The organism is Flavobacterium sp. 38, assembly GCF_057799715.1.
This window is the reverse complement of record NZ_JBYNWZ010000008.1, coordinates 173,014-223,489: the sequence shown is the minus strand read 5'-3', so window position 1 is coordinate 223,489 and position 50,476 is coordinate 173,014. Positions and strand designations below refer to the sequence as shown.

Annotated in this window: 37 protein-coding genes (1 of these 37 cut by a window edge); 19 read left to right on the top strand and 18 right to left on the bottom strand. The window is 40.7% G+C overall.

Annotated elements, in window-relative coordinates:
• Together AC3E9W_RS18575 and AC3E9W_RS18570 are read left to right on the top strand one after the other, a co-directional pair.
• Positions 1-331: hypothetical protein (locus AC3E9W_RS18575; RefSeq protein WP_488769537.1), on the top strand; the 331-nt coding region annotated here is incomplete at its 5' end.
• A gap of 275 nt (positions 332-606) precedes the next feature.
• The gene (locus AC3E9W_RS18570; RefSeq protein ID WP_488769536.1) at positions 607-1,056 is read left to right on the top strand and encodes a response regulator; all 450 of its coding nucleotides are present in this window, start codon (positions 607-609) and stop codon (positions 1,054-1,056) included.
• Between the two features lie 95 nt (positions 1,057-1,151).
• Here the strand turns inward: AC3E9W_RS18570 and AC3E9W_RS18565 are convergent, their stop codons facing one another.
• The 5 genes from AC3E9W_RS18565 to AC3E9W_RS18545 all read right to left on the bottom strand — a co-directional run bounded on the left by AC3E9W_RS18565 (position 1,152) and on the right by AC3E9W_RS18545 (position 5,373).
• The gene (locus AC3E9W_RS18565) at positions 1,152-1,463 is read right to left on the bottom strand and encodes a DUF6965 family protein (protein WP_306157147.1); all 312 of its coding nucleotides are present in this window, start codon (positions 1,461-1,463) and stop codon (positions 1,152-1,154) included.
• A 531-nt stretch (positions 1,464-1,994) separates the two neighbouring features.
• Positions 1,995-2,984 carry a hypothetical protein gene (locus AC3E9W_RS18560; RefSeq protein WP_488769535.1) on the bottom strand — a complete coding sequence of 330 codons (990 nt, stop codon included), beginning with the start codon at positions 2,982-2,984 and terminating at the stop codon, positions 1,995-1,997.
• Between the two features lie 54 nt (positions 2,985-3,038).
• Positions 3,039-4,451 (bottom strand): hypothetical protein, encoded by a 1,413-nt coding sequence (locus AC3E9W_RS18555; RefSeq protein WP_488769534.1) that lies wholly within the window; start codon positions 4,449-4,451, stop codon positions 3,039-3,041.
• A 223-nt stretch (positions 4,452-4,674) separates the two neighbouring features.
• On the bottom strand, positions 4,675-4,905 hold the full coding sequence (locus AC3E9W_RS18550; protein WP_125721039.1) for a hypothetical protein: 231 nt from the start codon (positions 4,903-4,905) through the stop codon (positions 4,675-4,677).
• Positions 4,906-4,965: 60 nt separating this feature from the next.
• Entirely contained in the window at positions 4,966-5,373 is a 408-nt protein-coding gene (locus AC3E9W_RS18545; RefSeq protein ID WP_488769533.1) for a hypothetical protein, read from the bottom strand.
• A 699-nt stretch (positions 5,374-6,072) separates the two neighbouring features.
• On the opposite strand from AC3E9W_RS18545, the gene AC3E9W_RS18540 reads away from it, so the two are divergent.
• The 3 genes from AC3E9W_RS18540 (at position 6,073) to AC3E9W_RS18530 (ending at position 7,525) form a co-directional block, all read left to right on the top strand.
• On the top strand, positions 6,073-6,243 hold the full coding sequence (locus tag AC3E9W_RS18540; RefSeq protein WP_488769538.1) for a DUF1214 domain-containing protein: 171 nt from the start codon (positions 6,073-6,075) through the stop codon (positions 6,241-6,243).
• A gap of 444 nt (positions 6,244-6,687) precedes the next feature.
• Positions 6,688-6,879 (top strand): cold-shock protein, encoded by a 192-nt coding sequence (locus tag AC3E9W_RS18535; RefSeq protein ID WP_125721035.1) that lies wholly within the window; start codon positions 6,688-6,690, stop codon positions 6,877-6,879.
• A gap of 499 nt (positions 6,880-7,378) precedes the next feature.
• Positions 7,379-7,525 carry a hypothetical protein gene (locus tag AC3E9W_RS18530; RefSeq protein WP_488769532.1) on the top strand — a complete coding sequence of 49 codons (147 nt, stop codon included), beginning with the start codon at positions 7,379-7,381 and terminating at the stop codon, positions 7,523-7,525.
• Between the two features lie 246 nt (positions 7,526-7,771).
• Here AC3E9W_RS18530 and AC3E9W_RS18525 read toward each other — a convergent pair whose 3' ends face one another.
• From AC3E9W_RS18525 to AC3E9W_RS18510, 4 genes are read right to left on the bottom strand one after another with little or no spacing between them, the layout of a single operon-like run.
• Positions 7,772-8,548, bottom strand: a complete 777-nt coding sequence (locus AC3E9W_RS18525) for a bestrophin-like domain (protein ID WP_488769531.1) — start codon at positions 8,546-8,548, stop codon at positions 7,772-7,774.
• Between the two features lie 33 nt (positions 8,549-8,581).
• Positions 8,582-10,510, bottom strand: coding sequence for an OmpA family protein (locus AC3E9W_RS18520; RefSeq protein WP_488769530.1), 1,929 nt, complete (start codon positions 10,508-10,510; stop codon positions 8,582-8,584).
• An 11-nt stretch (positions 10,511-10,521) separates the two neighbouring features.
• Positions 10,522-11,445: a PorP/SprF family type IX secretion system membrane protein gene (locus tag AC3E9W_RS18515; protein ID WP_488769529.1), complete on the bottom strand. Its 924-nt coding sequence runs from the start codon at positions 11,443-11,445 to the stop codon at positions 10,522-10,524.
• Between the two features lie 54 nt (positions 11,446-11,499).
• Entirely contained in the window at positions 11,500-22,287 is a 10,788-nt protein-coding gene (locus tag AC3E9W_RS18510) for a PKD domain-containing protein (protein WP_488769528.1), read from the bottom strand.
• A 521-nt stretch (positions 22,288-22,808) separates the two neighbouring features.
• Between AC3E9W_RS18510 and AC3E9W_RS18505 the strand changes: the two genes are divergently transcribed.
• The 6 genes from AC3E9W_RS18505 (at position 22,809) to AC3E9W_RS18480 (ending at position 29,274) form a co-directional block, all read left to right on the top strand.
• Positions 22,809-24,419, top strand: a complete 1,611-nt coding sequence (locus AC3E9W_RS18505; RefSeq protein ID WP_125721025.1) for an arylsulfatase — start codon at positions 22,809-22,811, stop codon at positions 24,417-24,419.
• Positions 24,420-24,598: 179 nt separating this feature from the next.
• Positions 24,599-24,841 (top strand): hypothetical protein, encoded by a 243-nt coding sequence (locus AC3E9W_RS18500; RefSeq protein WP_125721023.1) that lies wholly within the window; start codon positions 24,599-24,601, stop codon positions 24,839-24,841.
• 45 nt (positions 24,842-24,886) lie between these two features.
• A complete protein-coding gene (locus tag AC3E9W_RS18495; RefSeq protein WP_488769527.1) occupies positions 24,887-25,924 on the top strand; it encodes an HAD family hydrolase in 1,038 nt (345 codons plus the stop codon).
• A 17-nt stretch (positions 25,925-25,941) separates the two neighbouring features.
• Positions 25,942-26,793 (top strand): transporter family protein, encoded by an 852-nt coding sequence (locus tag AC3E9W_RS18490; protein WP_488769526.1) that lies wholly within the window; start codon positions 25,942-25,944, stop codon positions 26,791-26,793.
• A 460-nt stretch (positions 26,794-27,253) separates the two neighbouring features.
• Positions 27,254-28,393 carry a formylglycine-generating enzyme family protein gene (locus tag AC3E9W_RS18485; RefSeq protein WP_488769525.1) on the top strand — a complete coding sequence of 380 codons (1,140 nt, stop codon included), beginning with the start codon at positions 27,254-27,256 and terminating at the stop codon, positions 28,391-28,393.
• Positions 28,394-28,623: 230 nt separating this feature from the next.
• Positions 28,624-29,274, top strand: a complete 651-nt coding sequence (locus tag AC3E9W_RS18480; RefSeq protein ID WP_488769524.1) for an outer membrane beta-barrel protein — start codon at positions 28,624-28,626, stop codon at positions 29,272-29,274.
• A gap of 404 nt (positions 29,275-29,678) precedes the next feature.
• Here AC3E9W_RS18480 and AC3E9W_RS18475 read toward each other — a convergent pair whose 3' ends face one another.
• From AC3E9W_RS18475 to AC3E9W_RS18450, 6 genes are all read right to left on the bottom strand, one after another.
• The gene (locus tag AC3E9W_RS18475) at positions 29,679-30,086 is read right to left on the bottom strand and encodes a hypothetical protein (RefSeq protein ID WP_488769523.1); all 408 of its coding nucleotides are present in this window, start codon (positions 30,084-30,086) and stop codon (positions 29,679-29,681) included.
• A gap of 1,092 nt (positions 30,087-31,178) precedes the next feature.
• Positions 31,179-32,258, bottom strand: a complete 1,080-nt coding sequence (locus AC3E9W_RS18470) for a PIN domain-containing protein (RefSeq protein ID WP_488769522.1) — start codon at positions 32,256-32,258, stop codon at positions 31,179-31,181.
• A 151-nt stretch (positions 32,259-32,409) separates the two neighbouring features.
• Positions 32,410-33,603: a Shedu immune nuclease family protein gene (locus tag AC3E9W_RS18465; protein WP_488769521.1), complete on the bottom strand. Its 1,194-nt coding sequence runs from the start codon at positions 33,601-33,603 to the stop codon at positions 32,410-32,412.
• A gap of 136 nt (positions 33,604-33,739) precedes the next feature.
• Positions 33,740-34,771, bottom strand: a complete 1,032-nt coding sequence (locus AC3E9W_RS18460) for a DUF4365 domain-containing protein (protein WP_488769520.1) — start codon at positions 34,769-34,771, stop codon at positions 33,740-33,742.
• A 161-nt stretch (positions 34,772-34,932) separates the two neighbouring features.
• Positions 34,933-35,667, bottom strand: coding sequence for a class I SAM-dependent methyltransferase (locus AC3E9W_RS18455; RefSeq protein ID WP_488769519.1), 735 nt, complete (start codon positions 35,665-35,667; stop codon positions 34,933-34,935).
• 311 nt (positions 35,668-35,978) lie between these two features.
• Positions 35,979-36,308 carry a hypothetical protein gene (locus tag AC3E9W_RS18450; RefSeq protein ID WP_488769518.1) on the bottom strand — a complete coding sequence of 110 codons (330 nt, stop codon included), beginning with the start codon at positions 36,306-36,308 and terminating at the stop codon, positions 35,979-35,981.
• 291 nt (positions 36,309-36,599) lie between these two features.
• Here AC3E9W_RS18450 and AC3E9W_RS18445 point away from each other — a divergent pair, with 291 nt between their 5' ends.
• Positions 36,600-37,067 carry a JAB domain-containing protein gene (locus tag AC3E9W_RS18445; protein ID WP_488769517.1) on the top strand — a complete coding sequence of 156 codons (468 nt, stop codon included), beginning with the start codon at positions 36,600-36,602 and terminating at the stop codon, positions 37,065-37,067.
• A gap of 305 nt (positions 37,068-37,372) precedes the next feature.
• Here AC3E9W_RS18445 and AC3E9W_RS18440 read toward each other — a convergent pair whose 3' ends face one another.
• The gene (locus AC3E9W_RS18440; RefSeq protein WP_488769516.1) at positions 37,373-38,548 is read right to left on the bottom strand and encodes a WG repeat-containing protein; all 1,176 of its coding nucleotides are present in this window, start codon (positions 38,546-38,548) and stop codon (positions 37,373-37,375) included.
• Between the two features lie 148 nt (positions 38,549-38,696).
• Positions 38,697-38,993, bottom strand: a complete 297-nt coding sequence (locus AC3E9W_RS18435; RefSeq protein WP_488769515.1) for a hypothetical protein — start codon at positions 38,991-38,993, stop codon at positions 38,697-38,699.
• A 300-nt stretch (positions 38,994-39,293) separates the two neighbouring features.
• On the opposite strand from AC3E9W_RS18435, the gene AC3E9W_RS18430 reads away from it, so the two are divergent.
• From AC3E9W_RS18430 to mobC, 3 genes are read left to right on the top strand one after another with little or no spacing between them, the layout of a single operon-like run.
• Positions 39,294-39,686 (top strand): plasmid mobilization protein, encoded by a 393-nt coding sequence (locus tag AC3E9W_RS18430; protein ID WP_488769514.1) that lies wholly within the window; start codon positions 39,294-39,296, stop codon positions 39,684-39,686.
• Positions 39,671-40,936: a relaxase/mobilization nuclease domain-containing protein gene (locus tag AC3E9W_RS18425; protein WP_488769513.1), complete on the top strand. Its 1,266-nt coding sequence runs from the start codon at positions 39,671-39,673 to the stop codon at positions 40,934-40,936. Before AC3E9W_RS18430 ends, AC3E9W_RS18425 begins: the two co-directional genes overlap by 16 nt.
• A 31-nt stretch (positions 40,937-40,967) precedes the next feature.
• Positions 40,968-42,953: a conjugal transfer protein MobC gene (gene mobC / locus AC3E9W_RS18420; protein ID WP_488769512.1), complete on the top strand. Its 1,986-nt coding sequence runs from the start codon at positions 40,968-40,970 to the stop codon at positions 42,951-42,953.
• 275 nt (positions 42,954-43,228) lie between these two features.
• Here mobC and AC3E9W_RS18415 read toward each other — a convergent pair whose 3' ends face one another.
• Positions 43,229-44,713, bottom strand: coding sequence for a hypothetical protein (locus tag AC3E9W_RS18415; protein ID WP_488769510.1), 1,485 nt, complete (start codon positions 44,711-44,713; stop codon positions 43,229-43,231).
• Positions 44,714-45,489: 776 nt separating this feature from the next.
• Here AC3E9W_RS18415 and AC3E9W_RS18410 point away from each other — a divergent pair.
• From AC3E9W_RS18410 to AC3E9W_RS18395, 4 genes are all read left to right on the top strand, one after another.
• Positions 45,490-45,660 (top strand): hypothetical protein, encoded by a 171-nt coding sequence (locus tag AC3E9W_RS18410; RefSeq protein ID WP_488769509.1) that lies wholly within the window; start codon positions 45,490-45,492, stop codon positions 45,658-45,660.
• 146 nt (positions 45,661-45,806) lie between these two features.
• Positions 45,807-46,955 carry a lanthionine synthetase LanC family protein gene (locus AC3E9W_RS18405; RefSeq protein WP_488769508.1) on the top strand — a complete coding sequence of 383 codons (1,149 nt, stop codon included), beginning with the start codon at positions 45,807-45,809 and terminating at the stop codon, positions 46,953-46,955.
• 45 nt (positions 46,956-47,000) lie between these two features.
• On the top strand, positions 47,001-49,859 hold the full coding sequence (locus AC3E9W_RS18400) for a lantibiotic dehydratase (RefSeq protein ID WP_488769507.1): 2,859 nt from the start codon (positions 47,001-47,003) through the stop codon (positions 49,857-49,859).
• Positions 49,859-50,476, top strand: the 5' end (the start) of a protein-coding gene (locus AC3E9W_RS18395; RefSeq protein WP_488769505.1) for a S41 family peptidase. 1,035 nt of this gene lie beyond the right edge of the window; the window shows 618 of its 1,653 coding nt (coding positions 1-618); it begins with the start codon at positions 49,859-49,861; its stop codon lies off the right edge, out of view. Before AC3E9W_RS18400 ends, AC3E9W_RS18395 begins: the two co-directional genes overlap by 1 nt.

Genomic DNA, 50,476 nt, shown 5'->3' with positions numbered 1-50,476 from the left:
TGTTGTTGTTGTTGTTGTTGTTGTTGTTGTTGTTGTTGTTGTTGTTGTTGTTGTTGTTGTTGTTGTTGTTGTTGTTGTTGTTGTTGTTGTTGTTGTTGTTGTTGTTGTTGTTGTTGTTGTTGTTTGGGAGAGACGATGCAGTCTTTGCCGATGGAATCTAATTTGGAATGGTCATCACTGCCGATTGTCCTTGAGATTATTTTTTAGGGCTGGAATTATTTTTTGGAGCTTTTCCCGCTATACGCTTCAATCTTTTATGGCCAACCCCGCCATAAGAGGATTTTCGCTTCTATCGGGGCTAAAATATTGGAAGAAAGTTTTGCGGCAATAGAAGCAGACTATGGCAGGGAAATATAATTTTCGCCGCACCAGGCCCGCAGGTTAGACTGTGCCTTCGAAGACGCCGCACGCTGGATTGCGGCAGGCTTTGCAGATTTGCATCATTTGCAGCGGTTTTCTGAAAAATTAGCCCTATATTTGCATTTCACCAGCCGCATGCGGACATATTTCTATCGTTTATCTATTACAGAGGATTGTATTATTTTTTTAGTATAACTTTTGCAAGATTCATTTGCCCTTAATTGAACTGCCCTAAACTTGAAAACGATGTCTGAGCCCCAGAATTTCCATAAGTTTATTTTCCATGCCGATGACGACGAGGATGACAGGCTGCTCTTTCTCGATGCAGTGGATGAGCTTGATCTGAATATTACCGTTGGACAGGCCGCCGACGGAGGGCAGCTTCTGCAGTGCCTTTCGGGGAGCGGGGCGCAGATGCCCGAGCTGCTGTTTTTAGATATCAACATGCCCGGAAAAAACGGGTTTGAATGCCTAAGGGAGATAAAAGGCGCAGAGGGGCCTTTTGGCTGCCTTAAGGTAATTATGCTCTCCACTAGCAGGAATCCTGAAAACATTGAGCTTTCCTACGCGCTGGGGGCTGATCTCTATGCCGTGAAGCCCGCCACGTTTCAGGAGCTTAAAAAGCTGCTGTGGGCTGTTTTTATGATCGACTGGAGCGCATTTGCAAGAGATAAGAAAGGGTTCATTCTTACCTGAAAAGGCTGGGATCCTTATAGAAGACAGCACCGCAGCTCAGATGCGGACTGTATTTTTATGATTGTAAGGTAAGGTGATGCGGTGTTATGGACAGGTCAGGCGTCGGCCTCGGACTTCTCCGGGTTATGTTCTGATGCTGTCATCTGAGTTGTATTCTCTTGAGCTGCGGTTTCCTCTTCGGGAATTGCTGGCGCAGGATTCTGCTGGCTTTTTTTCATCAGGATGTAAAAATCCCGCAGGTGCCAGAAGGCAGGGCATCTCTCCACGGGGCCGCTGAAATTTCTAATGGTGGAGTAGCAGCTCTTAAGGAACACCTGGGTATCGGTGATATTGGCCCAGGGGGTCAGCTGCACTTCTTTCGGCGGGGGATGGTTCTCGAAATGGCGTTTGATCTCTTCGTAATTCATGGGGCAAAAGTAGGCAATAAGCGCGCGCGTGTCAAGGTTGGTGAAGTGTTTCTGTTATATTTAGTGCCAGTATTGTTTTGATAGGAGAAAGAAAGCTTTTGTTTTTTTCTTGCAGATGGAGTGGATTCTGCAGGGCTTGAATAATGACCTGTTGGAACGTTTTTAGCGTAATGCAGTTGGGTATGCGCGAGCCGCCGAGTGCATATAATTTTTTTGGAGCTAATCCCGCTATCCGCTCAAATCTTCTGCGCCGAACCCCGGCGCGGAAGGATTTCCGCTTCTATCGGGGCTAGGATGCCGGATTGTATTGTGAAAAAAAAGCGTCAGATCCGCTTGTTTAAAGTCCTTTGGAAATAGTAATCTGGATTCTGATTGGCTATATTAAGCCGGCATTGCATTATAAAGAAATGATCATCGCCCTTGGCGCAGGCTTTTCCAGTTTAATAATACACATTAGATGGGCTTTTTGCAGCAAAATTTTCCACAGCCTTACAGTGCATTCAAACACAGGGGAGATCTTCATGTCACTGTTTAAAAACCTTCAACAGCCTGATCACTTTTGGTTACACGGCAAATCAAGGAATGATAGTAATATTTTGCCTGCCTGCTGTGGGATTTATTGATCAGCAGGGTTTTGCCGTTTAGCTTCCAATAGGAAACCTGTCTCAGCCCTTCAGGCAGAATTTCCTCGCTCTGCTTCATTGGGGCGCAATTATAGAGCTGTGAGTATTTAGAATATAATTCATTGTAGCTGCTGGAAAATTCCTGTTCTTTAAAAACCTTTCCTGAATCCCATAAAATCTGCTTCTGGTAGCCGATTATTTTATTGTCTTTCACAAGTATTGATATATCCCCTGTCTTTACTGTGCCGTATAGTATATTAACGGGAAGAAAATCAAATTTCAGATCTGTGCTGTAAAAGTCATAAGAGCTTTTAGGCTGATACAGGTCAAACCTGGTTCCTTTAGTGAGTTTGTATTTCTTTTCTCCCAGGGCATTTGGGTATTGGGCCAGGAATTCATCAAGGGTGATGTCAAAAGGCAGGCTGTCGATTGAAAGTGCATCAAAGCCTTTTGAGCATTTATCCGATATCTCCTGTTTTTCTTTTGCTATGCGCGTGCTTTCCTTCAGGTATGCCGCTCTGCTTTTTGGCAGATTCAGGCTTTTTAATTTTTCGCTGATGGCGTATACCTCCTTGAATTTATCGTCCAGCCCTTTGCTCTCCATTGCTTTGATATATTTCTCTGCATCAGCCGATAGGGAAAGGTATAGGTCAAATTGTTTCTGGTCATCGTAAAAAGTAGAAGGGTCAAGCAGTTTGTCCTGGGACACTACCCTTAGATAAAGCGACTTATCGCTCACCCCGCCGACGGCTTTTTCAAATTCGTTAACTTTTTGGATTGTGAGTTCGTATCTGCCCTGGTTATAAGCGGTCTCAGCCTCTTCAAATTTCAGTTCAGCAATGGCCTGGGCAGAAGCTGGCGCAGCAGCAAGCAGGAAAAAGTAAAGTATCAGCTTCATAAATTGTTCATTTTTGGGTTTGGTGTACTCTGGCTGTTATCATCTGCAGAGCGCTTATTCGATAATTGTGCCGTAATTTTTTTCAGGCTTCTTTTGTGTGGATTTTGCAGCTTGGGTTTTTGGCGCGGCCGCATCTGCGGGGCGCAAATCGGCTTTTGCCGGTTTTTCAATTAAACTGCCATAGTTTGGCCCCTGGTTTTCTATTGTTTGAGCCGCCCCTGCAGCGCCGGGCTTTCCTTTATAAGTAATATAGTTTATCATAACGCCGTAATTCTGCAGGCTGCCGATCAGCTCCGATCTTTTTTGTTCGGCCTGATCCAGGGTGTAATAATAGCCATGCAGTGTTTCAGGGTAAGGGGTAAGGCCGGCAATTTCATTTTTAACTGTGGCCGTGTAGGCCCGGGTGCCGTCATTGTATCTTCCCACTTCAAAAACATTCGAAACGTAGGCGCTTGCGCCATACTCGCTTTCCAAACCGTTATGGGAATAGATGAAATAATAAATGGTTGGGGCTTTTTCCTGAGATGCCAGCGGAATATCTTTCCCGGGGAGTGCCTGGAAGGCGTTTTTTCGGCCGCTTATTTTCAAACTCAGCTCATATTGGCGCTGCTGCTCTTCCAGAGCGCGCTGCTCTTCCAAGGCTTCTTTTCTTTCTTTGTCGGCGCGGTTCTGCTGTATATATCCCGATATCAGGTTTGTCATATCGCTGACGCCTTTATTTATAGTCTCTTCACGCTGTGCATTGTATGCCCGATCCGCAGCCAGTTTCTGCCGGTACTGGGCCTGCTGCTCTGCAGGGCTGCTTTGTACAGGCTGGCGCTGGATATTGGGCTGGGCCTGCCCTTGAAGGGCTGCTGGGTTCTGCAGTTTTTCCTGCCTCTCCTGCTGGGCGGATCTTTGCTGGTCTTGCTGCTCTTTGCGGATCTGCTGGTTTTTTCTTTCCGCTTCCATTTTCTGCTGCTGCTGTGCGTTCTTTCTGGCCGCTGCATCTTCATTTTCCCTGCTTATGTCCACCACGCTGCTGATGGAATAGCGCAGGCTCTTAAAAAGGGTATATGATTTGCCTTCCGCAATTGCGCAGTCTTTGTTTCCGAAATAATTATGCACATAATCCTTGGAAGGGGTGAATTTTTCATTGGCCCGCAGATGCACTATGCTGTTTACGCCAAGCTTGAATGATTTTGTCCCTTCACAGGCCAGCTCAAGATCGATCTGGACAACAATTTCATATTCCCGTGCGGTATTGTTCTGGACATAAAACAGATAGCTTTCATATCCGCTTCCCAATCCGCTGCGGACAGCCGTGAGGGTGAAGTTTGGATTGGTCTGCTCTATGGGGATGGCGATGCTCTGCGCGTGGGATGAAAAACCCATCAGGGTTATGCCCAAAGCAATGCAGTGCCGCAGGCAGGCATTAAGCGGGAGGTCAAAACCGATCTTTATGCGGGCTGGATTTGATTTTTTCATTTTGTTTGTTTAATCACTGGCATAATCGCTGCAAATTAACATAAATTCGTCATTATTTGGAAATTATATGCAAATATATTTATGTTTTGATTTGTGAAGCTTCATTGTCAGATTCTTTCAGCCCCCAGGTCCGCTTTAGGAGCAGGAGTGCAAATTATAAAAAAAGCCTGCGGAATGCTCTCATCGCGCAGGCTTTTCTTTTTTGTATCGTTAAGATGAAATCTTAATGCTCATCGTCCTTGTCCTCGTCCGCCTGGGACTCGTCAAGGGTCCTTCTGTCGGCGTCGTCATGGTCAAGTTCGGTGGGCTGGCGGTCGGCAGACCGCTCCTCGCTCAGATGAAGGCTAGCGGCCTCTTCTGAGTGCTCCATTTCTTCCCAATGGTGTTGTTCTTCCCCGATGTGATAGGCATTGTCATCCTGATAGTGCGTATCGTGGTTCTGCTGTGGTGTCATAATGTTTTAATTTAATGGTTTGTAATTTTTGTAAAAGCCCTGCTGTGTGTTAGGGGCCTGTTAGAATTTCCGCTCCGAGGGCTTGTGGAAGCGGGCAGGGCCGCCTTCTGACTCGTCCCTTGCAAGTTCATCCTGCTGAAGCTCTTCACTGCCGTGCTGGCCGATCTCGAATTCCCTGTTTACGGGATTGCCATCATCGGGATCGATCGTTTCAAAGGAATCATTTTGTTCCCCATCTCTCTTCTGGGTATCAATATCTGTTTCAAACCCCTCAGATGGGTCGTTCTCCATAAGGTCTTTTTCTATGTCCTTTTCGGTTATGTCCTTGGAGGGGCTGTCTGATTCCTGGTCCAGGTTCTCCGAGTCGTAAGGGTTGGTGTTTGGGTTACTGCTATTGGGGCCTGCGGCCTGGTTCTGGGGATTGCCTTTGTCCTGCGGCGTATTCTGCGGTGTGTCTTGATTTTTCATTTTATTGTTTTTTAAGGTTGACTGCTGGTGTTTTTTTTTAGCGGCCTGCCCGTAAAGCGGCTGTATCGGCTTTCAGGTGCGGGCCTGCGCTCCGGGCTTTCAGCTCTGCGCCCTGCGTTCTGCCTCTGGGTTTTGGATTTTGGTTTTCTGCTTTCCCTTTATGTTCTGCCTTATGTCAAATGTAAGGGAGGCGGGGGCAGTTTTTCTTACAGAAAAATGGTTTTCATTTATAAAATGGCAATCAGATGGGCAAGGCGGACGGGACAGCCGGACAGGGGCGGCTGTGTATGGGCGGCAGGATGCAGGTGATAGAATATGTGCTGGCAGGGTATGGGTGGTGATGTTTGGGCGATAGGGTAAGAGAATGGGGTATGGGGATGGGGTATGAGGTATGAGGTATGAGGTATGAGGTATGAGGTATGAGGTATGAGGTATGATGAATAGGGTATGAGGAAGAGGGTATAAGTATTGGTTTAGTTTTATTTTTTTTATTTTTTTTTTTGGAGCTGTTCCCGCTATCCGTTCCACACGAGCGATAGCGAACTTACGAAGTAATCTTTTGCGCCGAAAACCGGCGCAAAAGGATTCCCGCTGCTATCGGGGCTAAAAGTTGTAACGGCTGCCATTTGTATTAATTGCATATTCTTCTTCCAGTCTTTTGTCTATTTTTTTGTTTTAGAAATATAAACTCAATTACTAATTACCGACACTATTAATAAGTATTCCAATAAAGCTTCATTTAATAAATTACTGGCGGAGAATGACTTAAATCGCTACAAGCTAGGAGGAGATTCAAATGGGTTAAAAAGAAATAATGACGGCTCCTTTGAAATTATTATACAGAAATGCGATGCCGAAAAACACAGATAACTGCTGCCGGCTCGAAATGGGGCATTTTATGTAATGTTGACAATGTACCAGCCAAAAGAAGAAGCGCTTAACGGAACTTATAAACTGTCTCAGCTTGTTAAAAAATAGGATGGACCGACAGCTATTTCTAAGTTTTTTTATATAAAAGCATAAATACTAAAAAGTAAATTCATTATTGATCTCATTTGTAGGTAAATCATACTCCTTAAATATTATGGAAGCAAAACAGATATTCACAGTTTTGATTGTATGTTTTCCTAGTTTGCAATGTAAGCAGCAGGAGGAAAAAATGATGCAAATTCATTGGAGGGCTGAAAAGTATTTTTCAGGTCGTGCATTTTAATTATACAACAGAGCAAATTTTAATTTATAAGGAATAAAATCCTGAATATTAGTAGGTTTCTATTTTTATAATGGTATCTTTGAGCAATTAAATACATTAAAATGCAAGAAGGTACAGTAAAATTTTTCAATGAAGAAAAAGGATTCGGATTCATAACCCCTAATAATGGAGGAGCTGAAATTTTTGTTCACGCTTCAGGCCTGTCAGAAAACATCCGCCAGGACGACGCAGTTCGATATGATATCCAGGAAGGCCGCAAAGGTCCAAACGCAGTAGACGTAGTCGTAGCATAGCCATACTATCACAGTTAACTTGTAAAGCACCTTTAATCAGGTGCTTTATTATTTTATGGATATCGCTAAGATTGTTTTCAGTGATAAAAGGCTTAAAATTAAAGTCGCCTTTTTTATATAATAACCATGCGGACCGCTAGAAAAAAGAAAGCAGCTTTACAACATACCAGAACGTGATCAATAAAATTGTCAGCTATTGGCAGTGCCGCAGCAGCCCCTCGGCAATGTAATTATTATACCGCTGTATTATATTTTATCAGCCTGCAATATTTGATGCTCCCAAGGACAATGCTCGAGCCTTAAAAGATCTTTCCTGAAATCACTTTTATTTGTAATAATTAAATTAGTATAATGATTTTTCTAATAAACATATCTCTATGGAAACATGTAATTATGGGTCTGTTTTTTGTAAATTCATGGGAAGATATTTCAGGATGCTTGTAAGATAAGTTTTATATTTAATAAAACGTTTAAGTTATTAATTAAAAACATGGAGATCATGAAAAATGTAATTTTATCGTTGGCAGCAATGTTTGCTTTTGGAACAGCCTCCTCACAGGATACACCTAAGAAATTGACCGCCACTAAGACCCAGACCGATACTGTAGTGTATAAAAAAAGCACTAAAGGATCTAATGGCGCATAGACCCCTTCCAAAACTAGTGCTGAGAAAAATAGCACCACAAAAACCACAACAACCAAAAAGTCAGCTTCCACTTCAAGAAGCAAAGACAGTGTAGGCACTCCAAGGCCTTAGTTGATTATTAATTCTTGAAAGAGCCTGTAATTTTCGGGCTCTTTTTTGTTTTACAGCCCGGGGAGTTCTTCCCGAGGTGAAAATCTCAATTATAAGACCAAAACGGGCAATATGCTAGACAGCCAATCCTTGAGTTTATTTAAAGTTCTGCCGTAAATCAATTATCGTTTGATTCGGCACATTAAGATTAACAAATCCTCGGCGCGGTCTGTCCAGATCCAGTGTAAAGAATACCACCAAGGATACCAGAAGACAGAATCCTATTTGTATGAGCCAGTCCACTCCGCCTTTACGGGCTTCGTTGTAAACGCTGTAGAAGGATGTTATGGCTGCCAGAGAAAAAAGCATTATTAAAATACTTTGAGGGACTTTTGCTTTCTCACCTGAAAGCCTAGTAGTAGCAACATCAATCATTGCATTTAGGGCGGGTATCATCTGCTGGGTCGCAGCGAGATGTGCAGGATGCTGTGAAAGCCCCGCTGCACGTTTCCATAATTTTGTGGCAATAACTTGGGAGAGGCTATCAGACTTTAAGACTGCATTTACATTGGCACTTGCTTGGTAATAGTCTATTCGGGTCTCGACATAATCTTGGAAATCACGACGGAAAGCTGCTCTAATGGTATCTGGATATAAGTCACTGCGCAATATTGCGGTGCCAATATCATTGGCTTCTTCAACCACAATTTGTCTTCTGGAATCATAACGGCTGCTGCTCATCCCATAGGTAAAGGCCAGCAGAAAAAAAAGCAGGGCGGTAAGAGAAGAAGCTTCGCCGGATCTGCCTTCGCCGGCTTTTTGCCGAAAATAATTTCCTGTAATTTTTCCCAGAAAACTGGCCAAAAGCATTGATGCAAATAAAAGCAGGGTAATAACCCAAGCGTCGGTATCTAGTAGTGTATCATTTTCCATATCATATTATGTTAAAGTCTGCAGAGAGTTTTTTTACATTTTGGTGATGATGAATTCGCTTCGGCGATTGATTTGATGCTGTGCTTCGGTGCAGGGAACTCCGTTGGAGCAGTTATTGATTAATTGGGTTTCGCCGTAACCAATGGCGCTTTCAATTCGTTCTGGTGCTACGCCTTGAGAAATTAGATAATCTCTCGTTGCTTTGGCTCTTCGGCCAGAGAGTTCTAAGTTGTATTGGTCGTCTGCTCGGGAATCGGTATGTGATTCTATTTTAATGACCACAGAGTTATACTGATGCATTAAGAGAACTGCTTTATTTAATTCTATTGCAGCATCATAACGGATATCGGATTTGTCTAAATCAAAGAAAATAATTCCGATTTTTATTTTTAAAAGTCCGTTTTCACGAACAATCAAGGCGGGATCTAAACCAATCGGAACTTCTGTTATCCCAGAGTAATTTGGCATTATAACGGACTTATTATTGCTGTTGAAATTGTCTTTTGAAACTTCAACTGTATAAGTCGAATTGCAATTTAAAGTGCTGCCGAATTGATATTTTCCGTCAATCTGCGAAACTGTTTCTGCTATTTTTTCGCCATTTTGGTTTTTAAGAATCACTATAGCGCCTGCAATTTTACTGTTGGAAATGGCATCAAAAACATAGCCATTGATCGACTGGCTGCAAAAGCGCTCAAACGAATAAATATCATCGTCGCCTTTTCCTGTTTTCCTATTCGAACAGACAAAACCGCGATTGGTTTCTTCGTTTACAATAAAAGCAAAATCGTCGAGATTGCTGTTTAAAGGCGCTCCAAGATTGGAAGGAGAATCAAAATTGCCATCTGCTATACGGCTTTCAAAAACATCGAGTCCGCCCAGGCCTAAAAATCCGTCAGAAGCAAAATACAAGGCTTGATCGGTAATGTACGGAAACATTTCACGTCCGGTTGTATTGACTTTTTCGCCCAAATTTCTAGGATTAGAAAATTGATTATTGCCTAGAATGTCCACTACAAAAATATCGGTAGAACCAATAGTTCCCGGCATATCAGATACAAAATATAGTTTTTTGCCGTCTTTGCTTACTGTAGGCTGCCCAACTGAATAATTGTCGCTGTTGAAAGGAAGTTCTTTCACGTCTTTCCACGAAACGGTTCCATTACTGTTTTCTACCGCTGTAGCAGAGAAAATTTTGAGGTTATTAATTCCTTTGCTATCGCGTTTTAATTTGCCGTTATAATTGTTTCTGGTAAAATAAATTGTTTTTTCGTCAGGCGAAAATGCCACGCAGGCCTCGTGGTACTGTGTCGTAATGTCTTTTCCGAATTTTTCTTTAAAAGTAACATTAGACTGCGTTTCGCTAATTTTTCCCAATTGCATGTTGAGATAAGGCTGATCGTTCCAGCCGTATTTGCTTGTTTTTACATACGAAGAATCGATTGTGGTGGAATAGACCAAATCTCCTTTGTAAAACATGGGGCCAAAATCAGAATATGCCGAATTGATTTCAAGATTTTCTAATACAAATGAAGGTTTAATGTTCTCAATATCTTCAATTGTCACATTTTTAAGCGAATAATTCTGCGCTCGAACATCGGTAGTTTTTTGTTTAGCTGCAAAAGCTTTCATCCATTTTTTAGCCAATTCGTAATTTTGAATTCCCTGCAATGACTGGGCGTAACGAAATAGATATTCCGGAGCCACTTCATTCGGATATTCAGCAATCAATTTTCCGTACCAATTGCTGGCTCTTCGCATTTGCGTATTAAAATAGTGCGCATCTCCAATACGCTGCAGTATTTCTTTGGAGTTGTCGCCGCTGTTTATAGACATTTCATACGATTTTGCCGCTTCGACATAGTACATTTTGTCAAACAACGCATCGGCGGCCTTATTTTTGGTCTGCGAAAATGCCATCTGAATGATGAGCAGTACGAGTATAGTAATTCTTCTTTTCATAGACGGTCGTATTAAAAGAATCTTGGTGATTTTAGTCCTTTTTTGCGGTTAACCAATTCAAAACGAAGCACGATTTCGTGGGTTCCGCTGTTGTAGTTATTCAGCTGTGTCGTGGTGTAATCATAAGAATATCCAACCATAAACATGGGCGAAATCTGTATTCCTGCCAAAGCACTTACCGAATCTGAAGTTCGATAAGAAGCACCAAGCGTAAAAGCATTATTAAACATGAAATTGGCTGAGAAATCGGCAATTATTGGCGCTCCGGAAACATATTTAAATAAAACCGCCGGTTTGAATTTGGTATGCGCCGAAAGATCAAAAACAATTCCTCCAATCAGATAAACATGTATTCTTTGGTTAACAAGATCATCACTGATATCATCATAGGTATAGCGTTCTCTGGTCATGAAGTTGGGAACCGAAAGTCCGATATAATCTCTTTCGCCGTGCCAGTACAATCCAGCTCCAACAACAGGAAGAAATTTATTGGTAATATTTTCTCTAAACTCGGCATCTGGATCTCGGTAACTTCCTTTTGTCCAATCGATATTTATGACGCGTCCGCCTCCTTTGATACCAAAAGAAAGTTTGTGCGTTTCTCCCGATTGAATGGTATAAGAGAAGTTGGCATCGAGATATTGTTCTTCTGAAGGGCCAATTTCTTCATTGACGATCGAAATTCCTAACCCCAGATTTTTGGCAACCGGAGTGTCTAATGAAAAGCTCTGCGTGTCTGGCGCGCCTTCAATTCCGACCCACTGCGTTCTTATAAGTCCGGTAACGGTTAAATGGCCTAATGAACCTGCATAGGCTGAGTTTACGGTCATGGTATTATACATATACTGCGTGTACTGCGGATCTTGCTGTGCCATTGCTCCAGAAACCGAAAGCAATGTGATGATGGCGAAAACCTTTTTTATATTTTTAATCATAGCCAATTTGAATTTTGGTTAATCCTATTTCTTAATTTGTAGTGCCCTGCTGTTTTATTTTAGATAAAGCCATCCAGAGGTTTTTTTAGAACCGTCGCCTAAATCGAGAATATAGAAATAGGTGCCTTCAGGGAGTGTTTTGGCAGAGCCATCTGCTTTTCCGTCCCACGTATTGTCGTAACCTTTTTTATAGTAAACCAAATTACCCCAGCGGTTGAATATTTCGAGCTGATTGTCTGGATAGCGTTCGATACAGTCAATGTAGAACGTATCGTTTTGTCCGTCATCGTTTGGCGAAAATTCATTATAAATCTTAAAGCAGTCTGCTTTTACGCTGGCGCTGTCTTGATTGTTGCTAGAATTGGTATCGATCTGATCCAGTTTGGTTAAAGTAGCGGTATTTACATAGTCGTTAAAATCTACCACTTTTACAATCAATGTTAGAGTTTGTGCAGAACCAGGATTAATAGAAGGTATGGACCAAATTCCTGTTGATGCATTGTAGCTTCCTGATGTAACGGTTGCGCCCACAAATGAATATCCTTTTGGAAGAACATCTTGAACTTCAACATTTGTCGCCGCGAGACTGCCTAAATTATCTGCCGTAATAGTAAAAGTGACTTCGCTGTTCATCGGCACATCTGTTTTATCGACAGTTTTATTTATGGCTACATCAGTTGATGGAATATTGATGAATTCCGAATCTTCGTCGTCTTCACTCTGATCTCCTTTATCGTTATTTGGAGTCGAATCAGGATCAAACTGATTGCTCGCGGTAACTTGCGCGATGTTTACATAATCGGTATGTTGCAGTCCGTGAGGATCTCCGACAACTGCTGAGTAGGTCAGGGTGATACCGCCAATAGGAACAGTTAAGCCAGTCCATTTGATGCTGCTCAGACTTAAAATACCGCCATTGCTGATGTTCGAAATGTTTTTGTAGCCAACAGGCATTACATCTTCTATACTTACACCAGTTGCTTCTGCAGGGCCATCATTTCCAATTTGAAGGGTGAAATTAACCGTTTCGCCAACATTCGCATTCTGATTATTGACTGTTTTGTTGAGACTTAAATCGGCTACGTTAACATTTATAGTAAGACTGTCATAATCATCTTCTGTAGTGACACCGTTGTTTGGCGTCGAATCTGGATCGGGCAGGTTACTGGCGGTGATTTCCGTAATATTGGTGTATTCTCCGCTTTGACCAGAAGGCGGATTGACACGAACATATACTTGCAATGTCTGTGTAGCGCCAGCGTTTACAATTCCCGTATTCCAGTTTCCGGTAACAAAGTTGTAAATACCGCTTGTTGCCGTATAGGTAAGATAGGTGAATCCTTTTGGAAGCAAGTCTTTTACCATAACGCCGCTGGCATTTCCTGGACCATCATTACTAACGGTTACTTCGAATATGATGTTGGCGCCAACATCAAAAGAAGTATTTCCGCTAAGCGTTCTTTTTTCGATAGACAAATCTGCCTGAACAATTACTGGTGTCACAGCAATACTGTCATAATCGTCTTCTGACGATATACCATTTCCAGGCGTACTGTCTGGATCATGCTGATCAGATGTCATAATTTCTGCAATGTTTAAATATTCGTTTGCAGCACCTGTTGGTGTTTTTACAAATACATTTAACAATAATGTATGACTGTTTCCAGGAAGAATAATTCCCGGAGTCCATTCGCCCGTAATTTGGTTATAACTTCCAGAAGTAGCATTATAGAATATATAATCATATCCTGGAGGCAGAACATCTTTGATTGTCACGCCTGTGGCAGCGCTCGGACCCGAATTTCGCACCGTAATGGAGAATGATATCGGTGCGCCCACATCTGGCGTCAATATATTATTAACGACTTCTTTTTCTAAAGAAAGATCGGCAACAGCCACAACAGGAGTGAGCGTTTCAGAATCCATATCGTCCTCTCCAGCAATTCCGTTGTTTGGCGTACTATCTGGATCAGATTGGTCTGAAGAATATATTTCTGCTATATTTTGATAATTTCCTGCCGGATTTACAATCGCTGATACCAATAAAGTTTCCGAATCTCCGGCTAGAATAGTGCCGATATTCCATATTCCCGACGCATTGGCGTAATTTCCAGCGGTTGAGCTGTAAACCAAATAATCATAACCGCTTGGCAGTAAATCCAGTATTTGCACTCCTGTTGCATTTTGCGGTCCATCATTTTTAACTGTAATTTCAAATGTTACTGTGGCGCCAAAAATCGGACTAAGATTACCGCCAACTAATTCTTTCGTTAGAGATAAATCGGCTTGAGAAGCAACTGGAACTGTTCCCACAGCCGCGTAATCGTCCTCAGTTGTGACACCATTATTTGGAGTCGAATCAGGATCAGGAAGCGTGCTAGCCGTTACTTCTGCAATATTGAGATAATTTCCAGTTCCGTTTGCAATAGCGGCCAACTGTAAGGTTTGAGAATCGCCGCTGATTAACGAACCAATTGTCCATTTACCGGTTGTGCTGTTGTAAGTTCCTTTTGTAGCGGAGAAACTGCTAAAAGTGTAGCCATTTGGAAGAAGATCTGTAACTTCTACACCAGCAGTATTTTCTGGCCCATCATTTTTAATGATGATTTCAAAAGTTACCGGTGTTCCAATTAAAGGAGTAGGTTTATTTACTGTTTTAGTCAATGATAAATCAGCAGCTTGGCCTATTGGAGCGGTACTTACTGCAGCATAGTCATTTTCTGTAGCAATTCCGTTTCCAGGTGTAGAATTCGGGTCAGGAAGTGCACTTGCTGTTACTTCAGCAATATTTAAATAATCTCCAGAAGGATTCACAACAGCTGTCATTTGCAATACGTGAGTATCTCCGTTTAGAATTGAACCAATATTCCATTTTCCTGTTGCTGGGTTGTAACTGCCTTTTGAAGTATTGTAGCTGCTAAAAGTATATCCAGAAGGCAGTAAGTCGGTTACGGTTACACCTGTTGTATTTTGAGGCCCGTAATTTTCAACTATAATTTCAAAAACAACTGTAGAACCGGTTAATGGGGTTGGATTATTAACGGTTTTTGTTAAAGCCAAATCGGCAGATAATTGGTTTGGAACTGTAGTTGCTGATGCATAATCATTCTCTGTCGTAATTCCGTTATTTGGTGTTGAATTCGGATCAGGAAGATCGGCTGCTGTAACTTCGGCAGTATTCAAATAATCTCCAGAAGCATTTACAATTGCTGAAATCTGTAAAGTTTCTGAATTTGCATTTAATAAATTGCCTATTGTCCATACTCCGGTTACGGGATCATAAGTTCCTTTTGAAGTGGTAAATGACGAAAAAGTATATCCAGACGGCAGTAAATCGGTTACCGCAAGTCCAGTGTTGTCATTTGGACCATTATTTGTAACTACAATTTCAAAATTAACAATCGATCCAACTAAAGGAGTTGTATTGTTTACTGTTTTAGTTAAAGAAAGATCTGAGGATTGTGCTGTTGGAGTGGTTGAAACCGATGCGTAATCATTCTCTGTCGTAATTCCGTTATTTGGAGTAGAATTCGGATCAGGAAGATCACTCGCGGTCACTTCTGCCACATTCAGATAATCTCCAGTTGCGTTTACCGTTGCTAGAATTTGAAGTGTTTCTGATTTTCCATTTTCTAAATTCCCTACAGCCCAAATTCCTGTCGTCGGATTGTATGTTCCAGTTGAAATCGTAAAGTTGGAGTAGGTGTATCCAGACGGCAGTAAATCGGTTACGGTTACTCCAGCTGTATCTTGCGGGCCATTATTAGTTACCACAACTTCAAAAGTAACTACAGAACCCACAATCGGTGTTGCATTATTAACGGTTTTGGTTAAAGATAAATCGGCGTATTGCAGTGTTGGCGCTGTTATAGCAGTTGCATAATCATCTTCGGTGGAAACGCCGTTGTTTGGAGTAGAATTCGGGTCAGTAAGATCAGCGGCTGTTATTTCGGCAATATTCAAATAATCTCCTGTCGCGTTTACAGTTGCTGTAAGCTGTAAAGTTTCAGATTTTTGATTAACAATATTGGCCAGTGACCAAACTCCTGTTACAGGGTCGTAAGTTCCTGTTGAAATCGTAAAACTGTTGTAGGTATATCCTGAAGGCAGTAAATCTGTTAATTCAACATTTGTATTGTCTTGTGGCCCGTTATTGGTGATAACAATTTCGAAAGTTACCTGAGAACCTACAAACGGAGTTGGATTATCTACTTTTTTAGTCAATGATAAATCGGATGAAAGCGGAACTGGCGTTACGGCTGCGGTAGCATAATCGTCTTCTGTCGTTACTCCATTGTTCGGTGTAGAATTTGGGTCAGGAAGATCGGCTGCTGTTATTTCAGCTATATTTAAATAATCCCCTGTTGCGTTTACGGTTGCTATTATTTGAAGAGCTTCCGTTTTTCCATTAGGGATAATACCGATATTCCATACCCCAGTAACAGGATTATAAATTCCAGTTGAAGCATTATATTCGCTGTACGTATATCCTGAAGGCAATAAATCTGTTACCAGAACTCCAGGATTATTCTGAGGGCCATTGTTGGTTACGGCAATTTCAAAAGTAACTCTAGAACCAACTAATGGATTTGTGTTATTGACTGTTTTAGTTAATGATAAATCGGATGAAAGCGGAATAGGAGTGGTGCTGGCCTCAGCATAATCATCTTCTGACGTTACTCCGTTGTTTGGGGTCGAATCAGGGTCTGGCGTGTCACTGCTGGTTACTTCGGCTGTGTTTGTGTAATTTCCGGTGGCATTTACTATTGCGTTAATCTGTAGGGTTTCAGACTCGCTGCTTTCGAGTATATCCAATGTCCAAAGTCCGGTTGTGCTGTCATAAGTTCCGCTTGTTGCATTAAAACTGCTGAAAGTGTAGCCAGCTGGCAGCAAATCGGTTACCTGAACCTGTGCAGCATCCTGCGGACCGCTGTTTGTTGCAATAATAGTAAAAGTTACTGTTGAGCCCGCTAAAGGAGTTGTGCTGCTCACGGTTTTAGTCAATGATAGATCTGCTGATGGCGGAACAGGCACTACAGCAGCGTTATCTTCATCGTCTTCGCTCTGATCTCCGTCATCATTGTTTGGTGTGCTGTCAGGATCAGGAAGATTACTTGCTGTTACTTGGGCTGTATTCAAATAATTCCCAGCTGGCAGTACTTTAGCATCCAAGATAAGTGATTCTGAAACGCCGGCATCAACTGTGCCTACGCTCCAAATTCCCGAAGCACTGTCATACAAACCAGCGGAGGAACTATAATTTATGTACTGAAAGCCTGAAGGGAGCAAATCGGCTACTTGGACTCCTGCAGCATTATCAGGGCCATCATTTTTGATAATAAGCTCAAATGATACCTGGCTTCCTGCTATAGGACTCGTATTTCCTGCAACGACATTTTTTACTAAAGATAAGTCGGCAGAAGGTCCGATAAAGGTAATTTCGGCATCGTCCTGATCGTCTTCAGTTGGAATACTGTTATTTGGAGTACTGTCAGGATCGGGCAGATCGCTTGCCGTTATCTGAGCTGTATTTAGATAGTTACCTATAGGATTTACCACGGCGCTGAAGCTTAGATTTAAATTGGCGCCGCTGCTTAGAACCAAATTCTCCCAGTTAATTGAGGAATTTGCGGCTTGATAGGTTCCTCCGTTTGACACCGAACCGGGCACCAAAGTATAACCAGCAGGAACAATATCCTGCACCTTCACTCCTGTTGCATTTCCAGGCCCTATATTTACAACATTTATTGTAAAATCTACCTGCTGTCCTGCTGCTGCAGAAGCAGGAGTTACTGTTTTTGCAAGTTCCAAGTCGGCTGAATTCAGGACAACATTGGCACTGGCAATATCGTCTTCTGGAAGGCCATTGCCGGGTGTACTGTCTGGATCTTTTTGTTTTGCTGTCTGTATTTCGGCGGTATTGATATAATTGGCTGCAGAAGCAGTGTTGACTTTAGCGGTAATCTGTAATGTTAGAGCGTTTCCATTATTTAAACTGCCGACATTCCAGATGCCTGTAGCATTGTTATATTTTCCTGCTCCATTATCGCTTACGTAGGCATATCCTGGAGGAAGGTGGTCTGAAACAGTAATTTCTGAAGCATTATTCGGCCCGCTGTTGGTAACTCTGATTGTAAATATCACGTTGTCATTTATGCTTACAGCGGCTGGCGAAACTGTTTTTTGAAGAGATAAATCAGCCAGATCCAGTGTAATAGCAGCATCATCCTGATCATCTTCTGCGAGAATATTATTATTAGGCGTGCTGTCCGGGTCAAATTGATTAGAAGCAATAATTTCTGCACTATTTACGTAAGATCCTGCCGATTTGATTACAGCCTGAAATGAAAGGGTGATTCTGCTGCCAGCAGGAATCGCAAGGCTGCTCCAGGTAACAGTATTGTCGCCAATATTATACTGTCCCGCAAAATTAACTGAACCTGGCACAATTGTATATCCCGATGGGATATAGTCTCTTACAGAAACCCCTGTTGCAGTCACAGTTCCGCCTGAGGAGTTGTTATTAAATACCTGAATATTGAAGGTGGCTGTATCTCCAGAACTTCCGCTGACAGGAACAACTGATTTTGCCAGCTCTAGATCGGCAACTGAAAGAATTGTCAGATTCATAGTATCTGAAGAAGCTGCGCAATTGCCATTGCTTACAGTCCATTGCAGCACATAATTTCCAGCAACTGTTCCAGTAACAGCTGTTGTTTCAGATGATGCATCTGTAAATCCTACAATACTCGGTCCTGAAACCTGAGTCCAAACTCCTGTGCCAGCCGCGGGAGCGGCTGCATTGAGGTTTACGGGAGAAAATTGCGGAATTATTTGGTTTGGTCCTGCATCTGCAGTTGATGGCAAATCGTAAATAGTAATGATTACTGTATCTTCAGAGGAGCATCCTGTTGTTGCAATTGTCCAGCTGAATTCATAAGTGCCCGCCACTAATCCTAAAATTAATGAATTTGGATTGTTTGGCGATGCTATTGTCGCTGCCGGCCCGGAAATTTGAGCCCATGTTCCTGTGCCAATGACTGGAGCATTAGCTGCCATAGTCACTGAAGCGGCATCACATAACTCCTGATCAGGCCCAGCGCTTGCTGCGGTTGGAGGATCGTCATTGAAGGTGATATTAACAGTGTCTGATGAGGGCTGACATAATGATGGGCTGGTAAAAGGTCCATTTGAAACTGTCCATGTCAGTGTATATGTTCCCAAAACCGTAACATTTGAAAGCGTTGTCGCTGGGCTGTTAGGGCTGTCTATTACTGCTGCAGCTCCTGGAGGCTGACTGGTGATCGACCACGTTCCAATGCCGACAGCTGGAGGCACAGCAGCTGTCTGATAAGTAGTTTGGCAGGCTGCAGCATCATCTGGTCCAGCATTTGCGGCACTAGGCGCCGCATTCATTACTATTCTTACAATATCTGACAATGTTCTGCATGACGGGCTTTCAAAAACCCATTCCAAAATATATAAGCCGGGAACTGTTAAGTTCGAAACGGTTGTTGAAGCAGCAGAGGGATTGTCTATTACTGCGACGCTTCCGGGAGGCTGAAATGCAAAACGCCATTCAGAAACCGAAACATCAGGCGGCGGAGCATTTCCCTGCAAAGCAGCGACTCCGCCGACATCAGAAATACACAATGTCTGGTCGGGACCTGCATCGGGCGGTATGCTCGCCCCGCTGAAGATTTCGACATTAACAGAATCTGATGATCCATTGCAGACAGACCCGTCAGGGAAAGTCGTTGAAGCAGTTGTGTAAGTAAAGACATAGCTGTTTCCTGGAACCACAGTTGCATTGGCAATATAGCTGTCAGCAGGAGATTGAGTTATGCTGACGGCTGCAGGATTTCCTGATGTGCTGGTAAGGGTCCAGGTTCCCGTTGAATTTTCATTTCCTTTAAGCTGAATGCTTGTAACGTCGCAATAACTTTGATCACTTCCGGCATTTGCAGCCGGTGTGACTACTACAACCGCATCATCGAATGTGCCCTGGCATAAGAAAATGCTTTTTGCAGTTATTGTCCATCTAAAAGTATAAGTTCCGGCTACAAGTCCGTTAATCACGGTATTAGGATTGGCAGGGTCAACAATATTAGGCTGATTTGGCGCGCCGGTCAGAACCGACCATTGGCCAGTCTCAAAAAAACTGTCATAAGTGCTTGCGGCCATTGTAACGCTGGTGTTATTGCAGATATTTTGATCAGGTCCGGCAACGGCCTGGTGGGGCGGAATGCCAATGGTTAAATTTATGTCATCAAAAGCTTCACCGCATACATCAGCATTTACTGTCCACCTGAAAATATAATAACCGCTGCTGGTGAAGGTAAAAACTGCATTTGGATCGTGTATATCACTTATAGTATAACCGCCCAAACCTGAAATTCTTGTCCAGGTTCCCATTGCTCCGCTGCTGGCTGCAGCAGCCATTGTAATTGCTGATCCGCAAATTTCCTGATCAGGGCCGGCGTCCGCCGCCGGCGGCGTATCTGCAATAGTTACAGTGACGCTGCTCTGGTTGGGCAGGCACAGTCTGAGTCTGTTTTCGATAGACCATGTAAAGGTGTAGGTTCCGCTGGCGGTAACAATAACCTGCGTGTTCGGATCTGCAGGATTTACGATTGTTACCCCGGAGGAAGGCACTACGGTCCAGGTTCCGAAATCCTGAGGCTGGGTTGTATTGCCGTTGAGGTTAAATGAAGTTGTTCCATTGGGATAACAGGCATCAGGTCCAGCATCTGAAGGGGTCGGTGCATTTCTATCATTTGTAATAATCTGCACAGTGTCGGAAACAGGGGCGCTGCAGGAGGGACCCGGATGAAGATAAGAGATAGTCCACTGCAGTTCATACGCTGCTGTTGAGACAGCAAATCCTTCTGCCGTGGCATTAGGATCATTAATATTGGAAAATGTTATTGCGCTCGGACCGGAAATCTGGCTCCATGTGCCGATCTCACCGCTTAAAGCCTGCGTGGCGGCCAAGGGTACTTGCGAGCCTGTACAGACAATCTGGTCAGGTCCTGCATTTGTTGTTCCCAGTGTACTGCCAGATACATATATGGTAACGGTAGAAACCGAAAAGCCGCAGGTTGCCCCGCCCCCTTTTGTGATATATTGAAAGACATAAGTTCCCGGTACCAGCCCTGTGACTTGTGTGTTTATAGCAAAACTATCGGTAATTACAGCATCATTCGGACCGCTGAGCTGGCTCCAGAAATGCATGCCGTCCTCTGTGGCGACCCCTGAAAGTATGGTGCTGGTATCGCCGCACGGAAGGCTGACATCAGACCCTGCATTTGAAGGTGTAGGTTCCCCGGAAACCAGAATGTTTAAAGTATCAAAACCATAACCGCATCCAACAGGAAGAGATCCGTTCTGGCTTCTTATAAATTCAACTGTGTAATTTCCTGGTTCGGTAAGTGTAAGGGTGAGTGAATTTCCAACGTTCTGAAGGGCAGTAGGAAAGGGTCCAAGCGGTGAATTATCCGGGCCTGCCACAATTCTGTACTGGTTTACTCCGGTTCCCGTTACCGTAAGGGGAATTGTAAAGACTGTCGCATCACAGCTCCCGACCATATCATTGCCATTATTGGCGGCAATGGTTCTTGTAGGTCCATTGTACTGAATATTGTAATCTTTAGTAAATACGCAGCCCGTATTGGCATTGGTAAGCGTATATCTAAACTTGTACGGGTCTCCTGAATCTGAAATATTAGTGACCAGAGTAGTGGGATTTGCCGGTGAAACAATCACAGCACCGCTGTCGCCCGATATTTGCGTCCATTGAACCGTTTCACCGGCATATAATGGGGTTTGAGCTGCTAAAGTAACTTGAGTAATGGTATTGTCGCAAAAGAAAATATCTTCGTCGCCGCCAGGAAGCGTTGTTACATCCTGCGTCGCAGCGGGAACAATAATGTTAACGGTGTCATTGCCCGAGGCGCAGGGGCCTGTTACGGTCCATCTGAAAGTGTAAGTTCCCTGTACAAGATTTGATACTTGCGTATTATTGGAACCAGGACTGCTTATAGCCGGCGTATTGGGACCGCTGACAAATGTCCATTGCCCATTTTGCCCGTTTAGGCCGCATCCTCCGTAAGTTGCGCTTAAGTTTGCGCTTTGCGTCGTGGTGTAGCAGTTGCTCAGTGTCTGGTCCGGTCCGGCAGAAACTGGCGTAACGCCTCCGTAGTTTGTAACTGTTATCTGCGAGGTGGTCCTGCAGCGCTGCCCTGGCGCAAATTCAGGGCCTTCTATAACCCATTGAAGGGTTGAAACGCCGCAGCTTGCTGCCGGTAATGCTATTGTTGAGGTTGGCAGATTCGGAAAATCAATTGCAACACCCGCATTGTTAGCACCAACTATTTCCCAATATCCGGTCTCTCCAGCATTTTGCGGGCTATTGGCCGAAATTGTTAAATTGCCGGAGCTGTTGGGACAGCTTGCAATATTTCCCCCTGCATCTGCAATAGTTATAGGCTGTATGTTGACCACTTTGTCCTGATAGGCCGCAATCCCGTCGCCGCAGGTTGCGCTGTATCTAAAGATATAAGTGTTTCCTCCAGTGTATCCTGTTACTGCTGTACTTGTACTGTTTGGGGAGGCTATAACCACGGCGGGTCCCGATATCTGTGTCCAGGAAACGTTTCCGATAATTGGAGATGGATTATTTCCGGTGAGAACCAAAGCGTCAGTTTCACAGATAGTAACGTTGAGCACTCCTGCGTTTACAGTACAGTTTTGTGCTGCCAGCTTATTTGCAGCGCTGAGCAGAACAATTAAAATTAGGACATGTTTCTTAAAAAAAAAGCGGATGGGTAAAGAATTATTCATAGGCAGTAAAATAAATTCTATAGCTGAAAATTTGAGAAATAAGAAGTGGCGATTTTTGATAAGGTATGCTTAATTTGAAAAAAGCTTCTCAAAATTACGCCAAAAAAAGCTCCGTTTTTTTTTAAAGATGTTGCAGATTATAATTTGAAACATATAAAAATCGCATGAGAATCAGGTCTTTTTGATTTTTTGTGCCTGTTAGTTGTTTTTGAAGATTTAAATGTGTAATGATTTGTTTTTTAAGTATTTATGTGTTTTTTTATTGATGATCTTTCATGTTTTGATGCAGCTTTTAAATTATAAAATGGTTGCAGATTATAATCTGCAACCGTTTAATGCGGCAATAATCTGCCAAGCTTTAGAAGAATATTTAAATTTGATTGACTTGCTTTTCGAGCTATGCTCTAGGGACTAAATGGAATCCCTTAAGCCAAAACAATTCACCATTATTTAATTCTGATTTTAATAAGTCAATAAAAGGAAGATAATGCAATTAAAAAAATTAATTTAAACCTAAGATTATGGAAAAGAGAATTTTACAGATTATTTTTACCGGCCTGATGGTCTTTACCTTTATCGGATCTGCATTCAGCCAGACTAAAAAGAAGCCCAATATCATAATGCTAATCTCTGATGACACCGGATGGGGAGATCTAGGAGTATTTGGAGGCGGCGAGTCCAGGGGGATGCCGACCCCTAATCTTGATAAAATGGCCAAGGAAGGGATGCAGTTCTGGGAGTTTTACGGACAGCCAAGCTGCACGCCGGGAAGGGCAGCAATGATCACCGGACGTATACCAAACCGAAGCGGAATGACTACCGTGGCATTTCAGGGGCAGGGGGGAGGCCTTCCAGCGGGAGAATGGACACTGGCTTCTGTTTTAAAGAAAGCAAATTATAAAACTTATTTTTCAGGAAAATGGCATTTAGGCGAAGCTGATTATGCTATGCCCACCGCTCACGGATTTGATATTATGCAGAACGTGGTACTGTATCATTTAAATGCTTACACCTATGCTTTTCCGTCATGGAATCCGGATATGACACCAGAGATGCTTAGTTTTTTCAAAAAGGTAACTACCGGCGTGTTGGAAGGTGAAGCAGGAGGAAAAGTACGAGAGGTTTCTAAAGTGACAGAAGAAAACATTGCCGAACTTGATATGATGATGACTGACAATGTCTTAAAGCAGCTTGACACATACGCAAATGGAGGCAGCCCTTTTTTTATGTGTGTAAACTTTGCCAAGAACCATCAGCCTAACCTGCCATCCAAACAATTTAAGGGAAAATCGCCTGGAGCCAGCAAATATGCAGACTGCGTGATGGAGATGGATTATAATGTAGGGCGCGTGATGGATGAAATTAAAAGGCTGGGTATTGCTGACAATACAATTGTGATCTATACCGTTGACAATGGGGCATGGCAGGATGTTCATCCAGATGCAGGCTATACACCATTCAGGGGATCGAAAGGGACCGACAGGGAAGGGGGAAGCAGGGTGCCTGCTATAGCATGGTGGCCTGGACAGATAGAGCCAGGAAGCCAGAATCATAACATAGTTGGGGGATTAGATCTGATGGCAACTTTTGCGGGTCTTGCAGGAGTTGAGCTGCCTAAAAATGACCGTGAGGGCAAACCGATGGTTTTCGACAGCTATGATATGGCAAATGTGCTGTTCAAGAAAGGAAAGCCGCTTCGCAATACGTGGTTTTACTTTACCGAATCAGAACTTTCGCCAGGTGCAGTAAGGGTCAGCCACTTTAAGGCAGTGTACAATACAAGAGGAGACAATGGAGCTCAGGCGGGAAGTGATGCGCCGGGACAGCAGCTTGGATGGAGAGGGGATGAAACTTATGTTGCGACTGTTCCGGCCATTTATGATCTATGGCAGGATCCGCAGGAACGATATGACCTGTTCATGAACAGTTTTACCGAAAAAACTTGGACGCTGCCGGTCTTTAATAAAGCCATCCAGGATCTCATTAAAACTTATGTGCAGTATCCGCCGCGACAGATGCAGGGAGAGGTCTATACGGGAAGTGAAAGCATTTCGAGATTTAGAAATATTCAGGAAGCCAAGAAAATGCTCGACGAGAAAGGAATGAAGCTGCCTGAGGATATAAAGTATTAGTTTTTAGTAATTTAAATAATAAAATAAGGCAGGTTAAAAACTGCCTTATTTATAAATGCTAATATTGGGGCATTGTTCCAGCAATGTTTTCAGCAGATAGCAAATCGCCAAACTTTTGGCTGTGTTAATGCGCCAGCTGGCATTTCCAGTTATATTTTATAATTTTTAAATATAGATATATGTCGCTTCCTAAAGATTTACAGAATGAAAAGTTTGCCCAGTATATGGAATCGATTACGGTATTTTATCTGGCAGATGACCGTTTTAAAATGATCTGTGATGAATACTGCAGCATTAAGGAGAATGTCAGGAAAATTAAGAAGAAGATCGATGAGGATTTCAGCAGCAGGGTGGAAAATGAAAATTTATCGGCAGAGCTGGAGGAGGAAATCTTAATTTATATACTCAACAGAATGGAATGAAAACTTTGGATAGCCGCAACATTAGAAGTTCTTAAAATAAGTAATATGAAAAACATTAAAAATTTAAGCAAAGTCGTGGTTTCCTGCGCTGCCCTTCTGCTGCTGGCAGCATGCAGAAAAGAACAGGCCCAAAGCGCTTCACAGGCTGGAACGCCAATTGAGCGTACAGATCCGCTTGCCTCGTGGAATGATACAAAAGTGAAAAAAGATATTATTGCTTACATAAAGGATGTCACAGATTCCAAAAGCCCTAATTTTATTCCGGTACAAGACCGCATTGCTGTATTTGACAACGATGGGACGCTGTGGTCCGAACAGCCTTTCTATTTTCAGCTTTTCTTTGCATTGGATCAGGTCAAAGCCCTGGCACCCCAGCATCCGGAATGGAAAAATAAGCAGCCTTTCAAGGCGGTATTGGAAAACAATATGGGCGATCTGATGAAGCAGGGAAAAAATGGGCTTCTGCAGATTGTCGGGGTGAGCCACTCGGGCATGACCACAGAAGAGTTCAATTCAAATGTCAGAAAGTGGATAGATTCCGCGCGGCATCCCGTCAAGAAAAAATTATATAAAGAGCTGATCTACCAGCCTATGCTGGAGCTGGTAAAATACCTTCAGGACAGGGAATTTAAGGTCTTTATTGTCTCTGGAGGCGGAATAGACTTCATGCGCGCCTGGACAGAAGAGGCATATGGAATTCCAAGCTATCAGGTTGTGGGCAGCACGCTTCAGGCGAGGTATGACTACAATAATGGCAAGCCGTCTATCGTGAAGCTTCCGGGACTGGATTTTAATGATGACAGGGAAGGCAAGCCGGTTGCTATAGAAAAATATATCGGCAAAAAGCCGGTTTTTGCGGCTGGAAATTCCGACGGGGACCTCCAGATGCTCCAGTGGACGGCATCCAATAAATATAAAAACTTTGAATTATATGTGCATCATACCGACTCAGTCCGAGAATGGGCTTACGACAGAAAGTCGCCTGTCGGAACTCTGGATAAAGGCCTGGATGAAGGCAAAGCTAAAAACTGGTCCTTTGCCGATATGAAAACAGACTGGAAAGTTATCTATCCGGAAAAATAATCCTCTAAATCGGCGTTATGAAATGTACAAAAGCATATACCATCCTTCGTGAAACAGCCTTGCAGGCTGTTTTGCTAATTTTTATATTTGGAATGCAGGGCATCACTGCCCAAGAGAACCCGCTGGAAAAGGACCAGCCTGAGGGCAAGACGTCTGTGAAATTATCCCAAGAGGTCATGAATCCCACAACGCTGGCCTGGCAGCTGCAGCTTGAAGAATTTGCAATCCTGAAAACGGAAAATCAGGATGGATTTGCGCAAAATTTCAGGGTCAGAGGAATCATACCGATGAAAGAAGGCTTTGTAATTAAAGTGCCTCAGCTCATCAGGGTGATCGCTTTTCTAAATACTGCACCAGGCGGAAGGACCGGTCTTGGCGATGTGACGCTTAACCAGTTTTTTATCCTCAGTAAAAAAGAATGGGGACAGTTTGGAGCCGGGTGGAATCTTCAGATTCCCACCGCGGGAGATCCCAAGCTGGGCTCGCCGCAATGGAGTCTTGGACCTGCCTTTACAGTAACGTTTACAAAGTTAGGCAAGTGGCAGATGTACTGGATACTGGAAAATTTTTTCACGGTTTCAAAAAATGGCCAGTACGGATCTTCTGCCTATGCGGTGCTGCAGCCTAATGTATTTTACACTTGGCCGAATGGCGTGTATGCTGGAATTGAACCCGAATGGCAGATTGATTACAAAACAGGAAAAGTCGCCATACCGATGGATTTCAGATTAGGATATATCTGGTCGGGCAAATTGAAATATAATGCTTATATAGAGCCTGAAATAATGGCTTACAGATCAGAGGGATATCCTCGAAATTCGGCAAATTTTGGCATTAGGCTGGGTTTCAGATGGTATATTCCCATGTAATCTGCTGTCTGCACGCAAGTGCGCATACTGCATTTGTTCCCTATAGGCAGCTAAGAGGGCAGACTGAGAAATCCTTTTAAGGTTTGTTCGCGGCGGGCCTTCGCCAGATGGTATTTTCACGCGTTTATAGATTAAGATAGTGGGCAGCAGTTACAGTTCGGCTTTACAGAAAGCTTGCTTCTGATGCTTTTATGGGCGGATCGGCGCAGGAAAGCAGATTTTCAGGGAGCATCCTCAGAAAGCTGTCTGGATAAATCATGCGTATGTTTTTGCAGGGCCAGACCAGAAGGGCGCCGCAGCACATTGAACCTCAAGCTTTGTGAAATGATTGCACAGGCATCCTTCTTCAAAGCAGTCTTGCGCTCAAAAAGTGCTGCGCCTGTCAGGGCGGCAGAGACAAAGATTATTATGTTTTGAGTATAATCCTCTAGAGAAACCTGAGAGATTAAAACCCTTTATTATGAAAAACAAGACTTTTTTGATTTTAGCTTTGCTGACAGCTTCTATTATTATTTCGTCTGCTTACAGTTACAGCAGATCTGCTGATAAAGAAGAGAAAAAAACTGTCGCAGAATGTCATGAAACTCCAAATAATACAGCATCTGAATTTAAGCCAACTGTAGAAAATAAATTCAAACCCGCTGTAAAAGCCCCAAAAGGAATGGTTTGGATTCCTGGAGGCGAATTCTCAATGGGTTCAAACGTTGAAGACGAGAGTTTGTGCAGCATTAAAGGCGCTGCAAAAGATGCGGCTCCCATTCACAGAGTTTACGTTGACGGCTATTATATGGACGAAACCGAAGTGACGAACGGAGAATTTGAAAAATTTGTAAAAGCGACAGGCTATGTAACCGTTGCGGAACAAAAACCAACAAAAGAAGAATTTCCAACTGCAAACGAAGAGGATTTGATTACAGGCTCTGTTATATTTACCCCTACAACATCTGCAGTTAATTTGAATAATTTTCTTCAATGGTGGCGTTATGAACCGGGAGCAGACTGGAGGCATCCAGACGGGCCGCAAAGCAGCATTAAGGGAAAAGAAAATTATCCTGTTGTTCATGTGGTTTATGAAGATGCCCAAGCTTACGCGAAATGGGCAGGAAAAAGGCTTCCGACAGAAGCTGAATGGGAATTTGCAGCCAGAGGCGGTAAAACAGGAAATCTTTACGCTTGGGGAAATAATTTAAAGCCTGACGGCAAATTTCAGGCAAATATCTATCAGGGACATTTCCCTATAAAAGACGGCGACACTGGAGAAGACGGATTTAAAGGAATTGCTCCAGCAAAGCAATATGCTCCAAATCCATACGGCTTATATGATATGGCCGGAAATGTTTGGGAATGGGTACACGACTGGTATAGCGTGGATTATTATAAATCCTTGGCAGAAAACGGAAAAACGATCAAAAACCCTCAAGGGCCAAATGCTTACAACGATCCGAATGATCCTTCACAAATCAAAAGAGTGCATCGCGGCGGTTCTTTTTTATGCACCGATCAATATTGCACTCGCTACATGGTTGGAACCAGAGGAAAAGGGGAATATCGGTCTGCAGCCAATCACTTAGGTTTTAGATGCGTAAAAAGCTTAGAATAAAAAAATGGCCTGATCTGCATGGGATGATTCTGGACAAGATGCAGTAAACGGCACATGAAAATGCCTCTGCCTGAGAAAGTTAAATAAGCCTAAATTTCAAGTTGTGATTGGATATCTCGCAGGCAAATACCAGATGCATCCAGAAATAGGGCAAATCGCTCAAATATTTTTCAATGAAGCGCCCTCAAAGGGAAAATTAAATCATTAAGTATTAATTAAAATCAGAAATTATGAAAAAGTACCTTTTACCATTTGTTGTTTTTTTCTTTTCAATTACGGCTTCGGCACAGAGTGCCCAGTCGCTGCTGCTTAATCTTTACGCAGGCTACACCTTTTCGGACAGGGTGGATTTTGATTCCTCTTATGCAAGAGTGGAAGACGGTTTTGAATATGGGGCCGGTCTGGAATATTTTATAATTGACAATGCTTCCATAGAATTGAAATACAACAGGCTGGATGCCAGAATGCCCCTGTATACCAAAGCCGCCCTGCCTGCGGCAGGCATCCCGGCAGGAGGACAGGTGAATGCCGGAGATGACAAAGGCGCCATTAATTATATACTGGCGGACTATACCTATTATTTTGGTTCCAGTTCGCAAAAAGCGCTGCCTTTTTTGGGGGCCGGTGCAGGGATTGCTGTGCTGGAAGCGCCGCAGAGCGGCAACGGGACTTATTTTGCATGGGAGGCCAAAGCGGGGGTTAAGATCAAAACCGATTCTGCGTTTTCCATCAACCTGAACGCCTATCTGCAGTCCATGTCGGCGGCCGTCGGTTATGACTACTATTGGGACTACTACTGGGGACCGGTCGCAGTGACCGATTATGCCTCAACATTCCAGTTCGGCCTGGGGGCAGTGCTGAGCTATGATTTCAGCAAATGAGAAAATGCGCGCAACCCTTGAACTGCAGCAGAAAATTCTCATATATAGGCGGCGATAGATAAAGCCCGCATGATAGCGTGCCAATAAGACACCTTATCTGCGGGCTTGTCCATAAACATAATCTTCCATTTATGCCTATATGAGGTGAAGCACTAACGCAAAAAAGCGCCGGTTATTGCATCTGCGGTGAAATAACAGCAGAAAAGACCCCCGGGCGCGAAGCACTTGCGGCAGGCAGGCGGCATCTGAGGAAAATCAGCAGCTTTTTAAGGGGCCAGGCAGGCGGTTTTCTCTTTGATGAATGAAATTATTTTTTGTGAGCTTTTCCCGCTATGCATTCCACCGAGCGCAGGCGAACCGGCCAAGCAGTCTTTTGCTGCCGCGCAGGGCTTTTAATCCCGGTTTTAAAATTTCCGCTCCGAAGGCTTATGGAAGCGGGCAGGGCCGCCTTCTGATTCGTCCCTTACTTGTTCATCCTGCTGAAGCTCCTCACTGCCGAGCTGGCTGATCTCGAATTCCCTGTTTACAGGATTGTCATCATAGGGCTGGATCGTTTCAAAGGAATCATTTTGTTCCTCATCTCTCTTCTGGGTATCAATATCTGTTTCAAATCCCTCTGATGGGTCATTCTCCATAAGGTCTTTTTCGATGTCCTTTTCGGTTATGTCCTTGGAGGGGCTGTCTGATTCCTGGTCCAGGTTCTCCGAGTCGTAAGGGTTGGTGTTTGGGTTACTGCTATTGGGGCCTGCGGCCTGGTTCTGGGGATTGCCTTTGTCCTGCGGCGTATTCTGCGGTGTGTCTTGATTTTTCATTTTATTGTTTTTTAAGGTTGACTGCTGGTGTTTTTTTTTAGCGGCCTGCCCGTAAAGCGGCTGTATCGGCTTTCAGGTGCGGGCCTGCGCTCCGGGCTTTCAGCTCTGCGCCCTGCGTTCTGCCTCTGGGTTTTGGATTTTGGTTTTCTGCTTTCCCTTTATGTTTTGCCTTATGTCAAATGTAAGGGAGGCGGGGGCAGTTTTTCTTACAGAAAAATGGTTTTCATTTATAAAATGGCAATCAGATGGGCAAGGCGGACGGGACAGCCGGACAGGGGCGGCTGTGTATGGGCAGCAGGATGCAGGTGATAGAATATGTGCTGGCAGGGTATGGGTGGCGGTGTTTGGGCGATAGGGTAAGAGAATGGGGTATGGGGATGGGGTATGAGGTATGAGGTATGAGGTATGATGAATAGGGTATGAGGAAGAGGGTATAAGTATTGGTTTAGTTTTATTTTTTTTATTTTTTTTTTTGGAGCTGTTCCCGCTATCCGTTCCAATCTTTTGCGCCGAACCCCGGCGCAAAAGGATTTCCGCTGCTATCGGGGCTAAAAGTTGTGACGGCTGCCATTTGTATTAAATGCATTTTCTTCTACCAGTCTTTTGTGTATTTTTTTGTTTTTAGAAATATAAATTCAATTACTAATTACCCGACACTATTAATAAGTATTCCAATAAAGCGTCATTTAGATTAATGGTTTCTTACTTTATACCATACGAGACGGGTTTGTGGGGTTGCAAATTGTTAAAATATAATTTAGATTCATACAGGTACCAACTGCAAAAAAAAAACTATAAACCATTTGCTTTTACACGCTTTAAGTGGTGGCCTTACATTTTTAGTATTTTTCTTCCAGATTTTATTAGCTCGTCATATTTTGCGATTAATTCTGCAGCAGACCTTTCAAATTCATTTTTATTTTCTTCGTACTTCGCAATATTGTCTTCTTTTGATGGTATGATGTGCCGATATCCACCATTTAATTGTTTGTCTTAGCGTGATTTTGACGTTAAAGACAAATTTTCCAAGTACTAAATTAATTTTAAATACATCCTACCGCATAAATCTGGGGTAGCTGCTTACAGCGGTTTTTAATGATAATCATCGTACTCAATATGGCTTTCAATTTTATATTCCGATGGAATGCTAACATTTGTACAAGAAATTATTATGTCTTGATTTTCATCTTTATCTTCAAAATAAGCCTCAATCGATATTTCAGCAGTTTGAGTAAAATGCAGTTCGTAGTTAGCTCTTTTTTTTCCAACATTATAATATTTATTGTCTTCTTTATCGTAACTGGCAAAACTATAATCAGTTTGTTCAATATCGGAAGTATAGATAATATCAAAATCTAATTGAAAATAATATTGTCCAGACTCTTTATTATTTTCAACTAATGAAGGATCAAATAAATGTATGCTCTTAATTTCTATATTAGAAATTTCTATATCATACATTGACTCATCCAAAAGTGTTTCTTCAAATGTTTTCCCAATTTCTAAAATAATTTTCTTTTCATAAGTTTGGAAAATTTCAAGTATCCATTCACTTTCATCATGAGAGTATTGACTATTAATTTTGTTAAGTAAAATTTTAGCTGATGGTAATATAATTAACCCTGGAATTTTAATATCTTTAAAATCAGGATCGCCGCTTATAAAATATATTTCTGTTGATTTTTTTTTGCACCATAAAGTAAGAGCTGAAATTACAATTGCATCTGGAAATTCATATTTTTTTCTACCTTTCGTAAATGGTGGCTCTTCATTGAGATACTGTAAAACAACATCACTAATATTTGCTAACTCAAATGGAATAAATTCTACTCTAGCTTTCTCTATAAATTCTTCCAATTTTTCGGAAAGCTCAGTATAATCTAGTTCTAATTCAATTTTTGGTAATTCAAAATATGGTTTGAATTTTTCAACATTTTTTAAAACCTTTCCTTTATTAGCAATTATTTGTCGAAATCTATTTATTTCATTAATTGCATTAGCTATATCTTCTTTAATATTTTTTTGGATTTCGCTTTTAGTAATTTCCGTCATAAAAATATTAACTATTTTGAGTTCTCCAAATTTCTGTATTCGGCGTAAATTTTCATTATGAAAATAATTACTTGCGACAAATATTTCAGTGTCAATATAGATATTTCTTGTTTTAAGCATAGTTGTTGAAATTTTGGCGACATTGTCTGGCACTTCAGCGTTTTAGGATCAAATTAAGTCCTGTTTTCGAATTTTCCATATCATCCATATTAAATAATCATTTCATCAAGCCAATTGGCAAATCAATTGTAATAACTGTTGATGAAAGTAATTATTTTTCACAAATATATTTTGCTCTCTGATATAATTCGTCGAAAGTTAAAATTTCAATATTTTTTAAATTTTTTCGAAACATTTCAAATGACGAGTATTTTATTTGGTTTATTCTGCCTTCAGTGATAAACTCATTTTGATTCCCTATCAATATGAATCCTTTTGGATTATATATATAAAGTTCTTCTCCTGTTAAATCACCTTGTTTATCTACAATTTCAATTTTAGTTTTCAAGTCAAAAACTGCCTTTTGAATTGTCCTTTGAACCTGAGCGATTGCACCAGATAATGAATCTGAAATTTGCCATGATTCTGGACGGTAGGAATTTTTAACCTGTTTCAAAAGGGTATGAGAACTAAGCTTTAACTCGCAAAAGCAAAGTGAATTTATAGCACCTTGAGATTTTAATAAACCATCAATTCGTTTTCCACTTTCATTAAAATTAGCACCGCTAGTTATTTGTTCTAATTTTTTATCATCTAATTCGGTATTAAAGAGATATTCTAAACCATAACCTAAAATCCAAGTGTTTTTTTCGAAAAATGATTGCCATAAATCTTCGTCTCTAGCTTTTGATGATAGTTTTCCCTCGATAATTAAGGCTTGCTTATGATTGTTGAAAAAGCCGTCTTCATAGAGTAAATTTTTAAATATTTCAAGTTGAGCTTTCCTGTAGCCATAGTTAATAATGTCACTGGTCGTGATGTTATTCTTAAGGGCTTTTTGTAATTGAGGGAGATTTTCTAAAATCAATTTTTTTGCTTGCTCATCATCCAAGAGCATTTTGCGTAAATCATCATCCTTTACATTGTAGGTTTGATTGTTTGGGAATTCAACCTCTTTAATGCTCTTCAGGAATAAATATAGCCTTTCTATTTCACCTTCAGTAAATGATGCTTGTTTAGACAAATTTTTTACTGGTAAGTGAGCTGTGTCGAATTGCTGAAGAAAAAGTTTTTTTATATTTCTATTATCTTCATAAAATAGAGCTTTTAATGCTCTTTTGCCGACAAAAGAATTACTTATGATAGCTTCTTTTCGTAGAATAAACTCCGTTTGATTATCATCTAAAATTTTGAATGCAAATCTTTCAGTTTCTCCTGTAAATTTATCTACAAATGATCGTGCAAAATATGTTTTGTCAACACTTCCCGTATTCATATAGTTCAAATCTATTTCGTTACTTTCCATATATTTATTGTTTTGTCGAGTGTTGATTATGTTGAATTAACCCCATTCTTCGAATTTGCTAATTATTTGAATACAATGCCAACTTAACATAATCCTATGGCGAAAAAAAATCCCACTGCAGAAGCTGTGGCTGGGGTTATTCCATATCTCGAATTTTTTGAATCAAATTTTCCGTAATCTCTTTTGCAGATTTTAATTCGAAAACTAAAAGATTGCCAACTTCTATAAGCTGCTTTTTGGCTTCCTTTAACGCAATATATTTGTTGGGTAAATTGTTTACGGTAATTACCATTTCACTGATATTAGAAATTAAATTTTCAATATTTTCAGGAATTATTTCAATTGATGTTAAGGCTTCTTTTGCATCATTTGAATTTTTGAAAATATCATATTGCATTAATAAAATAGTTTCATAGGCAATCACACCCGTAGAATATAATTCCGAAAAAAGATCTATCTCGCTTTCTAGTCTCGAAGCACTAATGTTTAATGTTCTGCCAAGTGTCTTTATGGTTGCTTTAACTTGCGCATCTTTATCTGATAACCCTTGATCTGCATAATCTCTAAACTTTGAATTAATTTGATCATTACCGGCAGTCAATTCGGTCATTATTTCAGCAATTTTAAGAATTGCTTTCGTAGCATCACTAATACAGTGAATGTCTTCTACAGATTCGTATAACAATTCAGCAGAGAATTTTCCATCATATTTTTTTGATATTTTCTCATTGTGCTGCGAACCGTAAATTATCTCGCTTAAGTTTTGTTTAGATTTTTCATTAAGGAGTTTATTTTTAGGAATTTCAATTTTCCATTTTTTCTTTGTTTTGCGAAAATTAGATTCTTGGATATATTCCCAATAAGTTTCCTCCTCTTCTGGGAAATGAGCAATAAGAACTATAGGAATGTTTAAGTTGAGCCAATAATGATAGTGAACACGTGAAGCGTAATAGATTATTGTTTTATCAGAAATATAAAAATTCCCCTTACCTGTTTTTATTTGAGCAGCAATGAATTTACCTGTAGGATTCCCGTTTTCGGATTCTTCTATGATGGCGTCGATTCCAACATCTGCAACTGGTAATTCTCGAAATATCCAGCCTAAATGTTTAGTAATTATTCTATCAGTCTCGATTACACCTAATCTTTCGGTATTACTGTATCTCATTATAATTTTATGTGTTTACGTCTCCCATCGTTTTTTGTTTTGCTTAAAAAGCGAAACCGGTTACGGATTATTACCTGATAAAAGTAGAGTTTTTCTGTGAACGAAAAAACTCAAGTTAGGTTTGCGGCCAGCTATTATTTCAACCAGATGACAGCACCAGATCATTTTTTTCGATAAACCGCAATAACATCTGATTGTCTTTTGTTTTTCAAATAATTTTTCTTGATTAAGTCCCTTTTGCCTGGATCAGTAATCCCATCTGCTTCTATATCTCTGTCCAGCCATTCTTCTGCTAAATCTCTTTCACTTTGTGAATCGCTTTTATCAATATCCGCATAATATATTCTTTCAAACAAATGATTTGGGAAAACTTTATCTAAATCTCTAATAGTAAAATAATGTTTGAAATAATTATTGTTGTTTGAATTTGACGGATTGTTTGCGTAGAACTTCACCGAATGCACGCCAACGTATATAAATGTCCCTTTAGTTGACTTATCAGATGTAATTCTACCAATCTCGACACATTCTTTGAGCGTAAAAAAATGCAGAAAATTGGAAAAAATAATTAAAGAATATTTTAAGTCCGGCAAATCATCTTTGGGAAAATTAAGATTTAAATAACTCCAGTTTTCCAAAGTAGCTGATTTTTCGCTTTCAACTCTTTTTTTTAAGTAATCCAATTGGATCTGCTCGTTGTCAATCGCTATAATTTTCCTACCAGTTGAAAGGTAATCAAGAAGGAACGGCGACTGTCCGCATCCGATATCCAAAATTGCCCCGTCTATCATTTCTTTCTCATATTGACGGAGTGGATTATTAAGTTCTCGCAAAAGTTCATTATTGGTTTGTCTTTTAAAAACCAAATCCCAATATAATTTCATTGAATTGTCCATAATTATACTTTTAGGCGTTGTCAAGAATTGTCATTAACATTCTCTCGCTTCCAAATGTTTTAGTCTTTCAAGACGAAAGTTATGTGTTTATCAATCATTTGCTCATCTACATTTTACACAGCTCAGTAAAATGTTTTATCAATGTGAAAAAATATAAATGCGGCATAAATTCTACAACAAAAGTCCGGAAATGATTTATACTTATTTTACGGATAACCGTATCTCTTCTACATAATTTTCTCAAAAATATCAATTATGTTGTATAAGGGGGTAGGTATATATACGTGATTTTCGTTAAAAGAAACTAAGTTTTAAATTTTTTGTAATGAATTGATTTGATATTTCTTTTTAGAATTCACCCCCGAAATAGACTGGTTTTCTTTCTGATTCCTTTTATCTACAGTATCCCTATTACTTCCCTTTATCTTTTTGATTAAAAAGCCGGTATGCTTTTGTCTTATTCCACGAGCAAAGGTAACTCCGTGCCCTTTGGCAGAAGCAAGGCCGGGGTCCCTTGGATTTGATAAAAAATCTCCACCCATCCGGGTTGTATTTTTTTCAAAGCCTTGCTTCTGCAGGGCACTAACCTTTTTATGCTCATGAAACAAAACACAGCATACTGCTTTTCTTTTCGTTCCCATTTTTTTCAAAGCCAGACTATTGCTCTGCGGCTATTTTTTTAAGCCGCACTGCCACGCTATCTAGTACTGAATTTTTGCATCTGCCGCTTCAGTTTTCAGTCGAAACCCCGCTGTGCGGAAGAAGTCTTTTGAGTTTAATTCCATCACAAAGTTCGGGCGCAGGACTGCGGTTCGCCGCAAAAAATTCCCCCATAAATGCAGGACGTCCGTCCTGCTTTATTGCGTTGCTTTCTGCGCTCGCTTTCCTGTGCCCGGTACATGTGCTGTTATTAATCTTAAATAGTAAAAGCCATGAAAGCAGATGAAAACAGCAGCTGGAAAACCGTATCGGAAATCGACCTGATTTATAAGACCAAAGTGAAGAGCGCAGACAGGCCAAAAATCACTTCCTCCAAAACCGCCTATGCCATCCTGATGGAGTGCTGGGATTCCGACAAAATTGAATTCATCGAGCAGTTCAAAGTGCTGCTGCTGAGCCAGTCCAACAGAGTGCTGGGGGTGTATCAGGCTTCTTCAGGAGGCATTGCAGGAACTGTGGTGGACATCCGCTTGCTGTTTGCCGCCGCGCTCAAAGCCAATGCCGTGGGGCTGATCATTGCCCATAACCATCCCTCCGGAAATAAAGCCCCTTCGGAAGCCGACAAAGGCATTACCAGAAAGATCAGAGCGGCAGGGGAGCTGATGGACATCAGGCTGCTGGACCATCTGATACTAACGGCAGAGGCCTACTATTCCTTTGCAGATGAAGGCGCTTTATAGCGCCTTTTTCCTTTTTGTTTTATTCTTTGTTTTGATCTGCATCGCCGCAGGCTTGGAATGCTGTAAGATTATCGCTATATGCGGTAAGGTCGGACTGCATAAACTGCAGTACATTTGCCTTTTTGCTGGTAATGGCACTGTAGAATCAGTAAGAGATAACAGCGGACCGGCGGGGTTCGTCCGGAGGTTCTGTCCCCAATGATTTAGTTAATTCCCTTATGCTTTTCAGGCAGCCGCCGGCCGCCTAAGGACTCTCTTTTTAAGGGAGTTTTTTGTTCAGTGTGTATTGAGGTTCAGCAGTGCTTTTAAAGATATAAGGTCAGTGCATCCTCTATATCAAGGATTTCCATGTCCGCAGACTGCCTGTTGAAAAAAATGACCTTATCGGTGTACTGGCGGTTGTACCGATACACAGGAGGCACAACGATTTCATTTTTGGAATTGATAACGCCCCAGCTGCCATTCTTCACATACCAGGCGCCGTCTTCCTGTTCGCTCTGATAATAATACATCAGCCCGGTGGGGTTGATTAAAAACAGATCATCATTGAAGGTGCTTTCAATCCAGCTGTGCTCAAATGGGATGACCAGATTGCCCCCATTATCAAATACACCCCATTTTCCTCCCTCCAGCGTATAATAGCATTCTGCTCCTAATGCTTCATCCGAACCATAATCGCCTCCTACTACAGCGTTTTTTTTATCGTAGGCCATACTAAATTTTTCCCCCTTTGCAATCAAATCATAAAGAGGCGGAATTATCATGTTGAAGTTTTGGTCCAATAGTCCTTGTCTGCCTATCAGGATCGAATCGTCAACGCAAAAGTCATAAGGTATTGCAACGTCATAAACCGTATAAAAAGAGGGGCTGTTTATAAAATCAACAAGTCCGTACTCCAAGGTTTTCAGTAAAATTCCGTCTTTGTCGTAGATCCTGTAGATGCATGCTCCATCTTGATTGATCTGTTCCCTTGCCTTAAAGATTTTTAGTGCTCCATTGTATTGGATTTCCCTGAATTTTAAAGCAATGATAACCTCAAATTTGGAATTGAGAATTCCATGATAATTGCTGATGCTAACGATGAAGCTTTCCTCGTTGATGTCCTGTATGGAATCATAAATGGCAGGAACCAGTATCTGAAAATTCTCATCCAGAACGCCTTTTCTGGTGGTGCTGAAGTTTTCCGGCTTTTCTCTGAGCTCGCTAAAAAACAGCATGTTTTTTCTGGTAGGGGACTGGTGGACCGAATAGTATCTATGGGTCTCAATGAGCAGCTCTGCAGTTTCGGAAACTTTCAATACTCTTGTTTTATTTCCCTGATCATTATAGATGTTAAGGACAGCAAATCCCCTAGTGTCCCGAAAGCCAAAAAACTCGCCGTATTTAAGATTGAGCCTGCTGCAGATAAGACCAAATATCTCTCTGGTCTGCTGCATTTCGGTCTGTCGTTCTTCAAAGGCTTTTAATTCTTCAGGGTTCATACAGCGAATGGGATGTTAATTCAAAAATAGCAAAAAAAAGACATTATGCCGCATAGGGCATAAAACAATTTTAATGCTCTTTCCGGATCAATTAATAAAGCCGTTAGGCTTTAGCTAACGGCTTTCATTTTTCTTTTCATTTTTCTTTTCATTTACCTTTTTTTCCCGCTTCAAGACCGGTGAGTTTCTCGCTGGTTTCGGTAAGACCGGCCCTGGCCAGACAGTCCGCTGAAAGCTGTCTGAGTTCATTGATGTTTTCTTCTGCCGTGCGCTGCAGCAGCACCGAAGGGCTCGTGTCATTTTCAAGCAGGCCGCGCCCAATTACATGGCTGAGCAGCAGCACATTTTTTCGTGAAATCTTCAGATCAATCCTCACCGGCTCGTTCATGCCCGGGGTGCTCAATATGGTATCGAACACCAGGGCGGCATCATTTTCTGTAAGCATAATTTCTGCGTTTTTAAGTTAATAATATTCTGCTTCAAAGATAGAAAGAAGCCCTGAAAACACCCCGTTCAAAATATGGACGGGATAGGCGAAATCAGTCAGGCTTTTCTACTTTCGTTTTCAGAATCGTTTGAAAACAGCTTCTAGCAAATGTTTGTTTTGCAAAGCTGAAGGACTGCCTGCTTTGCCGCAGTCGGCCAGATGTCCGTTTGTTAAACAAACGCATCAGGCTGCCTCTTGCTCGGAACTCGCGGCAGTGGAACTGAAAGAGAAGAGTTTAAAAAATGAAAGGGAAACAAGATGGGAAAAGAGATTTTAAACCGAAACCGCATAGCAGCGGTGCGCTTTACAGCCGCCGAATACGCATCGCTGGAAAGGAGATTCAAGGCCACAACCTGCAGGCAGATGAGCGAATACCTGAGAAGCTGCCTGCTGCATAAGCCCGTTACGGTCAGACACCGTGACGCCTCGCTTGATGAATTTATGCTCGAATTCATCCGGCTTCGAAAGGAGCTGGACGCCCTTGGAAACAACTTCAACCAGACAGTCAGAAAGCTGCACACCCTGCGGCAAAATCCCGAATTCAGGCATTGGATTTTAAGCACCGAAGCGCAGCGCGAAAGGCTGCTGCTTTCGGTGTCGGATATCCAGAAACTGGCAGCTGAAATCGCCTCGAAATGGTTGCAGTCATAAAGACCGGGCATTCGGTGCGCAGCATCTTCAAATACAATGAGAATAAAGTCAAGGAAGGGGCCGCAAAGAGCATCGGGGAAGGCAACTATCCTGTTGCAGCGACGGCACTATCTGCTGCTATGAGATTGAACAGATTATTGAATCAGAATGCCCTTAACGGGAATGTGAAAAGAAACAGCGTGCACATCTCGCTGAACTTCCATCCCTCTGAGAAATATGCCGATGAAAAGCTCTTGAAAATTGCCGATGCCTATATGGAAAAAATCGGTTTCGGCGATCAGCCTTATCTGGTCTACCGCCATGATGACGCTGGGCATCCGCACATCCATCTGGTGTCCATTAAAGTGAGGGAAGACGGCTCGCGGATCGACATGCAGAACATCGGCAAGAACCAGTCGGAAAAGGCGCGCAGGGAAATCGAAATAGGCTTTAATCTGGTCAGGGCGGAAGGCAGGAAGCCCGATGGGGTTTCTCCTGTAAAACCCGTCGCTGTCAGTAAGGTTTCGTACGGCAAGTCCGAGTCTAAAAGAGCCATGTCAGGGGTGCTTTCCTCGGTGCTTTTGAATTACAGATACACGTCGCTGGCGGAGTTCAACGCCGTGCTGCAGCTCTACAATATCAGGGCGGATAGGGGCAGCGAGCAGTCAAGGATTTTTAAGGCGGGCGGGCTGGTCTACCGCATACTGGACAGAGAGGGAAAAGCTATCGGAGTGCCCATCAAGGCGAGCGATTTCGCCATGAAGCCGACACTGCCTTTTCTGCAGAAAAGGTACGTCTTGAACAGCGGCGAAAAGGCATTTGAAAAGAAGCGGATAAGAAGTGCGGTGGACACCATATTTCTGGGGAAAAATGCGGATATGGACAGGCTGGCCGCACAGCTGAAAAAAGTTGGAATCGATACGGTGTTGAGAAAGAGCGATGCCGGCCAGCTCTATGGCATCACGTATGTCGATCACGTAACCAGATGCGTATTGAACGGCAGCGCGCTGGGGAAAAGCTACAGCGCCAAAGGCATGCTCGAACGCTGCCATGGAACAGCAGAAAAGAAAGGGATTTCCAAAGCTGAAAAGGTGCCGGGCAACGGGATTGGAAAGCAGGGGATGGCGGCTGATGAAACTCCTTCTGATGGGGTTTCAGCGAGGGTTCTGCAGGAGCTTTTCAAGCCCGAATGGCAGCCGGATAATGTGCCTGCCGCCTTGAGGCGAAAACGCCGCCGAAGAAAAAAAAGAGGCGGCTCGGAGCTGAATTGAAAGATAAAAATAATGCTAAAATTCTGAAGCCATGCAGACGGGAGAAAATGAACAGGCGCTGAGAAAAATAGTGGACATGACAAGGCTGATGGGCATCGCTCTGCTGCTGGGGCATTTCTACTATTGCTGCTATGAAGCTTTTAAATTATGGAATCTCACCAGTCCTTTCGGGGATAAGATTCTGGCATCGGTCTGCCGCACCGGACTGTTCGGGAATTTTTATATTTCCAAGCTTCTTGCGCTGGGTTTTCTCATGATATCGCTGCTTGGCGCAAAGGGAAGAAAGGACGAAAAGCTCCAGTTCAAATCGGCTTTTTATAAGCTGGCGGCAGGAGCGCTGCTTTATTTTTTTAGCGGATTTTTTCTTATGATAATTCCTGCTGTTCAGTATGCCGCTGCACTGTATATAACGGTGGCGGGTATGGGGTTTATGCTGGTGCTTTCAGGCGGGACGCTGCTCTCCAGGCTGATTAAAAACAGGCTGGGAGCTTCGGATATTTTCAACACCGAGAATGAGACTTTTCCGCAGGAGGAAAGGCTTCTGGAGAATGAATATTCGGTCAACCTGCCTGCGAAATATTATCTGAAAAAGAAGCAGCGCTCCAGCTGGATCAATATCATCAATCCGTTCCGCGGGCTGATGGTTTTAGGGACTCCCGGAGCAGGGAAGTCCTACTTTGTGATCCGCCATGTCATCACCCAGCACATCGCCAAAGGGTTCAGCATGTTTGTGTATGATTTCAAGTATGATGACCTCTCGAAAATCGTGTACAATACTTTTGAAAAGCATAAGCATGCATATAAAGTGATGCCCAAATGCTACTTCATCAATTTTGACAATATCATGCACCGCTGCAATCCGCTGGACCCGCAGAGCATGGAGGATATCACCGATGCATCGGAGTCTGCCCGTACCATCCTTATGGGGCTCAACCGCGAATGGATCAAGCGCCAAGGGGACTTTTTTGTGGAGTCGCCGATCAATTTCCTGTCGGCCGTTATCTGGTACCTGAGGAGATACAATGACGGGGAGTTCTGCACCCTGCCGCATGTCATCGAGCTCATGCAGATCGACTACGACAGCCTCTTTACCCTGCTTAGAACAGATAAGGAAATCGAGGTGCTCATCAATCCATTTATCAATGCCTATCTCAATGATGCCATGGACCAATTGGAAGGGCAGATCGCTTCGGCCAAGATTGCCATGGCAAGGCTTTCCTCGCCGCAATTGTACTATGTGCTATCGGGAAATGATTTTACATTAGATATCAATAATCCCCTGGAGCCGAAGATTGTCTGCATGGGAAATAATCCGCAGAAGATCCAGATTTACGGAGCCGTCCTGTCGCTGTATGTAAACCGCCTGATCAAGCTGGTCAACAAAAAAGGAAAGCTCAAATCAAGCCTCATTTTTGACGAGTTCCCGACCATCTATCTCAACAACATGGACAGCCTGATTGCCACGGCAAGAAGCAACAGGGTCAGCACCTGTCTGGGCGTGCAGGACTTCAGCCAGCTCAGAAAAGACTACGGACGCGAGCAGGCCGACGTAATCCTGAACATCACCGGAAATATCATCTCGGGACAGGTGACGGGAGATACGGCCAAGCAGCTTTCTGAAAGATTTGGGAAGATCATGCAGGACCGTGAAAGCGTTTCCATCAACAGCGCCGATACCTCCATCAGCCGTTCCAGACAGCTGGAATCCGCTGTGCCCGCATCGAAGATTTCCTCGCTCAGTTCGGGGGAATTTGTCGGGATGACAGCCGATAATCCGGACTGCAAGATTGAGCTGAAGACTTTCCATTCGGAGATTGTAAACGACCATGAGGCGCTGCGGAAAGAGGAGGAAAGGTACGTCGAAATACCGCCAGTCAGAAAACTTGATAGTGCGATGATCCAGCAGAATTTCCTGCAGATCAGGCGGGATGTTCAGGAGATTATCTATACAGAGATGGAAAGGCTTCTCAATGATCCGGCGCTCAAGCATCTGGTGGTGAAAAAGAAGAAGAGGTGATTTTTTGTATGTTTTTTTCATGCCTTAGCAGAAACCCATAAGCAGCCCTCTTCTCACGCAGGCCTGCCCTTCATAAAATCAATGCCCAGCGTCTCAATTAGAACCGAATGCATTTGCAGCTTTCAAAAAAAAAATTAGTAGCCTCATGTTATAATCCTTGTCCTTTTTAAGAGAAGGTTCAAGACAAGCAGAGCCCCTGTCTGCTCAATATGCTACAGCTAAAAATTGCGAGCAGATATTTTTATTTTAGGCTTCCCGCTAAATAGGGCATGGCATCATTTAGATTTCTTTTCAAATACGTTGAAGGGTATGGCGGCAGAAGCTTTCACTAAAAATAAGTCCCATGCATTTTTATTAAAGCCGGTATTTTCAAAGCCGCAGAGAATGGAAAAAGTGGCTGCGCTGAATGTCTTTGCCTTGTCTCTTGTCAGTCTGATCATTGGACCGATAAGCGCTGTGTAATTTTTAGTGTAGATATGATCATTTCCTTGAACTGGTAAGGCTACGGAAAATTTTCCTAAAACTCCCAAGAAGTTTGTTGTTGATTTTGGGATTATTCCGCAATTTATATAGGTGTCGGTGGTGAGTACTGCGTCGTGCAAATCATGGTAAGAACCAATAGGAGCATCAATTTCTTCCGCTTTAACATTGTAGGCATCTCCTGTGCCGTTTAATTCTATGGTAAATTTTTTGCCTGTAAAATCTACATTATCCAAATAGCTTAATCTGTTTAGGCGCTGGCCGGCATTTAAAAATAGGAAAAAGGCGTTATCTGCCCTAAGAAGCTGATAATTGAAATTTAGATTTAAAGATGCTTTGGATATGCTTCGGTATTTTTGTTCGACATTTTCATCAAGAATGCTTGCGTTTTCCAGCTTTATAGAGCTGTTTGTATAGGAGAAGGAAGTATTGAGCCATTTGGCGCTGTAGCCTTTATAGCTTTTTTTTCCTTCGTCAGATGAATCGAATTCGTTTTTGTATTTATCTCTTAAAGCCAATATCTGGTTTTCGTTCCATTTTAGAATGTATTCAATGTCCGTTTTTTTCTTTTTTTCCTGCGATAAAATTGCATCTATGCTGTAGGATTCTATTTTGCCTTCTATTCCTAGGTATAATTTTTTGTCCAAATCTTCATATCCTGTCTTTACATGCTGCAGATTTTTCCCTTCGCCACTTTGAAGGTTTTCTAATATTTCAATCCTTCTGCTTATGATGACCAGTTCTGCAGTCTTTGCAATTATACTGTCTCTTTTGGTCTTCAAATAGTCCGCACGCGATTTATTGGTGCTCTCGCAATCTGGCGCCAAATAAAAAAGCGAACCATTTCCTAGCGGAAAGATTATTCCGGCTTTTAACGTAATATCAGTTGACCATGCGTTATTTTGATAGTAATTGAAGTTATTGTCTTTGTTCTTGATTGAAAGCCCCAAATCAATAAGCATGGATTTTGCTTTCGTAGTTCCATTGATGCTGAAGGTATTTTTTACATTATCCAATGTATAGGCAAATGCGCTTCCGTTGGTAATCACATCGGAGCTTCCCAGTACTACAGTGGAGAATATTTCCTGATAAATCTTATTAAAGGCAATAGGATCGGAGACAGCGCCGTCACTGCCAATACATTTTTTATTTAAAAACGCGGTGTCCGAAAATTTTTCGTTTACAGATTTGTAAAATTCAACTTGTTCCGCTTTTGATGGCTCCTGGGAGAAAATAGTGCCTGCAATGCAAAACAAAAGTAAAGAGTAGAGGTTTCTCATAGCATTTATTTTTTAAATCAACATTATATATTAGTAAATAAATATGTGTTAAAAATAATAAGTTTCTATAAGTCTTCTATAGGTATTAATACCCGATTTTATCGCTTCAATCTCCAGCAATGGGAACATTTTATATGCACTGCTGCTGCATTTTAAATTTTATTAATGCAGTTAGTTAGTTAGTTAGTTAGTTAGTTAGTTAGTTAGTTAGTTAGTTAGTTAGTTAGTTAGTTAGTTAGTTAGTTAGTTAGTTAGTTAGTTAGTTAGTTAGTTAGTTAGTTAGCTAGCTAGTTGGTTGGTTGGTTGGTTGGTTGGTTGGTTGGTTGGTTGGTTGGTTGGTTGGTTGGTTTTGGCTTTTTATAATTATTGGAGACTTTTTTAGTTTGATTTTGGCCGGTGATGGGGGCGTTGGTTGGAGTGGAGGGTATTTGAAAATATCTCCCAATAGAATAGAAACTTAATTTAAAAGCTTTATATACATTATCATTACTGCTTATAATGGAGTAGTGATCATAGGCTAATCAGAAGGTTGTGAAAGTTCTGCAAAATTGCGATAAAAAAATATTTTCGATCTAATCACCCCGCATTCAAATAGATGTAAAATAATAAAAAGTCAATGTGGAAAGCCGTAATTATATCTCATCTAATAAAATTATTTTTGATCAAAATTGATTAAATCCTTAATTGAATGAACTAAGTGCACGTAGTTAAAGAAAGAGAATTTGATCATTTTTTAGAAATTAAAATTTTTAATGTAACCTTTAAAAAAATTAACAATGAAAAAACTAGAATTAAAAAATTTGACGGTAAAAAAATTGACTAAAGGAGAATTGGCTACAGTAAAAGGAGGAACTGAAGTGCTTCCGCATACATCTGGACCATGTAATCAAGAATCTGTTTGGCCGGTAAAATGTACTTCAAAAGCTTGGAATTGTACAACTAATTAATTTTAGAATATTTTTGGAGATTCAATATTATTGAGTCAATAATTATATTAGAGAAGAGTGATTTTCATAATTAAATGAAAATTGCTCTTTTCAATATTATTTTAAATATAGAAATTGACATATAAATTTGCTCAGAGTTTTTTGATATGGATGAGATACTTTTAAGAATAGAGCATAACATATGGGAATGTATTGATGGAGAGAGAAAAATTGGTCTAATGGATGGCTTGTCAGGTATAGCCCTTTTTTATTATAATTTGCATGAAGTTTTTGGAATGGATGAGCATCAGAATAAATTATTGCTTATTATTGACAAAATTGACACTCTTATTCAAGAGGAGAACACTTCCATGACTCTTTGCAGTGGGATAGCAGGGTATGGAATAACACTTCTAAGAATAAAAAATAATCTACTCGATGTAGATGAAGAGTATCTTGCAGCTATTGATTTAATGCTACAAGAAGAACTGTTTGAACAAACCTCTGATAATAACTATGATTACTTGCATGGTGCAATGGGGATTGCAAAATATTTTCTAGAACGTTACAAATCTTCAAAAAATCGTTTGGCTCTTGAAATATTAACAAAGTTTACCAAAGAACTGATCAAAAAAATTGCCGTTAGATTTGAAGATGTATTGATTCAATCTGTTTCTTCAGATAAGCACTGTTACTATTTTGGTTTAGCGCATGGGGTGGCTGGATATATAAATTTTCTAATTGATGTAAAAAGAAATGTTCCTGAAATAGAAGAAGATATTAGAGAACCGCTAAAAATAATTACAGCATTTTTAAACAGTCATAGAAGAATAAATGGTTTAAAGCAATTTTATCCTAATTTAATTATTTTGGAAAGCAATTTGGAGTTAGATCCATTGATTAGCTGGTGCCAAGGAGATTTAGGTATTTCAAATGCATTATTCAATCTAGGACTTTACCTTAATGACAATTCTATTACTGACGAAGCTTTAAAATTAATCATAAATTTAAATGATATGACTCTTGATGATTCAGGAATTAAAGACTATACGATGTGTCATGGATCTATAGGTATAATACTTCAATATTTTCTTGCTTCAAATTTTTCCACCTTGAATTTTGATGTTGAAATAAATAAATGGACAAAAATTATTGGTAATCAAACAAACAACTTTAATGAATTTCTTACATATTATAATGGGACATATGTAAAGGAATATAATTTAATAAACGGCATTACAGGTGTGGGTATGGGCCATCTTGCTTTAAGTAAGTACATTACATGCCAGTGGTTAGATATATTTAACTTACACTAATTTAATAATCCATAGATTTAAAAACTTAATACTCCGTAAATAGAAATGATATTTTTTGATGATATTGTAAAAAGAGTTGCAAATTTTTCGATTCAATCGCATAATGAAAACAGGAAAAAAAGAATTGATTTTTTTAAAGAGAACCAGCTATTTAGACTTTCGATTTTAATTGCTTCTAGAAGCTTATTTGAAGACGTTAGTAAAAGCAAAGAGAATAAAGTAAAAAAATCTTTATCCAAATATTTTATAAGGGCGCATTTTAATCCAACACCTTTTGGAGTATTCAACAGTGTGGGAATGTTAAGATGGGGAGATTTAACTTCAATTAATAAGAAACACGTTTTGGCATTAAATGTTAAGTACGATAGCTTGTTCATATCTAATAGTATTAACTACAGGTCTGAAAGTGAATGGTTAAGCGAAAGTTATTGTCTTAACCCCTCAATTCATTTTCTAAATAACTCAAGAATTAGCTTTTATAAATCAGATACAGAAAAAGGGGATAAAGTTGAGCTTAAATATGTTGAGATTGACTACGACAGCGATCTGGACTGGTTAATGAACAGATTTAAAAAGGCTGTAAAAATTAATGAAGTATTAGAGGAGATAATTTTAAATGGTTTTGAGAGAGATCATGTGGAAGCATATTTAAAAACCGTAATTGACTGCGGATTAATTATTCAATATTTTCTTTTTTATCCGTATGCAGTAAAATTATCAACTGTTAATTCATATTTATATTCTGAATTGATAAAAAAGGATTTTCATATACTTGAAAAATCAAATCAAATAGATGATTTTTCAAATCAATATCTTTTGGAACAAGATTCCTTTTTTTTGTCTCAAAATTTAAAAGCAAAATATTCCCACGCAGTTAATTCATTCGATACTGCAGAAGGAACTTTAAACTCGGATTTTAAGGAAAAAATTAATCGTTATATTGATTTTACCATTCAATATAATTCACATTCTAACCACCGAAATGATTTAATAAAAAAATTTATAAGTAAAATTTCTGAACGTTATAACGATGGATTTATTCCCATGAGTAAGATATTTAATCCATATTCAGGTATAGATTATACATCACTAGCATCTACTTATGAATTAAAGTTGGATAAAAAAGTGCTAGGAAAGATATTGGCTGAAACTGAAACCAGTATATATTTGGACATGCCGGTTGATAATAATATTAAAAAAAAGGCAACTAAACTTCCTGCGTCATTTAGTGTTATGGCAGAAGTTTTAATATGTAAAAAAACAAATGAAAGTGTTTTATATCTTAAATCCTTAGGGGCCAATTCTGCTTTAAATCTAGTAGCTAGATTTAGTGATGTCACAAACGATCTTTGTCAGGAAATCGTCAATTTCGAAAAAGAAGCCAATAAAAATAAGATATTAGCAGACATTAATTGCATAGGTACCTTTAGAAGTATCAATGTTTCTAGCAAAAATCAATTTTATGATTTTTCAATTCCTATTAATACCTCTTCTAGTGATGAAAATTCAATTTTAATTTCGGATATTTTTTTTCATTTAAATGGAGATGATGTGCGGCTTGTATCTCAAAAATATAAAAGGCAGATATTGCCCAAGATTACTTCATCTATAAATCCTAATCTTTCGGATTCCGAAATATATAAATTTTTATATGATTTTGAATTTTACAATCAGGAAATTTACGGGATAAATTTTGATTTTAATTCATACAGTTATTTTAAGCCATATATACCGAGAATATATCTGGAAAAGAACGTATTGCTCTATCCGGCACAAATATTATTAGTAGATAAAAAATACACATTTCAAGAATTTGAATCGTATCTAGCCGAAAATATTAAAAAGCATCAATTTTCAACAATGATTAGTATTTCTGAGGGAAATGGCACCATATTGCTTGATACGGAAGATGAGGATGATCTTGCGATCATTTACGAAAAAGTTAAAGAGAAAAATTATATCTATATTGCTGAATCATTATATGATTCTTTTAGCCCTGGAATTGAAGACAGCTCGAATTCGAATTATGCGCACGAGTTAGTAATTGGTGTAAAAAATACAGAATATTTTCGGAATGATTTCTCATATGATAATGTGAAGGAAATTTCAAACACTGACCAGAGCATTCCTTTAGTCTCCGACTGGCTGTATTTGGAGGTCTTTACGAATTCATATTCCAGTAAAGATATTTTGAAATATATTAATGCAAACATTCTTAATGATTCAAAAATAGATTTATTCTTTTTTGTTAATTATCATAATCCTGATAAGTGCATAAGATTAAGATTTAAAACAAATTCACAAAAAAGTAAAGAGAATATAATCGGCAAAATCCACCATCTTAAAAATATAAATCATATTAGCAGTTATCATATAAAATTATACGATCAGGAAATTCACCGATATGGAGGGATACAGTTAATGGAATTAGCAGAAAATATCTTTTGCTTAGATAGTAAAAATGTTATAACTATGGTGTCTGAGGAAACATTAAATGATGATATACTTAAAATAATTGCTATACTTAAAATAAAAAGCTATCTAGAAATGTTTAATTTTTCGCTAGATGATATGATTGAATTTTGTGATCAGTCAATAATCTTTTTTGAAAGAGAGTTTAATTTAACAGTTGAATTGAGAAAGTCATTTAATAAGGAATTTTTAAGTATTAAGTCTAAAATACATGACTTTCCCTTTAATAATTATTTGGACAGCGGCAACTTAAAAAGAGATATCAAAATAGAATTGGGAAGTGATAGATCTGTAATAGGCGGTTATGTTTCAATTTTAATACATATGAGTATGAATAGGCATTTTGAGGATAATCAGAGATTTAATGAATTTCGATCCTATTATCTAGCTAAATCGTATTTAAATCAAGTCAAATTTACAAGATCCATATAATGAGAAAAATTTTAATCATTTTATATATTCTATTTCTGCAAACTGGATATGCCCAAAATAGCGTTAGTGAGGTTAAAAAGCTAGTTCTAACGGGCAAAGTTTGGGGTTTTTTGAAGTATTATCATCCAAATGTTGCAGATGGAAGTAAGGATTGGGATGGAGAATTGTTGCAGGTTTTACCTAAGATTGAAAGGGCGCGAACAGCAGATGAATTCTCAAAAATTATTGAGGACATGGTTGACTCCTTGGGAATAGTGAAAGAAGCAAAAAACATTCCATCAAAAGATGTCATTTATTTTAATCGAAATTTTGATTTGTCATGGATAAATCGGAATGATTTACTCTCTAAGAGTCTTTCCGGCAAACTTAATTTTATTGAGAAAAACAGATATCAAGGCGTGCCGTTTTATGTCGGTCAAACTGAAGCTGGAAATGTGTTTTTAATGAATGAAAACTTTTCTGATTTTAATTGGCAAAAAACAGATTTACGCCTTTTGGCATTATTCAGATATTGGAATGTAATCGAATATTTTTATCCATATAAGTATTTGATGGATCATAATTGGAATGAGACGCTAGAAGAAATGCTGCCTAATTTTTTGAATGTTAAAAATGAT

Bases quoted from the DNA above. Each gene is read 5' to 3' on its own strand.
- AC3E9W_RS18570 (WP_488769536.1), top strand. From the start codon at position 607: ATGTCTGAGCCCCAGAATTTCCATAAGTTTATTTTCCATGCCGATGAC.
- AC3E9W_RS18565 (WP_306157147.1), bottom strand. From the start codon at position 1,463: ATGAATTACGAAGAGATCAAACGCCATTTCGAGAACCATCCCCCGCCG.
- AC3E9W_RS18560 (WP_488769535.1), bottom strand. From the start codon at position 2,984: ATGAAGCTGATACTTTACTTTTTCCTGCTTGCTGCTGCGCCAGCTTCT.
- AC3E9W_RS18555 (WP_488769534.1), bottom strand. From the start codon at position 4,451: ATGAAAAAATCAAATCCAGCCCGCATAAAGATCGGTTTTGACCTCCCG.
- AC3E9W_RS18550 (WP_125721039.1), bottom strand. From the start codon at position 4,905: ATGACACCACAGCAGAACCACGATACGCACTATCAGGATGACAATGCC.
- AC3E9W_RS18545 (WP_488769533.1), bottom strand. From the start codon at position 5,373: ATGAAAAATCAAGACACACCGCAGAATACGCCGCAGGACAAAGGCAAT.
- AC3E9W_RS18535 (WP_125721035.1), top strand. From the start codon at position 6,688: ATGCAAGAAGGTACAGTAAAATTTTTCAATGAAGAAAAAGGATTCGGA.
- AC3E9W_RS18530 (WP_488769532.1), top strand. From the start codon at position 7,379: ATGAAAAATGTAATTTTATCGTTGGCAGCAATGTTTGCTTTTGGAACA.
- AC3E9W_RS18525 (WP_488769531.1), bottom strand. From the start codon at position 8,548: ATGGAAAATGATACACTACTAGATACCGACGCTTGGGTTATTACCCTG.
- AC3E9W_RS18520 (WP_488769530.1), bottom strand. From the start codon at position 10,510: ATGAAAAGAAGAATTACTATACTCGTACTGCTCATCATTCAGATGGCA.
- AC3E9W_RS18515 (WP_488769529.1), bottom strand. From the start codon at position 11,445: ATGATTAAAAATATAAAAAAGGTTTTCGCCATCATCACATTGCTTTCG.
- AC3E9W_RS18510 (WP_488769528.1), bottom strand. From the start codon at position 22,287: ATGAATAATTCTTTACCCATCCGCTTTTTTTTTAAGAAACATGTCCTA.
- AC3E9W_RS18505 (WP_125721025.1), top strand. From the start codon at position 22,809: ATGGAAAAGAGAATTTTACAGATTATTTTTACCGGCCTGATGGTCTTT.
- AC3E9W_RS18500 (WP_125721023.1), top strand. From the start codon at position 24,599: ATGTCGCTTCCTAAAGATTTACAGAATGAAAAGTTTGCCCAGTATATG.
- AC3E9W_RS18495 (WP_488769527.1), top strand. From the start codon at position 24,887: ATGAAAAACATTAAAAATTTAAGCAAAGTCGTGGTTTCCTGCGCTGCC.
- AC3E9W_RS18490 (WP_488769526.1), top strand. From the start codon at position 25,942: ATGAAATGTACAAAAGCATATACCATCCTTCGTGAAACAGCCTTGCAG.
- AC3E9W_RS18485 (WP_488769525.1), top strand. From the start codon at position 27,254: ATGAAAAACAAGACTTTTTTGATTTTAGCTTTGCTGACAGCTTCTATT.
- AC3E9W_RS18480 (WP_488769524.1), top strand. From the start codon at position 28,624: ATGAAAAAGTACCTTTTACCATTTGTTGTTTTTTTCTTTTCAATTACG.
- AC3E9W_RS18475 (WP_488769523.1), bottom strand. From the start codon at position 30,086: ATGAAAAATCAAGACACACCGCAGAATACGCCGCAGGACAAAGGCAAT.
- AC3E9W_RS18470 (WP_488769522.1), bottom strand. From the start codon at position 32,258: ATGCTTAAAACAAGAAATATCTATATTGACACTGAAATATTTGTCGCA.
- AC3E9W_RS18465 (WP_488769521.1), bottom strand. From the start codon at position 33,603: ATGGAAAGTAACGAAATAGATTTGAACTATATGAATACGGGAAGTGTT.
- AC3E9W_RS18460 (WP_488769520.1), bottom strand. From the start codon at position 34,771: ATGAGATACAGTAATACCGAAAGATTAGGTGTAATCGAGACTGATAGA.
- AC3E9W_RS18455 (WP_488769519.1), bottom strand. From the start codon at position 35,667: ATGGACAATTCAATGAAATTATATTGGGATTTGGTTTTTAAAAGACAA.
- AC3E9W_RS18450 (WP_488769518.1), bottom strand. From the start codon at position 36,308: ATGGGAACGAAAAGAAAAGCAGTATGCTGTGTTTTGTTTCATGAGCAT.
- AC3E9W_RS18445 (WP_488769517.1), top strand. From the start codon at position 36,600: ATGAAAGCAGATGAAAACAGCAGCTGGAAAACCGTATCGGAAATCGAC.
- AC3E9W_RS18440 (WP_488769516.1), bottom strand. From the start codon at position 38,548: ATGAACCCTGAAGAATTAAAAGCCTTTGAAGAACGACAGACCGAAATG.
- AC3E9W_RS18435 (WP_488769515.1), bottom strand. From the start codon at position 38,993: ATGCTTACAGAAAATGATGCCGCCCTGGTGTTCGATACCATATTGAGC.
- AC3E9W_RS18430 (WP_488769514.1), top strand. From the start codon at position 39,294: ATGGGAAAAGAGATTTTAAACCGAAACCGCATAGCAGCGGTGCGCTTT.
- AC3E9W_RS18425 (WP_488769513.1), top strand. From the start codon at position 39,671: ATGGTTGCAGTCATAAAGACCGGGCATTCGGTGCGCAGCATCTTCAAA.
- mobC (WP_488769512.1), top strand. From the start codon at position 40,968: ATGCAGACGGGAGAAAATGAACAGGCGCTGAGAAAAATAGTGGACATG.
- AC3E9W_RS18415 (WP_488769510.1), bottom strand. From the start codon at position 44,713: ATGAGAAACCTCTACTCTTTACTTTTGTTTTGCATTGCAGGCACTATT.
- AC3E9W_RS18410 (WP_488769509.1), top strand. From the start codon at position 45,490: ATGAAAAAACTAGAATTAAAAAATTTGACGGTAAAAAAATTGACTAAA.
- AC3E9W_RS18405 (WP_488769508.1), top strand. From the start codon at position 45,807: ATGGATGAGATACTTTTAAGAATAGAGCATAACATATGGGAATGTATT.
- AC3E9W_RS18400 (WP_488769507.1), top strand. From the start codon at position 47,001: ATGATATTTTTTGATGATATTGTAAAAAGAGTTGCAAATTTTTCGATT.